This is a genomic window from Micromonospora sp. NPDC051006 (assembly GCF_044456245.1).
Taxonomy (GTDB): Bacteria; Actinomycetota; Actinomycetes; order Mycobacteriales; family Micromonosporaceae; genus Micromonospora.
This window is the reverse complement of sequence record NZ_JBITFP010000020.1, coordinates 1-57671: the sequence shown is the minus strand read 5'-3', so window position 1 is coordinate 57671 and position 57671 is coordinate 1. Positions and strand designations below refer to the sequence as shown.

45 protein-coding genes (1 of these 45 running past the window's edge) are annotated in these 57671 nt (G+C 72.1%); 19 read left to right on the top strand and 26 right to left on the bottom strand.

What is annotated here, in order from left to right; translation table 11 throughout:
- From fxsT to iolC, 11 genes are all read right to left on the bottom strand, one after another.
- Positions 1–1710: the start of an FxSxx-COOH system tetratricopeptide repeat protein gene (gene fxsT / locus ACIBBA_RS25165; RefSeq protein WP_396700409.1), read on the bottom strand. Its footprint begins 2235 nt before the window's first position; the window shows 1710 of its 3945 coding nt (coding positions 1–1710); its start codon is at positions 1708–1710; its stop codon lies off the left edge, out of view.
- Positions 1707–2852 carry a TIR-like protein FxsC gene (locus ACIBBA_RS25160; RefSeq protein WP_396700408.1) on the bottom strand — a complete coding sequence of 382 codons (1146 nt, stop codon included), beginning with the start codon at positions 2850–2852 and terminating at the stop codon, positions 1707–1709. Before ACIBBA_RS25160 ends, fxsT begins: the two co-directional genes overlap by 4 nt.
- Entirely contained in the window at positions 2839–3519 is a 681-nt protein-coding gene (locus tag ACIBBA_RS25155; protein ID WP_396700407.1) for a TIR-like protein FxsC, read from the bottom strand. The genes ACIBBA_RS25160 and ACIBBA_RS25155 overlap by 14 nt, the downstream gene beginning before the upstream one ends.
- Positions 3520–3591: 72 nt before the next feature.
- On the bottom strand, positions 3592–4395 hold the full coding sequence (locus ACIBBA_RS25150; RefSeq protein ID WP_396700406.1) for an aminoglycoside N(3)-acetyltransferase: 804 nt from the start codon (positions 4393–4395) through the stop codon (positions 3592–3594).
- Entirely contained in the window at positions 4392–6761 is a 2370-nt protein-coding gene (locus ACIBBA_RS25145) for an FxsB family cyclophane-forming radical SAM/SPASM peptide maturase (protein ID WP_396700405.1), read from the bottom strand. Before ACIBBA_RS25145 ends, ACIBBA_RS25150 begins: the two co-directional genes overlap by 4 nt.
- Positions 6733–6906: an FXSXX-COOH protein gene (locus ACIBBA_RS25140; RefSeq protein WP_357055128.1), complete on the bottom strand. Its 174-nt coding sequence runs from the start codon at positions 6904–6906 to the stop codon at positions 6733–6735. Before ACIBBA_RS25140 ends, ACIBBA_RS25145 begins: the two co-directional genes overlap by 29 nt.
- Before the next feature lie 93 nt (positions 6907–6999).
- Positions 7000–7902, bottom strand: a complete 903-nt coding sequence (locus ACIBBA_RS25135) for a DUF4231 domain-containing protein (protein WP_396700404.1) — start codon at positions 7900–7902, stop codon at positions 7000–7002.
- A gap of 74 nt (positions 7903–7976) precedes the next feature.
- Positions 7977–9821 carry a 3D-(3,5/4)-trihydroxycyclohexane-1,2-dione acylhydrolase (decyclizing) gene (gene iolD / locus ACIBBA_RS25130; RefSeq protein ID WP_396700403.1) on the bottom strand — a complete coding sequence of 615 codons (1845 nt, stop codon included), beginning with the start codon at positions 9819–9821 and terminating at the stop codon, positions 7977–7979.
- Positions 9821–10723, bottom strand: a complete 903-nt coding sequence (gene iolB, locus ACIBBA_RS25125; protein WP_396700402.1) for a 5-deoxy-glucuronate isomerase — start codon at positions 10721–10723, stop codon at positions 9821–9823. Before iolB ends, iolD begins: the two co-directional genes overlap by 1 nt.
- Positions 10720–11607 carry an aldolase gene (locus ACIBBA_RS25120; protein WP_396700401.1) on the bottom strand — a complete coding sequence of 296 codons (888 nt, stop codon included), beginning with the start codon at positions 11605–11607 and terminating at the stop codon, positions 10720–10722. Before ACIBBA_RS25120 ends, iolB begins: the two co-directional genes overlap by 4 nt.
- Complete coding sequence (gene iolC / locus ACIBBA_RS25115; RefSeq protein WP_396700400.1) at positions 11604–12587, bottom strand: 5-dehydro-2-deoxygluconokinase; 984 nt, start codon at positions 12585–12587, stop codon at positions 11604–11606. The genes ACIBBA_RS25120 and iolC overlap by 4 nt, the downstream gene beginning before the upstream one ends.
- A gap of 187 nt (positions 12588–12774) precedes the next feature.
- Between iolC and ACIBBA_RS25110 the strand changes: the two genes are divergently transcribed.
- The 9 genes from ACIBBA_RS25110 (at position 12775) to ACIBBA_RS25070 (ending at position 24110) form a co-directional block, all read left to right on the top strand.
- Positions 12775–13512: a GntR family transcriptional regulator gene (locus tag ACIBBA_RS25110; protein WP_396700399.1), complete on the top strand. Its 738-nt coding sequence runs from the start codon at positions 12775–12777 to the stop codon at positions 13510–13512.
- Positions 13513–13664: 152 nt separating this feature from the next.
- The gene (locus ACIBBA_RS25105; protein ID WP_396700398.1) at positions 13665–15062 is read left to right on the top strand and encodes an extracellular solute-binding protein; all 1398 of its coding nucleotides are present in this window, start codon (positions 13665–13667) and stop codon (positions 15060–15062) included.
- Positions 15063–15066: 4 nt separating this feature from the next.
- Positions 15067–15984 carry a sugar ABC transporter permease gene (locus tag ACIBBA_RS25100; protein WP_350873708.1) on the top strand — a complete coding sequence of 306 codons (918 nt, stop codon included), beginning with the start codon at positions 15067–15069 and terminating at the stop codon, positions 15982–15984.
- Positions 15985–16051: 67 nt separating this feature from the next.
- Complete coding sequence (locus ACIBBA_RS25095) at positions 16052–16930, top strand: carbohydrate ABC transporter permease (protein ID WP_396700397.1); 879 nt, start codon at positions 16052–16054, stop codon at positions 16928–16930.
- Positions 16930–18105: an ABC transporter ATP-binding protein gene (locus ACIBBA_RS25090; protein WP_396700396.1), complete on the top strand. Its 1176-nt coding sequence runs from the start codon at positions 16930–16932 to the stop codon at positions 18103–18105. The genes ACIBBA_RS25095 and ACIBBA_RS25090 overlap by 1 nt, the downstream gene beginning before the upstream one ends.
- A gap of 2 nt (positions 18106–18107) precedes the next feature.
- Complete coding sequence (locus ACIBBA_RS25085) at positions 18108–19316, top strand: CehA/McbA family metallohydrolase (protein WP_396700395.1); 1209 nt, start codon at positions 18108–18110, stop codon at positions 19314–19316.
- Entirely contained in the window at positions 19307–20218 is a 912-nt protein-coding gene (locus ACIBBA_RS25080; protein WP_396700394.1) for a sugar phosphate isomerase/epimerase family protein, read from the top strand. Before ACIBBA_RS25085 ends, ACIBBA_RS25080 begins: the two co-directional genes overlap by 10 nt.
- Positions 20215–21363, top strand: a complete 1149-nt coding sequence (locus tag ACIBBA_RS25075) for a Gfo/Idh/MocA family protein (protein WP_396700393.1) — start codon at positions 20215–20217, stop codon at positions 21361–21363. Before ACIBBA_RS25080 ends, ACIBBA_RS25075 begins: the two co-directional genes overlap by 4 nt.
- Positions 21360–24110 carry a hypothetical protein gene (locus tag ACIBBA_RS25070; protein WP_396700392.1) on the top strand — a complete coding sequence of 917 codons (2751 nt, stop codon included), beginning with the start codon at positions 21360–21362 and terminating at the stop codon, positions 24108–24110. Before ACIBBA_RS25075 ends, ACIBBA_RS25070 begins: the two co-directional genes overlap by 4 nt.
- A gap of 768 nt (positions 24111–24878) precedes the next feature.
- Here ACIBBA_RS25070 and ACIBBA_RS25065 read toward each other — a convergent pair.
- The 4 genes from ACIBBA_RS25065 to ACIBBA_RS25050 form a co-directional block, all read right to left on the bottom strand.
- Positions 24879–26255 (bottom strand): permease prefix domain 1-containing protein, encoded by a 1377-nt coding sequence (locus ACIBBA_RS25065; protein ID WP_396700391.1) that lies wholly within the window; start codon positions 26253–26255, stop codon positions 24879–24881.
- Positions 26252–26617 (bottom strand): PadR family transcriptional regulator, encoded by a 366-nt coding sequence (locus tag ACIBBA_RS25060; protein ID WP_350873700.1) that lies wholly within the window; start codon positions 26615–26617, stop codon positions 26252–26254. Before ACIBBA_RS25060 ends, ACIBBA_RS25065 begins: the two co-directional genes overlap by 4 nt.
- A gap of 74 nt (positions 26618–26691) precedes the next feature.
- Positions 26692–28713, bottom strand: coding sequence for a GTP-binding protein (locus ACIBBA_RS25055; protein WP_396700390.1), 2022 nt, complete (start codon positions 28711–28713; stop codon positions 26692–26694).
- Between the two features lie 257 nt (positions 28714–28970).
- Complete coding sequence (locus ACIBBA_RS25050) at positions 28971–30323, bottom strand: hypothetical protein (protein ID WP_396700389.1); 1353 nt, start codon at positions 30321–30323, stop codon at positions 28971–28973.
- Positions 30324–30768: 445 nt separating this feature from the next.
- Between ACIBBA_RS25050 and ACIBBA_RS25045 the strand changes: the two genes are divergently transcribed.
- Genes ACIBBA_RS25045 through ACIBBA_RS25015 form a run of 7 tightly spaced genes read left to right on the top strand, consistent with a single transcriptional unit; the run spans position 30769 to position 38182 of the window.
- A complete protein-coding gene (locus ACIBBA_RS25045) occupies positions 30769–31815 on the top strand; it encodes a LacI family DNA-binding transcriptional regulator (RefSeq protein WP_396700388.1) in 1047 nt (348 codons plus the stop codon).
- Between the two features lie 38 nt (positions 31816–31853).
- Positions 31854–33449: an FAD-dependent oxidoreductase gene (locus ACIBBA_RS25040; RefSeq protein ID WP_396700387.1), complete on the top strand. Its 1596-nt coding sequence runs from the start codon at positions 31854–31856 to the stop codon at positions 33447–33449.
- Between the two features lie 21 nt (positions 33450–33470).
- Complete coding sequence (locus ACIBBA_RS25035) at positions 33471–34754, top strand: ABC transporter substrate-binding protein (RefSeq protein ID WP_396700386.1); 1284 nt, start codon at positions 33471–33473, stop codon at positions 34752–34754.
- Positions 34755–34766: 12 nt separating this feature from the next.
- The gene (locus tag ACIBBA_RS25030) at positions 34767–35717 is read left to right on the top strand and encodes a carbohydrate ABC transporter permease (RefSeq protein WP_396700385.1); all 951 of its coding nucleotides are present in this window, start codon (positions 34767–34769) and stop codon (positions 35715–35717) included.
- The gene (locus ACIBBA_RS25025) at positions 35707–36549 is read left to right on the top strand and encodes a carbohydrate ABC transporter permease (RefSeq protein WP_396700384.1); all 843 of its coding nucleotides are present in this window, start codon (positions 35707–35709) and stop codon (positions 36547–36549) included. The genes ACIBBA_RS25030 and ACIBBA_RS25025 overlap by 11 nt, the downstream gene beginning before the upstream one ends.
- On the top strand, positions 36546–37499 hold the full coding sequence (locus ACIBBA_RS25020; protein ID WP_396700383.1) for an ROK family protein: 954 nt from the start codon (positions 36546–36548) through the stop codon (positions 37497–37499). The genes ACIBBA_RS25025 and ACIBBA_RS25020 overlap by 4 nt, the downstream gene beginning before the upstream one ends.
- Positions 37496–38182, top strand: a complete 687-nt coding sequence (locus ACIBBA_RS25015; protein WP_396700382.1) for an N-acetylmannosamine-6-phosphate 2-epimerase — start codon at positions 37496–37498, stop codon at positions 38180–38182. Before ACIBBA_RS25020 ends, ACIBBA_RS25015 begins: the two co-directional genes overlap by 4 nt.
- 81 nt (positions 38183–38263) lie before the next feature.
- On the opposite strand, the gene ACIBBA_RS25010 is transcribed toward ACIBBA_RS25015, so the two are convergent.
- Positions 38264–38719: an SRPBCC domain-containing protein gene (locus ACIBBA_RS25010; protein ID WP_396700381.1), complete on the bottom strand. Its 456-nt coding sequence runs from the start codon at positions 38717–38719 to the stop codon at positions 38264–38266.
- The gene (locus ACIBBA_RS25005; protein WP_396700380.1) at positions 38716–39078 is read right to left on the bottom strand and encodes an ArsR/SmtB family transcription factor; all 363 of its coding nucleotides are present in this window, start codon (positions 39076–39078) and stop codon (positions 38716–38718) included. The genes ACIBBA_RS25010 and ACIBBA_RS25005 overlap by 4 nt, the downstream gene beginning before the upstream one ends.
- 200 nt (positions 39079–39278) lie before the next feature.
- Between ACIBBA_RS25005 and ACIBBA_RS25000 the strand changes: the two genes are divergently transcribed.
- Positions 39279–39713 (top strand): hypothetical protein, encoded by a 435-nt coding sequence (locus ACIBBA_RS25000; RefSeq protein ID WP_396700379.1) that lies wholly within the window; start codon positions 39279–39281, stop codon positions 39711–39713.
- 84 nt (positions 39714–39797) lie between these two features.
- Here the strand turns inward: ACIBBA_RS25000 and ACIBBA_RS24995 are convergent, their stop codons facing one another.
- From ACIBBA_RS24995 to ACIBBA_RS24975, 5 genes are all read right to left on the bottom strand, one after another.
- Complete coding sequence (locus ACIBBA_RS24995; protein WP_396700378.1) at positions 39798–43838, bottom strand: ThuA domain-containing protein; 4041 nt, start codon at positions 43836–43838, stop codon at positions 39798–39800.
- A 141-nt stretch (positions 43839–43979) separates the two neighbouring features.
- The gene (locus ACIBBA_RS24990) at positions 43980–45191 is read right to left on the bottom strand and encodes a multicopper oxidase domain-containing protein (RefSeq protein ID WP_396700377.1); all 1212 of its coding nucleotides are present in this window, start codon (positions 45189–45191) and stop codon (positions 43980–43982) included.
- Positions 45188–46150, bottom strand: a complete 963-nt coding sequence (locus ACIBBA_RS24985) for a sugar phosphate isomerase/epimerase (RefSeq protein ID WP_350873685.1) — start codon at positions 46148–46150, stop codon at positions 45188–45190. Before ACIBBA_RS24985 ends, ACIBBA_RS24990 begins: the two co-directional genes overlap by 4 nt.
- A gap of 18 nt (positions 46151–46168) precedes the next feature.
- Positions 46169–49291 (bottom strand): OmpL47-type beta-barrel domain-containing protein, encoded by a 3123-nt coding sequence (locus ACIBBA_RS24980; RefSeq protein ID WP_396700376.1) that lies wholly within the window; start codon positions 49289–49291, stop codon positions 46169–46171.
- Between the two features lie 611 nt (positions 49292–49902).
- Complete coding sequence (locus ACIBBA_RS24975) at positions 49903–50835, bottom strand: diacylglycerol/lipid kinase family protein (RefSeq protein ID WP_396700375.1); 933 nt, start codon at positions 50833–50835, stop codon at positions 49903–49905.
- A 136-nt stretch (positions 50836–50971) separates the two neighbouring features.
- Between ACIBBA_RS24975 and ACIBBA_RS24970 the strand changes: the two genes are divergently transcribed.
- Positions 50972–51823: a lysostaphin resistance A-like protein gene (locus ACIBBA_RS24970; RefSeq protein ID WP_396700374.1), complete on the top strand. Its 852-nt coding sequence runs from the start codon at positions 50972–50974 to the stop codon at positions 51821–51823.
- A gap of 37 nt (positions 51824–51860) precedes the next feature.
- On the opposite strand, the gene htpG is transcribed toward ACIBBA_RS24970, so the two are convergent.
- From htpG to ACIBBA_RS24955, 3 genes are all read right to left on the bottom strand, one after another.
- Positions 51861–53774: a molecular chaperone HtpG gene (gene htpG / locus ACIBBA_RS24965; RefSeq protein ID WP_396700373.1), complete on the bottom strand. Its 1914-nt coding sequence runs from the start codon at positions 53772–53774 to the stop codon at positions 51861–51863.
- A gap of 185 nt (positions 53775–53959) precedes the next feature.
- On the bottom strand, positions 53960–54463 hold the full coding sequence (locus ACIBBA_RS24960; protein WP_396700372.1) for a hypothetical protein: 504 nt from the start codon (positions 54461–54463) through the stop codon (positions 53960–53962).
- 163 nt (positions 54464–54626) lie between these two features.
- Positions 54627–56423, bottom strand: a complete 1797-nt coding sequence (locus ACIBBA_RS24955) for a M28 family peptidase (RefSeq protein WP_396700371.1) — start codon at positions 56421–56423, stop codon at positions 54627–54629.
- 215 nt (positions 56424–56638) lie between these two features.
- On the opposite strand from ACIBBA_RS24955, the gene ACIBBA_RS24950 reads away from it, so the two are divergent.
- Positions 56639–57106, top strand: a complete 468-nt coding sequence (locus ACIBBA_RS24950; protein ID WP_396700370.1) for a MarR family transcriptional regulator — start codon at positions 56639–56641, stop codon at positions 57104–57106.
- 233 nt (positions 57107–57339) lie between these two features.
- Here the strand turns inward: ACIBBA_RS24950 and ACIBBA_RS24945 are convergent.
- A partial coding sequence (locus tag ACIBBA_RS24945; protein WP_396700369.1) for a C39 family peptidase occupies positions 57340–57671 on the bottom strand: 332 nt, incomplete at its 5' end.

Below are 57671 nucleotides of genomic sequence, written 5' to 3'. Positions count from 1 at the left end.
GGGCAGCCCCAGCTCCTCGCCGAGGTCGGCCACCCGCACGTCGACGAACTGCGGCGGGTCGGCCTGCACCCACCAGATGATGTCGTACGCGCCCCGGAACCGGTGGGCGTACTCGATGGCCAGCTGGGTCTTGCCGATGCCGGGACCTCCGCGCAGCGCTACCGGGGTGCCCTCGTTCCCGCCGGCGCGCAGCTCCTCACGAAGCGTGCGCAGCAACTGCTCCCGCCCGGTGAAACGGGTGTTGCGGCTCGGCGGGTTGAACACCAGCGGCCGGGCCCCGGGGTAGCGGGCGGTCCGCACCACCGACGCGGCGCCGCCCCGCGCGGGCGCGGTCACCCCGAGCAGCTGCACCAACCGCTCGACCGCCTCCTCGGCGGCGACCTCGTGCAGCGAGACCCAGGCCCCGATCGGCAGGTCCGGCGAGGGCGTCGTACCGTCCACGTAGACGGTCAGCGGGCCGGCCGAGCCGGCGGAGCGGGACTCGGTCGGCTCCGCGTGGACGGCCAAATAGGAGCGGGAGACCAGGGTGAGGTCCCGGGTGACCGTCCCCGCCCGCGCCGGCTCCGTCTCGTCCGCCGCCGTGGTCACCACCCGCAGGTCGACCGCGGTGAGCGCCGCCTGCACCCACTCCGCCCAGGCCTGGTCCTCCGGGACGTGGCGCACCACGATCAGCTCGTCGGCGATCGCTGGCTTGCGCTCGAAGCGGGCGACGACCCGCCGGCGCAGCGCTTCGTCAACCCGGGGCAGCACCGAGATCCGTCCGCCGGTGATGTGACTGGTCAACGTCTCGTACGCGGAGAGCAGGGTGGTCCGGCCACCCGGCACGTCCGCGAAGGTCGCCAGGGTCTCCTCGTAGGCGTAATAGGCCCGGTACGGCACCTCGACGGTGAGCCAGTACTCCCGCCGTTCGGCCTCGGTCATGCCACCCGGCAGCCCGGCGAACCGCTGCATCGCCACCGCCCGACCGGCGTCGGCCTTACCCTTCTCCCCCTCGTCCACCCGCATCGGCACCGGCAGCACCCGGCGGGCCCGCCGCCCCTCGTAGCCGCGGACCCGGCTGGCCACCGTCGCGGCGCCGTCGATGCCCTGGTCGCTCAGGGTGAAGCAGTCCACCAGCACGTCCGGCAGGTGGATGGTGCAGATCTCGGCGACGTCGCTGATGCCCGTGCGGCTGTCGATCAGGGTGTAGTCGTAGTGCCGCTTCATGTCCTCGCGCAGCGCATCGAAGAAGAGCCCGCCGCCGAGCCGGTTGTAGAAGTTGTCCCAGTTCAGGCCGGTGACGTTGGTGGCGTAGTCCGGGTTGTGCTTGCCCGCCAGCAGCAGGTCGAGGCTGCCGCCGCCGGGGAACTCCCAGCTCACCGAGAAGGCGTACTTCTGCACCTTGGCCAGGTGGCGGTGCCAGTCGCTGGGCCGGGTCTCCACCTCCTGCGGACCGCCGGCGTCCTGGGCCTGGCGGCGTCGCTTGAGGTTCGCCCACTCGTACTCCAGGATCAGGTCCATCACGCCGCCGGTGGAGGCGACCTGGTCGGCGTCGAGGAACGGCGCGAAGAACTTGTGCAGACCGGGTGACTCGAGGTCCCAGTCGGCGACCAGCACCCGCTGGCCGTTCGCCGCCAGGATCCACGCCGTGTTGGCCAGGGCCATGGTCCGCCCGGTGCCACCCTTGTACGAGTAGAAGGTGACGACCTGACCGTCTCGCTGCTCTGTCATCGGTCCTCTTCTCGTCGTCGCCGGACGTCGGTCGGGTCGGTCGGCCGCAGGCTCGGTCGGGGCACACTCGGGCCGTCCTGAGCGTAGAGCGGGCCGTGGCGCAGGAACTGTTTGCGGGCCTCGATCACCAGCAGCGGCGCGCTGTGTTCGAACTCGTCCACCCCGTGAACCGGTCGGGCCTCCGGGAACCGGGCGACGCGCAGGGCCGCGACGATCTCCTCCGCCGCGTCGCCCGGCCCGGCCACCACCAGCGGCACCACCCACTGCGGCAGCCCGGCGACGGCGGCGCGCACCGCGGACAGCCCCAGGCCGGCGTCGATCAGCAGGACGGTCGGGCTGTCCGGGGCCCGCTCACGCACCCCGGTGAACTCCACCACCTGGGTGGGCAGCCCGAGTCGCTGGGCGGTGGCGGCGACGTAGTCGGCGATGGCCAACGCGTGCTGCGCCCCGAACGGTCGCCACTGCCGCCCGTCCTCGGCCGCGAGCGCGGCGACGACCAACGCGGCTTCGCCGGGCTCCTCCGCGGGCACGCTGGTCAGCGGCGCGGCCCGGGACCGGCGCAGCGGCGCGGTCTCGGTCACCGTGATGATCCGCTCGGCCAACGTGTCGAGGACCTCGTCGTACTGTCGCCGATACGCGCTGAGCTTGCACAGCGCCCGCAGCCCGTTCTCGGCGTACTCAGGCGCGCCGCCGACCAGCTCCAGCGCCTCGGCCATCTCCGGTCGGTCGTCCCACGGTGGGAAGGGGATCCACAACACCGGCAGGACGTGCCCGTCCGTCTCGGCCGGACGCAGCCGATCCAGGCGGGACCGGAAGGAGGCCCGCTCGCCGACCGCCCAGGCGTTGCTGAAGTAGTTCGGCGAGTAGAGCGGCACGAAGACGTGCGCGAGGCTGAGCGCGTCGGTGAGCGCCTGCCTGAGGTCGGCGCCGGGCGCGACGAGCCCGTCGAAGAAGCCGATGTCGAGATCGCCGGTGCGGCGTGCGCCGCGCTGCACGGCGGCGTCGAGGTCGTGGAAGAAGCGGGTGACCCAGTAGTCGGTGTCCGGGCGGGCCGCGGCGGAGAGCGGCACGGAGTGGGCGTAGCTGAGGAAGAAGTACGTCTCCCGTCCGGCGACGGTCGGGGCGGTGTCAGTCCAGCTCATCCCCGGCCTCCTCGAACTCGTCGCCGAGTTCCTCGATGTCCGACACGTACGGCTGCACCCAGTGCGTGTCCACCGCGCGGACGACCCGCTGCGCCAACCGCCACACCACCGCGTCGTAGGCGTCCTTGCCGTTGCGGCCGAGGCTGAGCAGGCCGTAGATGCCTTCCTGCTGATATTGCGGCGCGATTTCCGGAGGAAGGCCGGTCGGGGAGAACATCTGCCGATGCCCGATCGCCGCCGGCAGCCGGCGTCGGCGGCCCATCACCGACCAGTTGACCGGGATGATCGACCGCTCGCCGGGGGTCGGCCGAGCGTCCGGACGTCGAATCTCGCGGCGGTGCACGAACGCGTTCCACTCCCGGGCGCACCAGGCGCTGCTCAGGTACTGCGGTGAGATCAAAGGGATGAAGACCTGGCAGTGGCCGGCGGCGAAGGCGAGATCGTCGGTCCACAGCTGACCGCCGTCGAGGAGCCGGTCCAGGAAGCCGGCCGTGCTGCCGGCCGGCAACCCCAGCAACTCGGCGACGTGGTCGGACAGGTCGACGTAGAGCTGGAAGACCTTCTGGTTCGCGTCCCGTGGGGGCTCACCGGGGCGCTGTTTCGCCCGGGCGTAACTGAGGAAGAACACGGGTGCCCGTGGGTCGACCCGGTACTCTTCCTCGGTCACCCGCCGCTCCCGTCCCCTGAGGACACAGTCACCTCACTACATTATCGGCCGCGGCAATGCCCGGGCCGCCCCTCACTGTCCGGCCCGGTGCCGGCGCATCCAGCGGCCGGCGAAGTCGACGGCGGTTCGCATCCGGACGACCCGGCAGGTGCCGCCGCCCAGCGCACCGCGCCGGACCACCGGCCGGCGCTCCAGCGCCGCGCCGATCCGTGGGAAGTCGGAGTCGTCGAGGTCGAGGGCGAGGAAGTCGCGCCGGGCCCGACGGCCCGAGCTGTCCAGGACGTAGCAGCGGTACGGCCGCCGGGCAGCCGGGTGGGGTAAGCGGTATTCGGCGAGGTGGAACGCCGTACAGGCGGCGTAGTCGACACCGAGCAGCAGGATGAGGGCGTCGGCGGCGTAGAGCGCGCCGAGTGGGGACCGCTCGCCCAGGTGGCAGTCCAGGTCGTGCACGGCGGTCAGCCGAGCCGCCGCCGGACCCAGCGCGGCGAACGAGGTCTGCGGGTGCCCGCTGCGTACCGCTCCCGGCTGCCGTCGCACGTGCTCGGCCAGCACCCCCATGCCTTCGGCGGGGCTGCGCTCCGGGTGGAACGGCGGGATGCCGGCCTCCACCCGCGCCGCCTGCCGCGTGCTCAGGCCCGCGGTCGCCGCGCGAAAGGCCGGTGAGGTGATCGAGTTGAAGGCGGTCTGGGTCGGTACCACGATCGTCCCGGCCTCACCCAGCACGTCGCGCATCGCGGCCAGCAGGGTCGCCGGGCCGCCGGCGACGGGTCCGATCCGCGACAATGAGCAGTGCACCAGAACGGTGTCGCCGGCTCCGAGCCCCACCGCCCGCAACCCGGCGGCCAGATCGACGCGGCCGGTCGGCCGGGCGGTCACGCCCAGTGGTCCACCGTCGCGCGCATGCGCCGGGCGAACCGCTCCCCCGCCGTCGTCAGCGCCCCGAGGCCGAGCAGCGCGTCGAGCGCTCCGTCGGTCCAGTCCCGGTAGCGACGGAAGTGGGCACCGGCCGCCGCGCCTGGGCGGCGCCGCCATACGTCGGCCACCGCCAGGTGGGCGTACGTGCCGTGCAGCACTCCGTCGACGGGGCGGGGGTCGTCCCGCCACGGCACGACGAGCCGGCGGGTGTCGCGCCGGTCGACCAGTTCGCAGACGTCGAGCACGCCGTTGAGCTTGAGGTGCTGCACCTCGTGCACGAGCAGCACCGCGAGGGCGGCGTCGTCGGGCGCGGGCGTGACGGCGACGGCGCCGAAGGCCGTCGCCGCCGCGGCGCTGCGCTGCCGACCGCCCCGGTCGGGGCGCAGCGGCACCACGGCGCGTAGCACCGCCCGCATGCCGGGGGCGTAGCCGGGGGCCTCGGCGTCGATCCGCTGGAGCGCGCGGTCCACCTGGTGTACCCACCCGGCGGCGTCCGCCGCGGTCAGTCGGGGCGTCACCGCCAGGTCCTGGTAGCAGTCCCGGTACGGGTCGGCGTCCTCGATCAGCAGCGACGAATCCTCGAGCGACATCCGTCGGGCCGGCCGCCAGCCCGACGGGTGCTCGGACGTGTCGAGCCGCACCGTGACCACGTCGTCGCCGGCGCGGACGCGGAACCCGTTCGCGTCGACGGACACCCTGGCGGCGTCCGCGCCCGGGAGGGTGAGCGTGCCGAGAGTGGGCAGGCTGAGCACCCCGTCGCGCACCGGCACGACGAGCTCGGCGGGGGCGCCGGCCCGGACCGCCGCGACCGCGGCGACCGCGGCGATGTGTCCGAGGTGGACCGGGGTCGGGCGGTCCTGGCACCGATGGGCCCAACGGCGGACGAACGGGTGGCCGAGCACGTCCCGCACCGCCTCCGGCGCGGCGACGTCGAGCCCGACCAGCACGGCCCAGCCGGCGGCGGCGACCGGCAGTTCGGCCATGGCCGGGCTGAGCGCGACCAGCAGCGCCCGGGTCTTCGCCAGGTGGATCGCGGCGAGCTGGTCGACCGAGTCGTCGTCGCCCCCGCCGGTGCCGAGGTCGTCGAGGATCATCGGGTCCAGCGCGTCCGCGCCGGCGTCGCCGCCCGCCGGCCCGTCGGGGGCGGGTCGGGGCGCCGGGACGGCCGGGGCGCCGATGGACCGGATCAGGTGTGCAAGGTCGCGGCAGTAGACCGACGGGTTGTCGAAGCCGCTGCCGGTGCGGTAGCGATGGGCGAAGAGGCCACCGCCGCACTGCCGGACCGCCGGGCAGGACTGACAGGTGGCGCTGAGGCCAGCCAGCCCGGCCTGCCGGACGGCAATCATCGGGTGGGCGGCCACCTCGTCGATCCGGTCGGCGAAGATGTCGAGCCCGGTGGCCGGCGCGCCGTCGAAGGCGGACTTCAGCGAGTCGACCTGCTCGTAGCTGCCGTCCGTCTCGATCACGGCGAGGTCAGCGGCGTCCAGCCCCACCGCCTCTGTCCGGCTGGTGCCGCCGGCGGCGGTGGAGTGCAGCGAATCCAGCATCCGGATCGGCACGGGACGGCCGTCAGCGGTCCAGCGGCGGTGCACGGCGAGCAGCCAGTCGCCGTACGGGGTCGCGACGCCGTCCGGGCGCGGCGGCGGCCGGTCCCAGTTGGCGTGCGGCAACAGGAAGTCGACGTGCGGCGGGTCCTCGGCCAGCAGCGCCTGGTAGACCTCGATCGGGTCGTTGGCCAGGTCGACCGTGCAGAGGATGCCGGCGTACGCCGGCCGGTACTCGGGGCGGCGCAGCAGCGCGAGCGCCCGCAGCACCGAGGCGTGACTGCTCGCACCGTTGGCGTAGCGCCGGTGCCGGTCGTTGGCGGAGCGATCCCCGTCGAGGGAGATGCCGACCTTGACGCCGTAGCCGACCAGCACCTCGGCGATCTCCTCGGTGAGCAGCACACCGTTGGACTGCATGCGCAGATCGAGGTGGGTCACCGGGTCGAGCTGCCGGCGCAGCTCGGCCGCGATGGCGGCGAGCCCGGCGGCTCCGGCGAGCAGTGGCTCGCCCCCGTGCAGTACCACCCGCACCGCGGCGAGCCGGTGCGTGCTCGCGTGCTCGGCGATGCGCCGGGCAGCGGCAGCCACCGTCGCCGGCGCCATCGTGCGCGGCTGTCGACGCCAGCTCTGATCGGGGTGTTCGTAGACGTAGCAGTGGTCGCAGGAGAGGTCGCACCGGCTGACGATCTTGATTACATATTGACTCAGGGCGCCAGCCGGTGCGCTTGTCCCAGAGGCTGCCGTCTCACCCGGATCAGATCGAAGCACCGAAGGCCGCGACATCGACGCGTGCCGGCCGATCGACTGTGCGGGTGTCGGACAGCGCCACGAGTCGGGCGCGGACAAGTGAGATCTCGCCGAGCGGAGTTTGCCGGAGATCATCCAGCGGAGCGGTGGTCTTCGTCGACCGGCCTGCGTTGCGATCCACGTGAGCCCCCCATCGGACTTGGTGGGTCAGAGGGAGTCGGCCTCGCTGACGACCCACACAACTGTCGATGACTCTATCGCACTGCCGGTAACGTCAGTGCTGCTGTGAGCCATCTTCTTCAAGGGTTCTGGCCATCCAGGCCTCATTGGACAGTGAGATGATCCGCTCCACCTCCGCCACGAACGCCGCGTCGTCGGTCCACCCGTGCCCGTCGCGGCGGATCCGGGCCAGCCGGGACAACTGGTCGGCGGTGCGCGCGTACTCGATCTGCTGGTGCTCGAACTGCTGGGCCGCGCCGTAGCCGACCAGCGCCGTCGTCACCGTGGCGACGACGCCGACCCAGGCCGCCAGCCCGAGGCCGTCGCCGAGCACTCCGACCACGGCGGAGAGCACCGCCCCGGCGGCGGTCAGCGCGGTGGTCGCCGTACGGATGCGGTTGGCCCGCCGGGCCATCCGCCGCGCACCGGGCAGGTAGTAGCCCTCCACCTGCCCCACGAGCCGATGGGTCAGGTAGGAGGGCACGTCGGAGACCGCGGGCAACGGCCGCTCGGCGGGCTCGACGTCGACGACCAGCCCGGCGAGGTCACCGGCGTCGTCCAGGAGCGCGTCGAGCCGGCGCAGCAGCACGGCGTCACGATCCGGCCCGGCGAACGGCGCCACCCGGGCCAGGTGACGGTAGAGCTCGGCCTTGAGCGATTCGGAGACCGACCGCAGCCGGGCCCAGGCGTGCACCGCCTCCCGTGCCGTCGAACGGGCCACCACCGGGACCAGCGCCAGGGCGGCGCCGGCGAGCACCGCGAGAGCCCGGCTGGCGGGCTGGTACACGCCGTCGAGCTGGCTGGCGGCGGTGCCGGCGACTGCGGCGGCGACGGTCAACCCGGCGAGCGCCCGGCGCCCCCGCACGATCCGGCGCTTCGCCACCGTCGCCGCGCGCGACCAGACGCTCTGCTGCTGCCAGACCGCGAGGGCGGCGGCCACCCGATCGACGTTCGTCACGCCCGCATGGTAGGTCACCGGTTCCCGCGACGGCTGTCACCGCGACGGGTCGGCCACCCCGATCGTCGGATCGCTCAGGCCGGGCGCAGGCGCGGGTGTCGGTCCTTGCGCCCTGCCTCGTACCCGGCCCGGGCGGTCCGCGCCTCGGCGGTGCTGGAGACCTCGGCGACCGGCACGTCCCACCAGGCCCCGCCGTCCGGACCGGTCTCGAACCGGTCGGTCCGCACGTGGACCACGGTGGTCCGCTGCGCCCGCTTCGCGGTGGCGAGCGCCGCGCGGAGCTGGTTCATGGTCGACACCCGGATCAGCTCCGCGCCGAGGCTCGCCGCGTTGGCCCCGAGGTCGACCGGCAGCGGTGCGCCGCCCCGGTCGAGGTAGGCGGTGCCGAGCCGGCGCGCCCCGACGCTCTCCGAGAGCCGGCCGATCGAGGCGAAGCCCTGGTTGTCGACGAGCACCACCACGAGCTTCACCCCGTCCGCCACCGCGGTGGCCAGCTCGCTCGGCAGCATCAGGTAGGAGCCGTCACCGACCAGCACGAACACCTCGCGCTCCGGGGCGGCCAGCTTGACCCCGATCCCCCCGGCGATCTCGTAGCCCATGCACGAGTAGCCATACTCGACGTGGTAGCTCTTCGGGTCGGCGCTGCGCCACAGCCGGTGCAGGTCACCGGGCATCGACCCGGCCGCGCAGACCACCACGTCCCGCGGGCCGGCGGCGTCGTTGACCGCGCCGATGACCGCGGTCTGGGTCGGCCGCGCGTCCGGCTCCGCGTGCCGGGCCCGCTCGACCACGCGGGCCCACCGGCCCTTCAGTTCGGTGACCGACGCACGGTACGCCGGCTCGCTCCCCCACCCGGCGCAGGCGGCGTCGAGCGCGGACAGGCACTCCCGGGCATCCCCGACGAGCTGCGCCCCGGAGAGCTTCGCCGCGTCGAAGCCGGTGATGTTGAGGTTGACGAACCGGGCCTCGGCGCCGAAGAGCGTGCCGGAGGCGGTGGTGAAGTCGCTGTACCGGGTGCCCACCCCGATCACCAGATCCGCGCCGGCGGCGATCTCGTTCGCCGCGGTGGTGCCGCTGACCCCGACCGCGCCGAGCGCCAGCGGATGATCGTGCGGCAGGGCGCCCTTGCCGGCCTGGGTCTCCGCCACCGGCACCCCGTACGCCTCGGCGAAGCTGCGCAGCGCCTCGCCCGCACCGCTGTAGATCACCCCGCCTCCGGCGACGAGCAGCGGTCGCCGGGCCGCCGTGACGACCGCCGCCGCCCGGTCCACGGCGGCCGCGTCCGGACGTGGACGCGGCACGTGCCAGACCCGGTCGGCGAACAGCTCCGCCGGCCAGTCGTACGCCTCGGCCTGCACGTCCTGCGGCAGCGCCAGGGTGACCGCGCCGGTCTCCACCGGGTCGGTGAGCACCCGCATCGCGGCCAGCAGCGCCGCCGGCAGCTGCTCGGGACGGTTGATGCGGTCCCAGTACCGGGACACCGGGCGCAGCGCGTCGGTGACACTCACGTCGTAGGAGCGTGGGTCCTCCAGCTCCTGCAGCACCGGGTTGGTCACCCGGGTGGCGAAGATGTCACCGGGGAGCAGCAGCACCGGCAGCCGGTTGATGGTCGCGCCGGCCGCCCCGGTGACCAGGTTCGTCGCACCGGGACCGATCGAGGTGGTGCAGGCCAGGGTGCTCAACCGGTCGGTCATCCGGGCGTACGCGGCCGCGGTGTGCACCATGCCCTGCTCGGTGCGGCAGAGGTGGTACGGCAGGTCGACCTCGGCGCTGGCGAGCGCCTCACCGATGCCGGCGACGTTGCCGTGGCCGAAGATGCCGAAGCAGGCCGGGATCAGCCGGCGGCGCGCCCCGTCGCGCTCCGAAAACTGCCGCGCCAGGAACGTCACGATCGCCTGCGCCACCGTCAGTCTGGGCATCACGCCTCCCGGGTCGTCGGGCCGGCCAGCGGCAGCCGCGGGTCGACCGGCTGATCGGTCCAGCTCGCCCGGATCCAGCCGTGCCGGGGATCGTCCACACAGGCCATCGTCCGGTTCCGGCCGGGCCCGGCCAGCACGTTGAGGTAGTAGAGGTGGTAGCCGGGCGCGGCCATGGACGGCCCGTGGTACCCGTGCGGCACCAGGACCACGTCCCCGGCGCGCACCTCGGCGAGCACGTCGATCGGGCGCTGCTCGGTGCCGTAGACCCGCTGGTAGCCGACCGGTCCGGCCGGGTCGCCGGGCACGCCACCGGCCACCTCGAAGTAGTAGATCTCCTCCAACGCCGCCTCGACCCGGCCGTCGTCGTGGACCCGGTCCTCCTCGTGCTTGTGCGGCGGGTACGACGACCAGTTGCCGCCGGGGGTGAGCACCTCGACGGCGACCAGTTGGTCGCAGTCGAAGGCGTCCGGGGCGCAGAAGTTGTTGACCTGGCGGCTGGCCGGCCCCGCCCCGCGCAGCTCCACCGGCACGTCCCGGGCGGCGGCGTAGCGCGGCGAGAGCCGGCGGGTCGCCCGGGCCGACGGCAGCGCGAACCGGCCCTCGCCCCGCACGGTGACGGTGGCGTCCCGGGGCAGGTAGGCGAAGTCGGTCACCGCGGTGAAGACCGACGTCCGCCCGGTCAGGGCGAACCGGACCCCGTCGCACCGCACGGTCGCGGCGCCGGTCAGCGGCAGGACCAGCATCTCCTCGTCACCGGTGTCGAAGGTGACCGCGCCGCCCGGCGGCAGGGTGAGCACCCGCAGCCCGGCGTAGGTCCAACCGGCACGCTCGGGGGTGACCTCCAGCGCCCACGGCGTCCGGGCTGTGCCACCCCACGGCAGGTGGGCGTCCGCCGTCCTCACGCGTCCTGCCCGGCGGGGAGCAGCGACCCGGCCACGTCCACGGCGGCGGCCACATCGTCGTCCGGCGGATAGAGCAGCGCCCGGCCCACCACCAGCCCACGCACCCCGGGCAGCCGCAGCGCCCGTTCCCACCTCGCGTAGACCGTGTCGGGAGCCTCGACTGGGTCGCCGCCGAGCAGCAGGACCGGCAGGGTGGTCGCGGCCATCACACTTTCCATCTCGTCGATCGCCGGCAGCTTCAACCAGGTGTACGCGGAGGTGGCGCCGAGTGCCTGACCGACGCTGACGCCCTTGATGACCGCCTCGGGCCGCAGGTCGGCGTGGACCCGGCCGTCGGTGCGCGCCACCCAGAGCGGTTCGACCAGGGCGACCGTCCGGTGGGCCGCCAGGGCGGTGACCGCCCGGGCGCAGGCCTGCAGCGTGGGGGCGGTGCCCGCGTCGTCCGGGTCGATACGGCAGAGCATCTTGCCGCCGTCGTAGCGCATCGCGGCGATGCTGTCGGCGTCGTACGCGGTGAACCGGTCGTCGAGTTCGAAGGTGGCACCGGAGAGGCCGCCGCGGTTCATCGACCCGATCGCCAGCCGGTCCTCCAACGCCCCGAGCAGCAGCAGGTCCTCCAGGACGTCCGGGGTGCCGAGCACGCCGTCGACGCCGGGGCGGGACAGCGCCAGGCGCAGCCGGTCGAGCAGGTCGGCCCGGCCGGCCATGGCCATCGGCCGGTCCCGGACGCCGAGGGCGCCCCGGGCCGGGTGGTCGGCGGCGATGATGAACAGCGGCCGCCCGTGATCCGGCCAGGGCCGCCGGACACGGCCGGCGGCCGCCTCGGCGATTGCCTGCGGTCGGTGGGCCCGGGTGAGGGTCAGCGCCTGGTAGTCGGTGTTCACCGGTCTTCTCCTCCGACGGCGGGGTTCGACGGCACCGGTTCCGGCTGGACGTCCCGCAGCAACGCCAGGGTCTCGGCATGGTCCGGCATGGCGGCGGAGCAGGCCAGGCGGGAGGCGACGATCGCGCCGGCGGCGTTGGCGAAGCGCAGCGTGCGCTCCAGCGGCCAGTCGCGCAGCAGCCCCAGGCAGAGCGCGCCGCCGAACGCGTCGCCGGCGCCGAGCCCGTTGACCACCCGCACCGGCACCGGCGGCACCCGGGCGGTCTCGGTGCCGGTGCTGGCCAGCACCCCGTCGGGGCCTAGCTTCACCACCGCCAGCCGGGGGCCGCGGTCAAGCAGCCGTTCGGCGGCCCGCAGCGGATCTCGGGTGCCGACCGCGACCTCCACCTCGTCGAGGTTGCCGACGGTCACGGTGACCTGGGGCAGCACCTCGGCGATGGCCGCCCTGGCGGTGGCCGGATCAGGCCAGAACATGGGCCGGTAGTCCAGGTCCAGCACGGTGTGTGGTCGTCCGTCGCGGACCGCGAGCGCGGCGCTGTGCGCGTCGCGACTCGGCTGCTGGCAGAGGCCGGTGCCGGTGAGCCAGAAGATCCGGGCGGCGGCGATCGCGTCGGCGTCCAGTTCCCCGGGGCGGATCTGCAGGTCCGGCGCGGTGGGGGTGCGGTAGAACCAGAGCGGGAAATGGTCCGGCGGGAAGATCTCGCAGAAGGTCACCGGGGTCGGCAACCCCTCGACCGGGTGGACCTGGCTGTCGTCGACGCCGAAGTCGCGCAGCGCCCGGTGCACGTAGTCGGCGAAGGCGTCGGCGCCGGTCCGGGTGATCACGCCGGCCCGCAGCCCCTGCCGGCTGGCGGCGACGGCCACATTGGTCGGGCTGCCACCGAGGAACCTGCCGAACGTCTCGACCTCGGCCAGCGGCGTGCCGATCTGCAACGGATAGATGTCCACCCCGACCCGGCCGATGGTGAGCACATCCAGCATGTGGCGTCCTTCGTCCCGGCCGGCGACGGCGTACCCGCCAGCGCTGTCCCTGATTGGTAACAGTGCTCGGTGAGTTGTGTCAATGTGTTGTCATGACATCCGCCCTCTGCGCTCGGTGACCGCTTCGGTACAGTGGCGCCCATCCTTCCGCCCCTGCGAATCCGCGCGCCCCACCCGAGGAGGTGCCGTGCCCGGCCCCGAGATCGCGGTCGACCGGAGCAGCCCGGTCCCGCTCTACTTCCAGGTCGCCGAGCAGTTCGCCGCGGCGATCCAGCGCGGCGAGCTGGCACCCGGCGACCGGCTGGACAGCGAGCTGCAGCTCGCCGACCGGCTCGGGCTGTCCCGCCCGACCGTGCGGCAGGCCATCCAGCACCTCGTCGACAAGGGACTCATCGTGCGCCGCCGCGGCGTGGGCACCCAGGTGGTGCGCGGCGAGGTCCGCCGCGCGGTGGAGCTCACCAGCCTGCACGACGATCTGCTGCGCGCCGGTCAGCGACCGTCCACCTCGGTGCTGGAGCTGGCCACGACCGCCTGCCCGCCCGCCGTCGCCACCGCGCTCGGCGTGCCGGACGGTGGCGAGGTGTGGCATCTGCGCCGGCTGCGGTTCTCCGACGACGAGCCGCTCGCGGTGATGGAGAACTGGCTCCCCGCCGACCTGGTCCGGCTCAACCTGGACGCGTTGCAGGCCAACGGGCTGTACGCGATCCTGCGGGCCGCCGGCATGCGGGTCCGTGGCGCTCACCAGCGGATCGGCGCGCGCGCCGCGACCTCGGCCGAGGCCCAGATGCTCGGCGAGCGGCGGGGCGCTCCGCTGCTCACCATGACCCGCACCGCGTACGACGACCGCGGGCGTTACGTCGAGCACGGCGCGCACATCTACCGGGCCAGCCGCTACTCCCTCGAGGTGACCGTCGCGGAGCGGTGACCGTGGATGTTTCGCGCTCATTTCAGTGACAGGTATTTACGTCGTCAGGCTGTCATGACATTGTGGCCGCTAAGCACCGCCGGCGAGTGACCTGCGGCCGGCGGGCGACCCGCGAGTCTCTTCGAAGTCTCTCCTTGCGAAGGGAAGCAGCCATGTCAGCCAAGCCGAGACACGCAGCGGGCTTGCTCGCCGCGTTCACCGCCGTTGCCCTCGCCGCCACCGCGTGTGGCGACTCGTCCGAGCCCGCCGGCAAGGACGCCAAGAACATCACCCTCACCATCGCCGCCAACTCCATCGTGGGCGGCAAGAGCTCCGCCGGTGCGGAGTGGATCGAGAAGTGGGTCATCCCGAAGTTCGTCGAGGCCCAGAAGGCCAAGGGCGTCACCGCGAAGGTGACCTTCGTGCCCAGCGGCGTCGACGACGAGCAGTACAAGACCAAGCAGGCCCTCGACCTGCGGTCCAAGAGCGGTGCGGACGTCATCGCGCTGGACGGCATCTGGGTGGGCGAGTTCGTCCAGGCCGGCTACCTCAAGCCGCTCTCTGAGGTGGGCGGCAGCGAGGTCGACTCCTGGGAGGGTTGGTCGCAGATCCCCGAGACGGTGCAGGGCCTCGGCTCGTTCGAGGAGAAGCGCTACGGCATCCCGCTCGGCACCGACGGCCGGGTCCTCTACTACAACAAGAAGCTCTTCGCCCAGGCCGGCCTGCCGGCCGAGTGGCAACCCAAGAGCTGGCAGGAGATCCTCGACGCCGGCGCCAAGCTCAAGGCACTGCCCGGCGTGACGCCGATCCAGATCAACGCCGGTACGGCGATGGGCGAGGCGACCTCCATGCAGGGCGCGCTGCCGCTGCTGGCCGGCGCCGGCGGCGAGATCTACTCCAACGGCAAGTGGGCCGGAGCCACCCAGCCGGTCAAGGACGTGCTCGACTTCTACACGAAGGTCTACGGCGGCGGCCTGGGCGACCCGAAGCTCCAGCAGGAGGCGAAGGGGCGCGACAAGTCCTTCGCCGAGTTCGCGGCCGGGAAGATCGGCATCCTCGGCGAGGGTGACTACTTCTGGCGCAGCGTCGTCAACCCGACCAGCGGCATCGCCAAGATGGCCGACCGGGACACGACCGTCGGCTACGCCATGATCCCCGCCAAGCAGCCCGGCGCCGGCATCCGGGGGCAGGACTTCGTCAGCATGTCCGGCGGCGGCGTGCGGGTGCTCAACCCCAACTCCAAGTTCCCCTCCCAGGCGTGGGAACTGCTGTCGTTCATGCACTCGGCCGAGGCGGTCAAGGCCGAACTGGCCGGCGAGAAGCGGATCACCGCCCGCACGGACGTCAACAAGGAGGTGCTGGCGGGCGACCCGATGCTGAGCTTCATCACCGACAAGGTGCTGCCTGTCACCGCCTACCGGCCGCCGCTGGCGGTGTACCCGCAGGTGTCGGTGGCGCTGCAGGAGGCGACCGCCGACGCGACGGCCGGCAAGGGTGTCGACGCGGCTGCCAGCGCGTACCAGAAGAAGGTCGAGGGGTTCGTCGGTGGCCCAGGCAACGTCACCTCCTGACCAGGTGGTGGAGGGAGCGCGCCCGGCTACGGGCGCCTCCCCCGCCGCCGACGCCGCCGGGCTGGGCCGGGGCCGGGCCGCCGGGTTCCTGACGCCGAGCATGGTGCTGATCCTGCTCTTCCTCGTGGTGCCGGCCGCCTGGACGATCTACCTCGGCGTCACCAACTACCGGCTGACCGGCCTGGCCGCCGCCAATCCGGAGATCGTCGGCCTGGACAACTACACCCGGGCATTGGACGACGAGCGGTTCCGCAACTCGCTGCTGCTCACCCTGCAGTTCGTGCTCGGCTCCGCGGTCATCGGCCAGGCCGGGCTCGGCTTCGCCATCGCCTACGCGCTGCGCGACCGGCGCGGCCCGCTGCGTCGGCTGGTCGAGGGGTTCGTCCTGCTCTCCTGGATCCTGCCCAGCTCGGTGGTCGCGTTCCTCTGGATCGCCCTGCTCGACCGCGACGGCGGCACCCTCAACACGCTGCTCGGCATCCCCGGCACCGCCTGGCTGCTCGACCATCCGATGCTGTCGATCATCGTGTTCAACACCTGGCGCGGCACCGCGTTCTCGATGATGCTCTACGCCGCCGCGCTGGAGAACGTGCCCCGCTCGCACCTGGAGACCGCCCGGCTCGCCGGGGCGTCCACCTGGCAGCAGCTACGCGACGTGGTCTTCCCCCGCATCCGCGGGCACGTGCTCACCAACCTGCTGCTGATCAGCCTCTGGACGTTCAACGACTTCGCACCGTTCCTGATCACCGCGGGCGGCCCCGAGCAGCGCTCGGAGATCCTGCCGGTCTACGTGTACAAGGTCGCGCTCTCCGGCGGCGAACTCGGCTTCGGCGCGGCCATCTCGTTCGTCATGTTGCTGATCAACCTGGTCATCGCCCTGGTCTACCTGCGGATGCTGGGCCGGCGGAAGGAGACGGCGTGAGCGAGCGGACCAGCTGGCCCGGCGCATCGGTGCCTCATGTCGACGCCGAGCGCGGCGAGGGGCCGGCATGAGCACCGCGACCGCGACGCGGACCGAGACCGAGCCGACGAGCGACGGGCCGCGCATCGTCGTCCGGCACGTGCTCGCCCGGATCGCGCGGTACGTCTTTCTCTGCGCCGTCCTCGGGTTCTTCGCCCTGCCGCTGCTCTGGCTGGCCACCGCCCCGTTCGACGACACCCCGACGATCACCGCCTCGCTACCGCGGTTCACCCTGGACAACTTCCGCGCCCTGCTCGACAACCCGTACGCGCTCGGCTCGCTGCTCAACTCGGTCTACCTGGCCGCCGGCACCGCCGCGCTGGTGGTGACGTTCGCGGCGCTGGCCGCGTACGCGCTGAGCCGGGTCCGGGTGCCCGGCCGGGACGCGCTGCTCTACGGGCTGCTGCTGCTCTCCTCGATCGTGACCGGCACCGCCACCATGGTGCCGCTGTTCGAGCTGGCCGACCGGCTGCACCTGATCGACTCCCGGCTCGGCGTCATCCTGATCCTCAGCGGTGGTCTGTTGCCGGCGGCGATCTTCATCCTGAAGGACTTCATGGACGCCACGCCGACGTCCTACGAGGAGTCCGCCCGGGTCTTCGGCGCCAGCCCGCTGCAGATCATGCGGCACATCGTGGTGCCGCTGGTCCGCCCCGGGCTGGCCACCGTCGGCGTGTGGGCGGTGGCCAACGTCTGGGGCAACTTCCTGGTGCCGTACCTGCTGCTGCGCGGGCCCGACAAGGCCCCCGCCGCGGTGATCATGTACACCCTCTACACCGAGGGCGGCCAGGCCGACCTGCGGTTGCTCTCCACCTTCTCACTGCTCTACTCGCTGCCGGTGGCGCTCATGTTCGTCTTCGTCAGCAGCCGGTACGGATTCCGCTTCCACGGAGGGATCAAGCGCTGATGTCCGCCATCGCCATGCGCGCACTGACCAAGGTCTACCCCAACGGGGTACGCGCCCTGGACGCCCTCGACCTGGAGATCGCCGACGGCGAGTTCTTCGCCCTGCTCGGCCCGTCCGGCTGCGGCAAGACCACCCTGCTGCGCACCATCGCCGGGCTGGAGCTCGCCTCCAGCGGCAGCGTGCACATCGGCGACCGCGAGGTCACCAACCTGCCGCCCGGAAAGCGGGACGTGGCGATGGTCTTCCAGGACTACGCGCTTTTTCCGCACATGACCGTGCAGGAGAACATCGCCTACCCACTGCGGATCAAGAAGATGGACCGCCGCAGCCGCGGCGACAAGGCCGCCGAGACCGCCGACGAGCTGGGCCTTTCCGCGCTGCTGGACCGCCGTCCCGGGCAACTCTCCGGCGGGCAGCAGCAGCGGGTCGCGCTCGCCCGGGCGATGGCCTGCCACCCCCAGGTCTTCCTGCTCGACGAGCCGTTGTCCAACCTGGACGCCCGGCTCCGGCTGGAGGCCCGGACCTTCCTCAAGCGGCTGCAGCGCGAACTCGGCGTCACCACCGTCTTCGTCACCCACGACCAGGCCGAGGCGCTCGCCCTCGCGGACCGGATCGCCGTCATGGAGGGCGGCCGCATCCGGCAGGTCGGCACGCCCACCGAGGTGTTCCGCCGCCCGGCCAACACCTTCGTCGCCGGCTTCATCGGCTCCACCCCGATGAACCTCATCGACGCCGAGGTGCACGACGGCCAGTTGTCCGTCGCCGGCGCCCGGCTGCCGATCCCCGACGACGCCCCGGTGACCGACGGCGAGAAGCTCGTCTACGGGGTACGCCCCGAATACCTCGACCACTCCCCCGAGCCCGCGCAGGGCGCGCTGCAGGGAGAAGTTGTCGTCGTCGAGAACCTCGGCAGCTTCTCGCTGGTCTCCCTCGACGTGGCCAGGGGCGGAGCGGCCGACGGCTCGGGTGAGGGCGCGGCGGGCGGGCCGATCCGGGCCGCCGGCACCAGCGTCCAGGTCGTGGTGCCCGAGGGGCGGGAACCGGCACCGGGCGACACCGGCTGGGTGGTGCCCCGGCCCGGCCGGTCACTGCTCTACCGCGACGGGGAGCTGGTCACTCCCGCGGCGGCGCCGGCCGTACCCGCCGCCCGGACCGCCGCCGCCGCGGAGCGTTGACCATGGTGGCGCACCGGGGCCGCTGGACGCTGACGGACCGCGCCGAGAACGTGCTGCGCACCCTGCCGGTCACCGTGGCGCCCGGCACCGCCGCGCTCACCGTACGCCTCGACTATCCCCGGCAGGCCGGGGTGCTCGACCTCGGCTGCGTCGGGCCGGCCGGCTTCCGTGGCTGGTCCGGCGGCGCCCGCGACAGCTACACGGTTGCCGCCGGCTGGGCCACCCCCGGCTACCTGCCCGGCGAGCTGGAGCCCGGCGAGTGGCAGGTGCTGCTCCGGCTGCACCGCATCCCGCCCGAGGGGCTCAGCTACGAGGTCACCGCCACCACCAGCGCCAGCGCGCCGCCCGAGCCCACCGGGCCGCCGGCCCCACCCCGCCCGCAACGCCCGCCCCGCCGGAGCCTGCCCGAGGTGGACGGCCGCCGCTGGCTCGCCGGTGACCTGCACGCGCACACCGTGCACAGTGACGGTGCGAGCACGATCGACGAGCTGGCCGCCCTGGCCGCCGGTCGCGGCCTGGACTTCCTCGCCGTGACCGACCACAACACCGTCAGCCACCACCCGTGGCTGCCCGCCGCCTCGGCCCGCTACGACATCACCCTGGTGCCCGGCCAGGAGGTGACCACCGACCGGGGCCACGCCAACGTCTTCGGCCCGGTCGGCTGGGTCGACTTTCGCCAACCACCGGACGAGTGGGCGGCCACCGCGGACCGGGGCGGTGGGCTGATGTCGGTCAACCACCCACTCGGCGGCGACTGCGCCTGGCGGCAACCGCTGAGCACCCCCACCCGACTCGCCGAGATCTGGCACTCCGGCTGGTGGGACCGCACCTGGGGCGCCCCGCTGGCCTGGGCCCGGGCGTGGCGACCGGACGTCGTACCGATCGGCGGCAGCGACTACCACCGCCCCGGCGACGACGCCGCGCCCGGCTCCCCCACCACCTGGCTGCTGGTCGACGACGACCGGCCGGCGGGTACGGCCGTGCTCGACGCGCTGCGCGCCGGTCGTACCGCCGTCTCCGCCGACCCCGACGGGCCGCTGCTGCTGCGCCTCGGTGACGAGCTGCTGGCGCTCGACGCGGACGGCGCGCTGCTGGGCTACCCCGACGGCAGTCACCGCGTGGTCCACGGCGACCGGTGCCGGCTCCCCGCCGGCGACGGCCTGCACGTCCTGGAATCCCACCGCATGGAGGTGATCGCACTGTGCAGCTGACCGGACGAACCAGGGTGGCCGGCGCACCGGTCAACCACGGCATCTACCAGCCGGACGACAGAGAGCTGGGCCCGGACGACCTGCTCGGCGCGCTGGCCCGGGACGGCTACGAAGGGATCGACTCCGGGCCGATCGGCTACCTCGGCACCGGCGAGGAGCTGACCCACCGGATGCGGACGGCCGGCCTCGGTCTCGCCGGCGGCTGGGTCGACCTGCGCTACGGCGACCCCGACGGGTTCGCCGCGGATCTGGCCCAGCTCGACGCGGCGCTCGACGCGTTCACCGCCGTACCCGTCGACGACCCGCGCTTCGCGCCCCGACCCACCCTCGCCTGCCCGGGCAATCCGGCCCGGATGGCCCGACCCGGCATCCCGACCGACCTGACCTCGGCGCTGCCGGCGAGCGCCTGGCCGGACTTCGCCGCCCGCGTGCAGCAGGCCGCCGACCGCTGCCGCGACCGCGGCCTGGAGCCGGTGTTCCACTACCACCTCGGCACCGACGTGGAGACCGAGGCCGAGGCCGACCGGCTGCTCGAACTCACCGACATCGCGGTCTGCCTGGACACCGGGCACCTGCTGCTGGCCGGCGGCGATCCGGTCGCGGCCGCCCGTCGGTGGGCCGGACGGATCGGTCAGGTGCACCTGAAGGACGCCGACCTGGCCATCCACGAGCGGGTCCGAGCGGCCGGCGGCGGCCTGGCCGACATGGTGGCCGCCGGCGGGTTCTGCCCGCTCGGCGCCGGCGACGTCGACTTCGCCGGGGTGTTCGCCGGGCTCGACGCGATCGGCTACACCGGCTGGCTGGTCATCGAACAGGACGCCCCCGCGCAGGGGCGCGACCTCGGCCGCACCGTGGCCGACCAGAGCGCCAACCGGCGCTGGCTCGAAGCGGCGCTGCGATGACCGAGCCGGGCAAGCGGATCCGGATCGCGGTGGCCGGGCTCGGCATCATCGCCCGCACGGTGCACCTGCCGCTGCTGCAACGCCGCGCCGACCTGTTCGAGATCGTCGCCCTCGGCGACCTCTCCCCCGGCCGGGTGGCCGAGCTGGGCGGCCGGTACGGCGTCGAGCCGGGCCGCCGGTACACCGACGCCGAGGCGATGCTGGCCGACGGCGGGTACGACGCGGTGCTGCTGGCGACCTCCGGCTCGCACGGCGAACTCGCCGCGCAGGCCCTGCGCGCCGGGCTGCCGGTGCTCTGCGAGAAGCCACTCGCCTACACCCTCGCCGAGGCGGACCGGCTGGCGGAGCTGGGCGGCGGGGCGTCGGCGCTGATGGTCGGCTACATGAAGCAGTACGACCCCGCGGTCGCCGAGGCCGCCCGGCTGCTCGACGGGCTCGGCGGCGCGCAGCGGGTGCACGCGGTGGAGGTGACCGTCCTGCACGCCGGCGGCGAGCGGCAACTCGCCTTCGCCAACCTGCCGCCGGCGCCCGGCGACGTGCCGCCGGCCGAGGCGGCCCGGCTGCGCACGGCCGACTCGGCGCTGCTCGACGCGGCGGTCGGCGGTGACGCCGGCGCGCGCACCCTCTACCAGATCCTGATCAACAGTGTCTGCCACGACCTGTCGCTGCTGCGGCTTCTCACCGGTCCACCGGCCACTGTGGAACACATCGCGACCTGGTCAGCGGTCCCGGACCTGCCGGTCGAACCGTCGGTGGAGGTCAGCGGGGCGCTGCCGGGCGGGGCCCGCTACGGCATCCGCTGGCTCAACCTGCCCGACTACCCGGCCTACCGCGAGACGGTGACCCTGCACCACTCCCGCGGCTCGCTGGAACTGGTCTTCCCGTCGCCGTACCTGCTCAACGCGCCGACCACGCTGACCGTGGTCGACGCGCGCGGCGACGGCGAGCGGCGGGCGGTGTTCCGGTCCGTCACCGAGGCGTTCGAGCAGGAGTTGGTCGCCTTCCACGCGATGGTCACCGCCGGGGTCGCGCCCCTGAGCGGGCTCGCCGAAGGTGCGGCCGACGTACGGACCAGTCAGCAGGTGGTGCGCCGCTACGGTCAGCTGACCGGTGCGGCGATCAGCGGAGAGGCGGCGAGCGGATGACGCGACCGACCGAGATCATCGTGGTGCCGCACACCCACTGGGACCGGGAGTGGTACGAGCCGTTCCAGCGGTTCCGGCTGCGGCTGGTGGCCCTGCTCGACGAGGTGTTCGAGCGGATGGCGCGCGACGACCGGCAGCGCTTCACCCTGGACGGGCAGCTCGCCGCGGTCGACGACTACCTGGAGGTCCGCCCGGAGCGGCGCGAGCAGGTGATCGCGCTGGTACGTGCCGGCCGGCTCGCCGTCGGCCCGTGGCAGATCCTGCTCGACGAGTTCCTCTGCTCCGGGGAGAACATCGTCCGCAACCTGGAGCGCGGCCTGGCCCGCAGCGGCGACCTGGGCGGCGCCATGCCGGTCGGCTACCTGCCCGACATGTTCGGCCACATCGCCCAGATGCCGCAGCTCCTGGCCCGGGCCGGTCTGGCCCACGCCTGCGTGTTCCGTGGCGTCCCGCAGCAGGTGCGCACCCACGCCTTCGCATGGCAGGCGCCGGACGGCACCAGCGTCCGCACCGAGTACCTGCCCGGCGGATACGGCAACGCGGCCGGCCTGATGGACGACGCCGCCCTGGTCACCCGCCGCGCCACCGACCTGGCCGCCCGACTGACCGGATGGCGCCCCGACGGTGGCGCGTCTCCGATCCTCGCCATGTACGGCACCGACCACGCCGCGCCCGCCCCGAACGCCCCCGACCTGCTCGCCGCGGCGGACGTCGACGGCGTGCGGCTGCGCCTCGGCACCCTCGCCGAGTACTTCGCCACCCAGCCGAGCACCGTCGACGGCCTGCCCGTGGTGCGCGGGGAGCTGCGTTCGCACGCCCGGGCCAACATCCTGCCCGGCGTCATCTCGGTACGCGCCCACCTCAAGCAGGCGATGGGCCGCGCCGAACGCCGGGTCGAGCGGTACGCCGAGCCGCTCGCCGCGCTCTGGCACGACCCGTCCGTGCAGCGGTTCCTGGACATGGCGTGGACGCGGCTCATCGACGCCAGCTGCCACGACTCGGTGACCGGGTGCGGCTGCGACGAGACCGCCGAGCAGGTGGCCGCCCGTCTCGCCGAGGCCGACCAGCTCGGCCGGGCGGTCTGCGACCTGGTCGGCGCCCGGCTCTGCGCCGCCGTACCCCGCGACGGGTACCTGATTTTCAACCCCAGCCCGACCCCCCGGACGGCGCTGGTGCAGCTCGACGTCGAGGCGCCCGCCGACGGCGTCGCGCTGGCCGGGCCGGACGGGCGGGAAGTGCCCGCCCAGGTCCTCGATCGGGCCCGTACGCTGCTCGCCGACGAGGTGGTGCCGGCCGGCGGCCTGCCCGCGGTGCTCACCCGGGTGCACGGCCGGGAACTCTACGGTCAGGAGGTACGCCGGTGGTCGGTGTCGGCGGCCGACGCCACCCTCACCTTCGAGCTGGCCCGGCACGGCGACGCCGCCTTCGACGTGGAGGACGTCCGGCTGGCGCTCGCCGACGCCGGGCAGCCGGACCGGTGGCGGGTGCGGATCGTCGCCGCATCCCGGCTGACCGTCGCGGCGTTGGTCGAGGTCCCCGCGCTCGGTCATGCCGCGGTGCGACCGGTGACCGGCGCTGCCGGTGGGCCGGCCGGGCCGGCGCCGGTGGCGACAGCCGGCGACCGGAGCCTGGACAACCAGCTGCTCCGGGTCGACGTGGCCGAGGACGGCACGCTGCGCCTGTCCACCCCGGACGGGATTGTTGTGGACGGGGTGGGTCGGCTGGTCGACGGCGGCGACGTGGGCGACAGCTACAACTACGCCCCGCCGGCCGTGGACGAGCTGGTCGACAAGCCCCGCGCGGTGCGGGTCGTGCCGCGCCACCGGGGGCCGCTGGTCGCCGTCCTCGACGTGGTCCGGGAGTACCGCTGGCCGGTGGCGGCCGACGTGGACGCGGGTGCCCGGTCGGTCGACCGGGAGGCGATCGTGGTGACCACGCGGGTCGAGCTGCGCGCCGGCGAGCCGTACGTCCGGCTCCGGGTCGAGTTCGACAACCGCTGCGACGACCATCGTCTGCGGCTGCATCTGCCGTTACCGGCCCCGGCCTCCGCCTCCTTCGCCGAGGGGCAGTTCGCGGTGGTGGAGCGCGGGCTGACCGAGGAGGGTGGCGGCGGTGAGGTGCCGCTGCCGACGTTCCCGGCGTCCGGGTTCGTCGCCGCCGGCGGACCGGCGGGGTCGCTGGCGGTGCTGCTCAACCAACCCACCGAGTACGAGCTGACCGACTCCGGGCGGGAGCTGGCCGTCACCGTGCTGCGGTCGATCGGGATGCTCTCGCGCAACGTGCACGCGCTGCGCGACGAGCCCGCCGGCCCGCAGCTGCCCATCCCGCAGGCGCAGTGCCGCGGCCAGCGCAGCGTGGAGCTGGCGGTGCTGCCCTTCCGTGGCGACTGGCACACCGCGGGCGTGACCGAGGCGACCGAGCGCTACCGGCACGAGCTGCTGGCCTTCCCCGGCACGGCCGAGGAGTCCGTCGCTCCGCCGGTCCCGCTCACCGGGCTGGCGGTGACCGGTGCGGGCGTCGTGCTGACCAGCGTCCGGGAGCGGAACGGCCGGATCGAGATGCGGATGGTGGCCGAGACCCCCGACGCCACCACCGCGCTGCTCGGGGCGGGCCGGCCGGTACGCGGCGCGTGCCGGGCCGACCTGCTCGGCCAGCCGGGTGACCGACTGACCGTCGATGCCGACGGCCTGGTGCGGCTGCCGCTACGTGCCTGGGAGATCGCCACGGTGCAGCTCGACCTGGCCTGAGCGGGCGGGCGGGGCCGCTTCCTCGACGGTGACGCGGCCTGCCGGGGCCACCGGTGCCCAGGCGGGCCGCATCGCCGAGGTCCGGGATCCAAAGGGGTCGTCGGTTCGAATCGCGCCGTCCCGACGACAGTCGGAGGGCAGGTCCGATCGACGGATAGGACCCCTGTCGTCGAGCGGCTGTCAGGTGAGGCACCGGCCGTGCGGCAGGGCCCCGAGCACTCTCTGCTGCCCGCCAAGGTGGCCCACCACGCAACCGGCGCCCGCCGACACGGCGTGGCCGGCAGGGCACAGTCGTACGTCATCCGGCCGATGGCGGCGCGGACGGCCTCGGCTGCGGTCTCCGCCTCAGCTCGCTGTCCGGAGGTGAGTTCGCTGCGGCGCAGCTCGTCGTCCACCACCCGCTGGCAGTAGGTGGGGTCGTCGTCCTGGCCGGCCGGTCCGGCCCAGCTGCAGAGGGCGGACGTATCGGCTGGCGCTGGTGTGCCGAGAACGTCGTGCCATTTCAAGTCGGCGCTGGCGGTGGACCTGGTGCCCGGTGCCGGGGACGGCGGTCCGCAGGCGGTGAGTGTCAGGGCAGCGAGCACAAGCCCGAACAGCGCCGCCCGGGCGGGACCGATGATGGGAGCCTGCGCCTGCACTGCCGCAGCATAAGGTCGCGCCGGCCGCTCCGGCGCCCCGGTCGGGGCCGGCCGGCACGGTGTCCGCCAGCGTTTCAGGATGGCGGTGGAGAGTGGACGATGGTCACCAGGGCGCGGCGTCAGACCGGGCCTAGACGTAGCTGAACAGCGGCGGAAAGACGAGGACCACGATCCAGGCCCACGCGGCGTACACCGGCAGGTAGCCGGTCTGCCAACGTTCGAGCGCCGCGAACGGCGTGCGCCGACGGATGAAGGTCAGCAGGAGCCATGCCGACCACGCGAGGTTGACCAGCAGGATGACGTTCTCGCCGAGGGCGGCCGCCCTGTTGGGTGTGCTGCCGTATTCGTCGGTGATGCGCCCGGTGATCTCCAGCAGCACCAGCACGTCGATGGCCAACGCGCTGACCACGAGCGCGAGTTGGAGTTTGTCGAACGGGCGGGGTGGGGCCAGCGGATCGCGGGCCGAGAGCGAGTAGAGCAGCAGCCCCAGCACCACGACCAGCAGAAGGTCGAACAGGATCAGCGCTTCGCGCTCGACGTCGATGCCGTGGCTGGTCCAGACGACGGCGCCGAGGAAGGCCAGGAGGGCGGCCGTGAAGAGCGGGGTGAACAGCCGGGTGAGGACCGGCGCGATGTTCTCGACGACACTCTGCTTGGCCTCGACGAGCCAACCGGCCACGACGACCGCGGCCGCGGCGCCGCAGGGCAGGAGCCACTGCGAGATGAACTGCTCCGGGACGATCCCGATGGCTTGGAAGGTGTTGAACAGGAAGGCGGAGAGCACGCCGCCACCGAGGGCCATGAGCACCAGGTAGATGAACCATTCCCCGGTGAAGCGGATGAAGTCCATGCGTCGACGGGAGGATCGCCAGTCGTCGGCGACGTAGGCCAGGCCGACCACGAGCCACAGGGCGATGGGAAGGTGGATGCTGGTGACGACCACGGACTGCGAGCTGTCCGCCAGGGGGTAGGCGTTGGCGGCGACGGCGCCGAGAGCGAACAGCCCCACCAGGATCGCGATCACTGGCCGCCGGGCTTCGCGGCGCCAGGCCAGGAACGCCGCCAGCCAGGGCAACGCGAACAAAGTGAAGTTCCGGGCGTAGAACGAGCCGTCGTCGTCGAAGCTCAGCCCGAACAGTGCTGGCACCTTGACGGACAGCACCGCGCCGGCCGCGCAGATGAGCATGGCCCACAGGTCCCGACGGGAGCGCGTGCCGGCTACCTGACCGCCGGCGTCGCCGGTCAGCACCAGCTGCTTCCACAGCCGTTCCGAATGCTCCCGGGCGAACTCGCGGGAGAGTTCGTCGAGGCTGCCCATCCGTTTGACCGCGACCAGGAACGCCTCGTCCGGGCTCAGGCCTGCCGCGACGAGCTCGTCAACGGAGCCGCGGAGGTGGTCTTCGAGCTCGTCGGCGTCCGACGGTTGCAGTTCCCTGCGGCGGAGCACGTACTGGCGCCACTGCTGGAACTGCGCTTCCAACTCCTCTTGCCCGTCGTGGTTCCTCATGCGAGGCCCTCCAGCGGGTTCACCGTCAGCGGCACACGGTCCTGCCAGATCTCCTTGAGCGCGTCCACGACGGTGTCCCACTGCCGGCGCTGCTCGGCCAGCTCAGCCAGACCCTTGTCGGTGATGCGGTAGTACTTGCGCTTTCGCTCACCGGTGACCGACTGCCAGCTCGACTCCACGTGACCGAGGCGCTCGAGCCGATGCAGCAACGGGTAGAGCAGGCCCTCGGTCCAGTCCAGCTCGCCCCCGGACAGCTCGTTGATCCGCCTGAGGATGGCGTAGCCGTAGCTCTCGTCCTCGGCCAGGATGCCGAGCACCATCGGTGTCGCCGAGGCGGCGACCAGGTCCTTGGCGACCTTCACGAGACCTCACCCCACTTCCACCCCTAGAACTATGATGCATAGTACTGGCAGGTATTGCCGGGCGCAACGGGCGGTCACGTGTCCCTGCCACCGGTATCCGCGATGCGGCGCGGCACCCGGCGGTTGACGGCCAGCAGGTACTCCTTGCGGTCGGTCGGGTTCTGGTCCCACCGCGCCCGGACGGGCGGCTCGCCGCGCACCGGACGGTGGTGGTCGAAGGCCGACTCGAAGATCCCCTCACCGTGGGTCAGCGTCGGCAGCCGGCGCTCCACGGCACGCACCCGCCGCGCCGGGATCAACCCCTCGACGACGTACGCCTGCCCCTGCGCGGTGGTGGTGTGCGGCTCGGCGTCCAGCCGGGCCAACGTCGGCAGCAGGACGCTGAGCACGTCGGCCGGCGCCTCCAGCCGGAACCTGTGCACCGGCTCATGCACCCGGGTGCCGGCGCACCTGAGCGCCGCGATCAGCACCAGTGGGGTGAGGTTGCGGAAGTCCCCGGCGGTGCTGGACATGCTCTTGTCGAAGGTGCCGTGGGAGTGGCTCTGCCGGGCCCAGTAGCCGGCGTGGGTCATCGTGACGACGCAGTCGAGGACCTGCCAGCCGTACAGACCCTGACCCAGGGTCTCGCGCACGGTCTCCTCGACGGCCGTGAAGAACGCCGGCGGCATGGAGCCACGCTCGACGCCGAGCCGGAACTGGACCCCGCTGCCGGTCTCTCCCGGCGCCACGCGCAGCCCCACGGTGGCCAGGAACGGGTTGGGCGCCACCCCGATCAGCTCGACCGCGCCGCCGGTGCCGACCGGCCGTTCGGCGAACACGGTCGTCGTCTCCCGGAAGTCGACCGCCAGGCCGTACTCGTCGGCGAGCGTCGCCTGGAGCACCTCCTTCTGGACCTCCCCGTAGAGCGAGACGGTGATCTCCCGCCGCACCGCGTCGCGCCGCACGTTGATCAGTGGATCCTGCTCGGCGAGCTCGCTGAGCGCGGCGTACAGGGCCATCTGGTTGGCGCCGCGCGCCGGCACCACCACGGTCTCCAGGCTGGGCAGGGCGAAGTGCCGGACGCTCACGCCGGTGCGCGCCAGCCCGACCGGGTCACCGATCCGGACATCCCCGAGACCGTGCAGCAGCGCGATCCGGCCGGCGTTCACCGCGTCGGCGCGTACGGTCGACCCGCGGTCGAAGACCTCGATCCCGGTCACCGTGGCGATCCGTCCCGCTGCGACGGGCAGTCGGTCCCGGATCCGGACCGTCCCGGCGAAGAGCCGGACGTAGGCGATCTTCTCGCCGGACGGGCTCCGCTCCACCTTGAAGACCACGCCGGACGTCGGGCTCTCCGCGTCCGGTTCGGCCGCGGGCAGCAGCTCGGTCAGTCCGCCGATCAGCGACGCCACGCCCGCGCCGGTGATCGCGGAGCCGGCGAACACCGGGTGCACCACCGCCTGTCGGCTCTGCGCGGCGAGCGCGCCGCGCAACCGCTGGCCGGTCAGTCGCCCTTCGTGCTCGACGTACTCGGCCAGCAGCCGGTCGTCGCAGGCGGTGAGCAGGTCGCGTAGCTCTCGGGTGAAGGCCGGGTCGCCGTCGGCGTGGGGGACGAAGCGGGCGTCGCCGGTGCCGGCCGTGGCGACGGCACCGATCGCCACCACCGATGAAATCAGTCGCTCTGCGATGTCACGCAGCACCCGATCCGGGTCCGCGCCGGCACGGTCGATCTTGTTGATGAAGATCAGGGTCGGTAGCCGCAGGCGACGCAGCGTACGCATCAGCACCCGGGTCTGCGCCTGCACACCCTCGATGGCGGACACCACGAGCACGACGCCGTCGAGCAGGTCGAGGACGCGTTCCACCTCGGCGATGAAGTCCGGGTGGCCCGGGGTGTCGATGAGGTTGACCGTCACCCCGTCGACGACGAACGAGGCGACGGCGGAGCGGATGGTGATGCCGCGCTGCCGCTCCAGCGCCAGGGAGTCGGTCCGGGTGGTGCCGTCGTCCACACTGCCGATCTCGTCGATGACGCCGACGTCGTGCAGCAGGCGCTCGGTCAGGCTGGTCTTGCCGGCGTCAACATGCGCGAGGATCCCGACATTCAAGGTTTTCACGAAGCGTCATGTCCTTCGGGTAGATGAGCATTCCCAGTTGGTTGGACATGAACGCAGCGCGCATCTCTGTTACCTCTCCGGTCGGTTCGCGGTGACCCACCCAGTCGACCAGCCGGCCTTCCGGCTCGGCAACCGAATAAGCCGAACGGGTTGGCTCAGGGCCCCGGGTTCCGGCAGGCCGCGGTCCCGAGCACGCCGGTCGGGGTGCTCGGGACCGCGGCAGGCCAGGCGACACCGGGGTGCCGCGGGCCGGTCGATCAGCCGTTGCCCTGGTCGTGCGGCACGGTGACGGTCACCGTGCAGCCGACCGGACGGCCGATCTCGTCGTGCCCGGCATAGGTCAAGGTGTAGACCCGGTCCCCGCCGCCGGACCGTTCGGCGCGAAGCTGACCGCCGAGGTCGGCGGTGCCGAGGGTGAAGCCCTGGACGTCGGCGGCGTCGCCGCCGGTGACCCCGGTCAGGGCGAACGCGCGCGGCCCGAGCACCCCGTCCGGGAGGTCAGCGGTCACCGTGACGTCGACGAGTTCGTGGTTCGGCGGCCACAGGACCGGCCGGTCCACCGCGCAGTCCAGCTGCCGGGTCGGCAGCGGCTCGGGCAGGGCGGCCACCGCGTGCCCGATCGTCGCGGTGAGCCGGCCGCCGGCTTCGTAGTACATGTGCGCGGTGCGGCCGTCGAAGTAGAACGTCGGCGCGGCCGACCTGCCCAGGTCCGGGGCGACGTCCATCGAGTCGTGCACGACGCCGAGATGGATCTCCTGGTCGAAGTTCTCCCCGACGTCCACGGCGTGCATGTTGCCGTCGGCGGCATGGAAGATCACCAGGTTGCGGTCCTGCCAGCGCAGGAAGAACGGGCCCGACGCGTTCGGGCCCTCGCTGCCCTGCGGGGTGATCAGCGGCTCCGGCTGGATCGTCCAGGTCCGTGCGTCCGGGGACACCGCCCAGCGGATCCGCCGGGACACCGGACCGGTCGGCCCGGGCAGCGCCGCCGTCGGGTTGTCCATGAAGACCATCAGGTACCGGCTGCCCAGCCGCGGCACCGACTGCTCGAAGACCCGGGCGTAGGAGGTCTCCCCGCCGGTGGTGGCGTCCCGGCTCACCGCGGTGCCGCCGTAGTCGAAGTGGATGCCGTCCGCGGAGGTGGCGTAGCGGGTGATCGAGTTCTCGCCGTGGAAGTAGAGGAAGAGCTTGCCCTCGCCCTCGACCCAGACCGCGTGCGGCGAGGAGACGTGGCTGACCGTCGAGTAGTGCGGCAGCCAGGTGTTGCTGACCAACGGGTTGGCCGTGTACTCGGTCCACGGGCCGTCGATCGAGTCGGCGTAGGCCAGGGAGATTCCGCCGGGCCGCTCGTGGGGGGCGTAGTACAGGTAGTAGGTGCCGAGCGGGTCGGGGAAGTAGTCCGCGGCCCGGATGACGCTCGGGAAGATGAACTCGTTGGTCGGGTTGTAGGCGAGGGCGGCCTTGTCGAACGCGGTGCCCACGTAGCTGAACCGGGGGAAGTCGATCTCGGCCTGGTCCGCGGTGGCGGGCGTGCCGGCCACGGCGGCGACCAGCAGACCGGCGCCGACCGCCGCGCCGATGCGGCGGGGCGGTGAGACAGGTTTTCTCGTCATACGTCTTCCTGTTCTCGGGACGGGTCCCGGCCGGGGCGAACGGCCGGGTGTTGCTCGCGCCGGCCGGTCCGTGCGGCTCGGGTCCGGCCGGCGACAGTGGACGTTCCGGGCTCGTTCGGGTGGCCGCCGGGCACCGCGACGGTGACATTCGGTGATGAGGGCAGCGGTGAGCGCCCGGCTATCGGTTTCCGGTCCGGCGTGATAATACGTATTAGCAACGGTGTTCCTCGAATGTTGCTCGCCGACGGGGGCGGCTGTCAAGAGCACCCGGGATCATGGCGCCGACGAAACGCCGAACGGTCGGCGCTTCGGCTAATACGCATTACTCCCGGGTGTTCATCTCGGCGAAATCTCAGTTCACCCTCTTGACACAGGCCGGGACCGGCGGCCAAGCTCCTCCCTACACCGACGCTAATGCGTATTAGCGCCGCCGGAAGGATCCCCCGTGACCGCTACTCCCCGACGAGTCACTCAGCGTGATATCGCTCGGTTGGCCGGTGTCAGCCAGGCGACCGTATCGCTGGTGCTCAACAACCGGGCCGACGCCGAGGTGCGCATCGCCCCGGAGACCCGGGACCGCGTGTTGCGGGCGATCGCCGAGACGGGCTACGCCGCCGACCCGGTCGCCCGCCGCCTCGCCGCGCGCTTCAACCGCATCATCGGCGTCTTCACCTACGAGCCTGCCTTTCCCAGCGGCAGCCGGGACTTCTTCCACCCGTTCCTGCTCGGCATCGAGGAGTACGCCGAGCGGGCCGGCTGCGACCTGCTGCTCTTCACCAGCGCGCCGGTGGTCGACGGCCGACGGAGGATCTTCCACCAGGACAACCGGCTGCGCCTGGCCGACGGGTGCATCCTGCTCGGCCGGGAGATCGACGGCGCGGAGCTGCACCGGCTCAACCGCGACGGCTACCCCTACGTGGCGGTCGGCCGGCGCGACGACGCCGGGGGTCCGGTGCCGTACGTCGGAGCCGACTACGGCAGCGCCGTCGGCCGGCTGGTCGAGCTGGCCCTCGCCCGCGGCCACCGCCGGCTGACCTACCTGAGCATGGGCACCACCGCCGAGTCGTCGCAGGACCGGCACCGCGGATACGTCGCGGCGGCGACCGCCGCGGAGAGCGCCCGCCACCGGCCGGCCACCGCCGAGGACGCCGACGCGGTCCTCGACGACCTGCTCGTCGAGGAGAGCACCGTCGCCTTCGCCGAGGACTTCGCCACCGCGGTCGCGCTGGAGCGGGCCGCCCGGCGACGCGGGTTGACCGTGCCCGGCGACCTGTCACTGCTGACCCTTGGCGACCCGACCGTCCCCGTCCCGACGGACCTGGCCTTCACCGGATTCCGGATTCCGCGCGAGGAGATGGGCCGGCAGGCGGTCGAGGTGCTGGCCAACGTCATCGACGGCAGCGCCAGTGGACTCCAACAGCGACTGCTGCCCTGTGAACTCGTCGAGGGGGACACCCTCGGCGCCCCCGGACCGGCGGTCGGCCGCCGCTGAGCGGCGATCGCGCAACTGGAAGGAAGCAAGTGGTACAGATGCGTGCGGACGTCCTCGTCATCGGTGGCGGGCTGGGCGGCGTCGCGGCGGCTCTCGCCGCCGCCCGCGCCGGCCGGTCCGTCATCCTGACCGAGGAGTTCGACTGGCTCGGCGGGCAGCTCACCAGCCAGGCCGTCCCACCGGACGAGCACTCCTGGATCGAGCAGTTCGGTGCCACCGCGAGCTACCGGGCCCTGCGCAACGGGATCCGGGACTACTACCGACGGCACTACCCGCTCACCGAGCGGTCCCGCGCCTGGACCGACCTCAACCCCGGCGCCGGCTGGGTCAGCCGGCTCTGCCACGAGCCCCGGGTCGCGGTCGCCGTCCTCGAGGGCATGCTCGCGCCGTACCGCGGATCCGGCCTGCTCACCGTGCTGCAGCCGTACCGGCCGGTCGCGGTGGCGACCGACGGGGACCGGGTCGTCGGGGTCACCGTGGCGCACCGCGACCGGGACGAGCGGATCGACCTCACCGCGCCCTACGTGCTGGACGCCACCGAGGCCGGCGACCTGCTGCCGCTCTCCGGCACCGAGTACGTCACCGGGTTCGAGTCGCAGGCCCAGACCGGCGAACCGAGCGCGCCGGCCGAGGCGCAGCCGATGAACATGCAGGCGGTTTCGGTCTGCTTCGCCATCGACCACGTCGACGGCGACCACACCATCGAACGCCCGGCCGGCTACGACTTCTGGCGCGACTACAAGCCGGACTTCTGGGGCGACCGCCTGCTCTCCTGGCGCTCCCCGCACCCGCGCACCCTGGAGATCGTCGAACGCAGCTTCACCCCCAACCCCGACGACGACCCGCTGACCGTCAACGCCGACCAGCGGCTCAGCCCCGGAGACGGCAACCTGTGGACGTTCCGCCGGATCGCCGCCCGGCGCAACTTCACCGCCGGGGCGTACGGCAGCGACATCACCCTGGTCAACTGGCCGATGATCGACTACTTCGAGGGCCCGGTCATCGACGTGCCGAACGCGTCCTGGCACCTGGCCAAGGCGCGCGAACTCTCCTACTCGGTCCTCTACTGGCTGCAGACCGAGGCGCCCCGCCCGGACGGCGGCACCGGGTTCCCGGGGCTGCGGTTGCGCGGCGACGTCACCGGCAGCCGGGACGGTCTGGCCCAGGCGCCGTACATCCGGGAAGCACGCCGGATCCGCGCCGAGTACACGGTGGCGGAGCAGGACCTATCCCTGGACGTACGCGGCGAGCACGGCGCCGTGCACTATCCGGACGCGGTCGGGGTCGGGATGTACCGCATCGACCTGCACCCGTCCACCGGCGGCGACAACTACATCGACGTCGGCTCCTGCCCGTTCGAGATCCCGCTCGGCGCGCTGATCCCGCAGCGGGTGGAGAACCTGCTGCCCGCCGGCAAGAACATCGGCACCACGCACATCACCAACGGCAGCTACCGGCTGCACCCCGTCGAGTGGAACGTCGGCGAGGTCGCCGGGCTGCTCGCCGACTTCTGTCTGGCGCGAGGCGAGTCCCCGCGCGCGGTCCGCAGCACCCCCCGCCTGCTGGCCGACTTCCAGGACCGCATCTCGTCGGCCGGCGTGGAGCTGCGCTGGCCGGCGATCGCGGGCTACTGAACCCCCGGTGAGGAGATGATTGTGAAACCAGGAAAGAGCCTGCGGCTCACCGCCGCGGCGCTGGCCGGTGTCCTTGCGCTGTCCGCCTGTGGTGGTGGTGACCAGGCCGGCGACGACGGCCCGGCCAGCCTCCGGATGACGGTGTGGTCGGCCAACGAGGCGCACCTCAAGCTGCTCAACGAGATCGCCGACGAGTACCGCAAGAACCACCCGGACGTCACCGCCATCAAGTTCGACCCGCTGCCCTTCGAGAACTACACCACGACGCTGACCACTCAGATCGCCGGCGGTAACGCCCCCGACCTGGCCTGGGTGTTCGAGAACTCGGCCCCCGACTTCGTGAGCTCCGGCGCGCTGCTCCCGCTCGACGACACGCTCAAGAAGGCCGAGGGTTACCAGTACGAGGACCTCTCCCCCGCCACGCTGAAACTCTGGCAGGACGGCGGCAAGCTCTACGCGTACCCGTTCTCCACCTCACCGTTCGGCGTCTTCGTCAACACCGACCTGCTCAAGAAGGCCGGGCAGAAGACGCCCGCGGAGCTGATCGCCGCGGGGCAGTGGACCTGGGACGCCGCGCTTGCCGCAGCCGGCGGCACGCAGCGCGCGACCGGCAAGGCGGGCCTGGTGATCCGGGACTTCGACTACAAGGGCTGGGACAACCTCTCCACCTTCTGGACCGGCTGGGGCGCGCAGGCGTGGAGCGAGGACGGCAGGTCCTGCGGCTTCGCCGCCCCGGAGATGGTCGAGGCGATGACCACCCTGCACAAGGCGATCTTCACCGACAAGGCGCTTCCCGGGCCGGGCACCACCGCGGACTTCTTCGCCGGTGACGCGGCCATGACCATCACCCAGATCTCCCGCGCCTCGCTGCTGAAGGATGACGGCTTCGCCTGGGACCTGGTCCCGCTGCCGGCCGGGCCGAAGGGCCCCTACGCGGTGGTCGGCCAGGCCGGCATCGGCGTGCTGAAGAAGAGCCCGCACGCGGACGCGGCGGCCGACTTCCTCGCCTTCCTCACCAACCCCACCAACTCGGCGAAGCTCGCCCAGTTCTTCCCGCCGCCGCGGCAGTCCCAGCTGACCGCGGAGACCCTGGGCAAGACGAACCCGAAGCTCAAGCCCGAGCAGCTGCAGAAGGTGGTCGTCGACGGCATCACCAGCGGCGTGGTGAAGCCGAGCCACGCCGGGCAGGCCGAGCTGAGCCAGCAGGTGCGCGCCAGCCTCGACCCGCTGTGGAAGCCGGACGCGGATGTGAAGGCCGTCCTGGACGGCGTCTGCGCCAAGATCCAGCCGCTGCTGGCGAAGTAGGGCAGTCGCATCATGTCCCAGACGGACACCAGGGTGGGCGGGGTCGAGGCCCCGCCCACCCTGGGCGACGGGCGACGGCCCTACTGGACCAGCCGCCGCCGCGACCAGCTCACCGGCTACCTCTTCATCGCACCGCAACTGCTCGGCAGCGTGGTCTTCGTGATCCTGCCGCTGCTGCTGGTTGTCTGGTACAGCCTGCACGAGTGGAACGTGCTCGCCGGCACGTTCGACTTCGTGGGCGCCGACAACTACGCCGCCCTCGCCGACGATCCCAACCTCGGTCCGGTGCTACGAGCCACCGGGCTCTTCTCCGTGGGCCTGGTGGTGCTCAACCTCGGCTTGGCGCTGCTGCTCGCCGTACTGCTCAACCAGAAGCTGCGCGGCACCATCGTCTTCCGCACCCTGTTCTTCTCCCCCGTGGTCGTCTCCCTGGTGGCCTGGACCATCGTGTGGGGGTTCCTGCTGCAGGACAACGGCGGCGTCAACGGGCTGCTCGACACCGTCGGCGTGGACGGCCCGAACTGGCTGCGCGGCGAGGGCAGCGCCATGCTCTCGGTGATCGTCGTGCAGGTGTTCAAGAACGTCGGTCTGAACATGGTGCTGTTCCTGGCCGCCCTGCAGGGCGTCCCGGCGGAGCTGTACGAGGCCGCCGAGGTGGACGGCGCGAGCCGGATGCGCCAGTTCTGGCGGATCACGGTGCCGTTGATCAGCCCGACGATCCTGCTCACCTCGATCATCACCGTGGTCGGCTCGCTGCAGGTCTTCGCGCAGATCGCGGTGCTCACCCAGGGCGGCCCGGGCACCTCCACCACGGTGCTCGTCTACTACCTCTACCAGCAGGCCTTCCAGTTCCATCACTTCGGCTACGGCGCGACCCTGTCGATCGTGCTCTTCGGCATCGTGCTCGCGCTCACCGTGCTGCAGTGGCAGATGCGCAAGAGATGGGTCTTCCATGAATCGTGACCTGTCGCCCCGGACCAAGCTGGTGCTCTACGGGGTGCTGCTGGTGCTGGCGATCCCGTTCGTCTTCCCGACCTGGTGGATGGTCACCTCGTCGCTCAAGCCGGTGGCGGACATCTTCGCCTTCCCCCCGCAACTCCTTCCGGTGAGCCCACGGTTCGACGCGTACCAGCGGGTGTTCGAGCTGCAACCGTTCGGCCGGCAGTACCTGAACAGCCTCTACATCGCGCTGGTGGTCACCGTCGGCACGCTGGCGGTGTCCGCGCTCTCCGGCTACGCCTTCGCCCGGATCCGGTTCCGCGGCCAGAACGTGCTGTTCCTGGTCGTCCTCGCCGGCCTGCTCATCCCGAGCGAGGTGACGATCGTGCCGCTGTTCCAGATGTTCTTCAAGCTCAACCTGGTCGACACCCACTGGCCGCTGATCCTGGTGCCGATCCTCGGCGCCCCGAGCGTGCTGGCGACGTTCATCATGCGACAGTTCTTCATCAGCCTCCCCGGGGAGTTGGAGGAGGCGGCCCGCGTCGACGGTCTCGGCCGGTTCGCCACCTTCTGGAAGATCGCCCTGCCGCTGTCCCGACCCGCCCTGGGCGCGGTCGCCATCTTCACCTTCCTGCACAGCTGGAACCTCTATCTGGAGCCGATCGTGTTCCTCTCCTCACCGGAGAAGTTCACCCTGCCCCAGGCGCTCACCCAGTTCGTCGACGCCTACGGCGGGCCGATGTGGAACGTCCAGCTCGCCGCGGCGTCGATGACCGCGCTGCCGGTGCTGATCGTCTTCGTCATCGCCCAGAAGCAGTTCGTCGAGGGCCTGGCGCACACCGGCCTCAAGGGATGACCGGAGCCACTCCCCTGGTCGGGCTCGACATCGGCGGCACCAAGACGCTCGCCGCGCTGGTCGGCCCGGGCGGCGAGGTGCTCGACCGCCGTCGGGCGCCCACCCCCGCCCGATCCGGGCCGGCGGCGGTGCTGGACACCGCCGCGCGGCTCGCCGCGGACCTGCTCCCGGCGGCCGGGGCCGGACCGGTCGGGGTCGGCGCGGCGGGCACGGTCGACCCGGCGACCGGCGTCATCCGGTACGCGACCGACAGCCTGCCGGGTTGGTCCGGCACGGCGGTCGCCGACGCGCTGGCCGACCGGCTCGGACGACCGGTCCGGGTCACCAACGACGTGAACGCGGCCGCGCTCGGCGAGTGCTGGGTCGGTGCCGGTCGGGGCAGCGGTCACCTGCTGCTCGTCGCGGTCGGCACCGGCCTGGGCGCAGCGCTCGTGCGGGACGGCCGGATCGAGACCGGCGCCCGGGGCGCCGCCGGCGAGGTGGCCCACCTCCCGGCACCGGGCGCCGAGCGGCTGCGCTGCGGCTGCGGCCGGTACGGGCACCTGGAGGGAATCGCGTCCGGCAGCGGCCTGGCCGCGGCCTACACCGCCGAGACCGGCGTACGGGTCAGCGGGCGGGCGGTGGCCGAGCGCGCGGCGGCGGGCGACCCGGTGGCCAGCCTGGTGGTCGAGCGGGCGGGCGCCGTGCTCGGCCGCACCCTCGCCGGCCTGGCAGCCCTGCTGGACCCGGCGGCGGTACTGCTGGCCGGTGGCGCGGCCGGCGCCCTGCTGCCCGCCGCGCTCAGCGCCTTTGCCGCGGACCTGCCGCCGGCCTGGGCCGAGGTGCCCCTGCGGCCGGCCGCGCTCGGCGAGCTGGCGGTCGCGGTCGGGGCCGCCCGGCTGGCGAGTGGCCGGACAGCCGTGACGGCAACGGACGGCCGCGCGGCACCAGGAAGGGCAGGTCAGCGGTGAGTGTGCTCGACGAGCTGGCCGGCGGGTTGGTGGTCTCCTGCCAGCCGCTGCCCGACGACCCGGACGACCCGATGCGGGACCCGTACGTCCAGGCCCGGGTGGCCGCCGCGGTGGTGCGCGGCGGGGCGGTGGCGGTCCGCGCCAACGGACCGGCCGACATCCGGGCGATCCGCGCCGCCGTCGAGGTGCCGGTGATCGGGCTCTACAAGCACGGCAGCGCCGACGTCTTCATCACCCCGACGGCGGCGCACGCGGTCGAGGTGGCCCTGGCCGGGGCCGAGATCGTGGCGGTGGACGCCACCCACCGGCCCCGGCCGGACGATCGGAGCTTCGCCGACACGGTCCGCGCGCTCCGCGACCGGACGGCGGCCCTGGTCCTCGCCGACGTCGCCACCGTGGCCGAGGGCGTCGCCGCCGTCGAGGCCGGCGCGGACGCGGTCGCCACCACGCTCGCCGGCTACACCTCGGCCAGTCCGTGCTCCGACGGGCCGGACCTGGCCCTGGTCGACCGGCTCTCCGCCACGGTCCCGGTGCCGGTGATCGCCGAGGGCCGGTACCGGAACGCGGAGCAGATCCGCCGGGCCTTCGCGGCGGGGGCCCACGCCGTGGTGATGGGCAACGCGATCACCTCGCCGCTGTGGCTCACCCGCCGGTTGGTGGCGGCCACCGCCGCAGCGAGCTGACCGGCCCGCCGACGCGGCTGCGCTGCTCCGGGCGGCGGAAGCGCCCGGCGCGGGGGGTACGCCCCGACCGCTTGGACGGCGTCAGGCCGTGGCCGCCGCGGTCAACTCGGCGGCGAGAGCGTCAAGCTGGCTGGCGGTGCCCTGTTGGCGCCAGGCCGGCTGCTCGTGGCCGTCCAGGTAGGTGCCCTGCTCGGTCAGGGACAGCCGGGTGCCGTCGCCGTCGGCGGTGAACTCCACCGTGGTGACCGAGACGGTGACCACGGTACCGTCGGCCGCGAGCGTGGAGCTGCACACGATCCGCTGGCCGGGGACGATGTCGTGGTAGCGGGACTCGAAGGTGAGCAGCTTGCCGTCGTGCCGGCCGCCCGCCCGCTCCGGCCCGCCAACCCGGAAGTCGAGCTCGTGCTCGGCGCCCGGGCCGGCGAACCACCGGGCCTTGACGGCCGGGTCGGCCCAGGCGGCGAAGACCGTATCAGGCGGAGCGGCGTAGTGCCGCTCCAGGTTGAACGTCGAGTGGACGATCGCCGCGTCTGTCATCGTCGGTCCTCTCCTCCTGTTGTCAACTCCTCGGTGGCGTGCCCGGCCACGACGTCGTCGAGGCGGTCCAGCCGCCGCTCCCAGTCGGTGCGCTGCGCGCTGAGCCAGCCTTCGGCCGCGCGGAGCACGGCGGACTCGATCCGACAGGTCCGCACCCGGCCGACCTTCTCGGAGACGACCAGGCCACTGCTCTCCAGCACCTGGAGGTGTTGGAGCACCGCCGGCAGGGACATCTCCAGCGGGCGGGCCAGTTCGCTGACCGAGGCCGGCCCTCGGACCAACCGCTGCACGATGTCGCGCCGCGACGGGTCGGCCAGCGCGTGGAAGACCCGGTCGAGCGACCCCTGATGGTTAGGCACTCCCTTAACTTTCCAGAGAGCGACCCAATAGTCAAGTGATTGCTTAACCTTCTGCTCCGGCGATCCGCGCAGTCCGGCCCGCCTGGGCAGCCTTGGGCGTTTGCCGGACCAGGTCGGGGGAAGACCCGGCCCACGCGACCCGCCACGCCGTGGTCTCCGCGGTGCTGGCGGTACCGGGACAGACCGGAGGAGGAGCGAGGATGACCGCAGGCAGGAGCGCCGTCCCGGCGGGCAGCCGGCCGACCGGGGCCCGCAAGGCCACCGGGGCGAAGAAGGCTCCGATGAGCCGCAAGGCGGCGGCGAAGAAGGTCGCCGCCGCGACGAAGCGAGCCACCGGCGCGAGCGCGGCCAAGGCCCCCGGCGGCAAGCCCACGTCGACGACCACCCGCGTCGCCCGCAAGAAGGACACCTCCGCCACCACCGCCACGCCGACCCGCCGGCCGACGGCGAAGGCGGCGGCCGCGAAGAACGCCCCGCCCAAGAAGGCGCCGGCCACCAGGGCCGCGGCGAAGAAGGCGGCTGCGAAGAAGGCCGCGCCGACCCGGGCCCGCACCACCTCCGCCACCAGGGCGCCGGCGAAGAAGGCGACCACCATGGAGTCGTTCGGCAACCGGCGTACGCCCCGCAAGGCCTGACCGCCGCCGCGCGCCGCATCGAGCCCGAACACGGCGGTGCCGGGCACGGAGGGTGGGTCCTCCGTACCCGGCACGCCTTCTCGGTTACAGCTCGCGGACCCTCACGTCGCGGATCTCGATCAGGTCGTTGGTGCCGTGGTTCTGCAACCCGACGAACCCGCTGAGGAACTGGCGCAGGTCGGTGGGCGGGTCACCGGCGCGGGACGACGCCTTGCCCGGTGTGTTGTCGAACTCGTTGATCACCACGCCGTTCCGGATGATCGTGTAGTGCTGCCCCACCACCCGGACCTCGTAGTCGTTCCACTGGCCCTTCGGGGTGACCCGAGCCTGGTCCAGCGTGTTCGGGTCGAAGTTGTAGATCGAACCGGTCTTCTGCGACTCACCGGTCGGTCCGTCGTAGATCTGGATCTCGTGACCGCAGTAGATCGCCACCCAGGCCGGTGAGCCCGCGGCCGAGCCGACCTTGCCGCACTCGGGCCGCTGGTCGACCGGCGTCCGCGGATCCGGGAACCGGGTGAAGACACCGCCGTTGGCGTACGTGCTGCCGGTGGAGACGTCCCGGAACCTCATCCGGAGGGAGAAGTCGCCGAACTCGCTCCCCGCGTACCAGAGCATGCCCAGACCACCGGAGCTGCGGATCGAGCCGTCGCTTCGCAGCGCGAAGGACCCGCTGGGCGCCTGCCGCCAGTCGGCCAGGGACTGTGCGGTGCCGTCGAAGATCGGGCGGTAGCCGGGGACCGTGCCGATCGTCGACTCCCTGGCCGCGCGGTTCAGCCGGTTCCCGTCCTGCTTGTCGATCTCACCGGCGGCACGCAACTGCGTGACCACGTCCTCGACGTGCCGGACGAACGCCCGGTGGTCGGCCCACTCACGCTCGTCGTCGATCAGGTCGTTCACCGTGCAACCGCCACCGACCGCGTAGTTGGGCACCCCGGTGTCGGTGTCGAGCATGCGCACGGTGGAACGGGTGTCCGGCACGGCACAGCCGACGCTGACCGGCAGGACCGTGGTCGCCACCTCGCCGTTGGCGTAGGTCACCTTGAGAGTGACCTGGTAGGAGCCGTAGCCGGCGTACCGGTGGGTGGGGTTGGCCTCCTGCGACTTCGCGCTGCCGTCGCCGAAGTTCCACTCCCAGGCCACGCCGCCGACCTTGGCGCTGGAGAACTGGATCATCGTCGGGTCGCTCTGCGCGACGGCCCGCACGCCGGCGTCACTCGGGTTCGGCGTCGCCGGTCCGCCGGTGTAGGCGATCCGGATCAGCTTCTGGTTGGGGTGCAGGCTGAAGAACCCGCCGGCGTAGTCGAGCATGTACAACGCGCCGTCCGGGCCGAACTTGGCGTCCATCCAGGACTGGAGCTGGTTGGCGCCGGTGCCGGAGCGGATGATCGCGCGCAGGTCCTCGGCGAAGGCCGGCCGGCCGGCGTCCTTGACCGTCTTCGGGTCGACGGTCACCGCGATCCGGTTGTTGGCGTTGGACTGGTCGCCGATGAACCACTTGTTGTCCCAGTACGCCGGCCACGCGACGCCGCTGGTGGTGTCGACCTTCTCCACCTGGTAGGTCGGGCCGTCCATGATGGCCTGGCCGCCGCCCTTGAGGTACGGCTCGGTGAAGGTCTCATCGCCGAGCTTGTAGGTCGGCAGGCCGCTGCCGTCGGTCCGCTCCGGGTAGACCGGGCCGCCACCCTGGGGCGAGAACCAGATCATGTTGTCCCGGGCCGGCGGGATGTCCACCAGACCGGTGTTGCGCGGCGACGTGTTCTTCAGGTTGTCGCAGTCGTACCAGCCGGTCAGGACGGTGGCGTCGGTGTTGCTGCGGTCCCGGTAGGGCTGCCGGTTGCCCATGCAGTACGGCCAACCCTGGTTGCCGGCGGAGGTGATGATGGTCGCCGTGTCGTACTTCGCCGGGCCCAGTTCCGGGCTCGGGGCGCCGGCGTCCGGGCCGACCCACGCGGCGGTCAGCCAGTCGTTGACCGGGTCCCAGGCGATCCGCGCGATGTTGCGGACGCCCATCACGTAGATCTCCGGACGGGTCTTGCCGCCGCCCTCCTCCTGCCCGGTGAACAGGTTGCCCGCCGGGATGGTGTACGTGCCGTCAGCCTCCGGGTGGATCCGCAGGATCTTGCCGTTGAGGTCGTTGGTGTTGCCGGAGGTACGCCGGGCGTCCTGGAACGAGACACCCTGGTACTCCTGCGTCCAGTTGTTGCCGGAGAAGCCGTCGGAGCCGCCGGAGGAGTTGCTGTCACCGGAGCCGATGTAGAGGTTGCCGGACTCGTCGAAGGTCATGCCGCCACCGGCGTGGCAGCAGCTGTGGATCTGGGTGTCCCACGAGAGCAGGTCCTTGCGGGTGCCCTGGTCGAGGGTCTGCGTCGCCGCGTCGTAGGTGAATCGGGAGACGGTCCGCTTGCCGATCCGCTTCTCCCGGTCGATCGACTCGTGCGGCATCCAGTAGGCGTAGATCCAGCCGTTCTCGGCGAACTTCGGGTCCAGGGTGATGCCGACCAGACCCTCCTCGTTCTTCACCAGCTCGCTGCCGCTGCCCCGGTTGCCCATCACGGGCAGCGTGGTGAGCAGCTTGACCTGCTTGGTGTCCGGGTCCCACTGGTGGATGGTGCCGCAGCCGAGGCCGACCTTCGGGTCGTCCCAGCTCACGATCGGCCCGCTCGGGCAGGCGGCCTTGCCGATGTAGAAGACCGTGCCGTCCTCGGCGACGGTGAGCCCGTGCGGCTCACCGACCTGGTCGAGCTGGCCCTGCTGGTTGGCGGCGGTCAGCCGGTCGATGCGGTAGTTCGCGGCGATGGTCGCCTGGCAGTCCCCACGAACCATGCCGGTGGTCCACTTGATGGCGCCGGCCAGGTGCGACTGGAACTGGGTGTCGGAGCTCCAGCTCTCCGCGGTACGGCCCATTCCGGTGTAGAACGACCGGCCGCCGTCGTAGTCCTGGCACCAGGAGATCGGGTGGAAGGTGCCGTTGCCGCTCAGGCCGGCGTCGTACGTGCCCTCCTCGACCTGCGCGACCGTGTGTACCCTGCCGACCGGGCTGGGGTCCCAGTTGATCCACTGGTCGGAGCGCTTCGTGGTCAGCGGCATCCCCTTGTTGGCCGGGTGCTGCCGGTCGGTGAAGTCGACCACGGCCTGCTGCACGGTGCTGTCCGGCGGCGGGCCGGCGTCCGGGCCGATCAGCCACAGCTCGGCCAACTGGAGCAGAGGCTCCCCGCTGTTCGCAGTGATGTTGAGCCGGTAGTGCTGGTAGGCCGTGGTGTTGGTGAAGCTGTACTGGTTGGTCTGGAACCGCTGCGCGAACGTCTCGTTGCTGCGGGTGTCCAGGTCGGTCCAGGTGCTGCCGTCCTGCGAGCCCTGCAGGGTCCAGTTCTTCGGGTCCCGGCCCGGGGAGTCGTTGGCGGAGGTGAGCGCGTACCGGCTCACGACCACCGGCTCCGCGAGCTTCGCCGCCAGCCAGCCGGTGGTCGTGCGGGCGAGCCACTTGGTGCTGGTCGACCCGTCGATCGCGTGCGCCGCGGTCTCGTTCGGCGGGTTCTCCCCGCTGGCGGTGGCCGAGACGGGCCGCTCGGCGTTGGGCAGGCCGGCCGCCGGGCGGGTACCGATCAGCCCGGTGAACCAGGAGGACTGCGGCTGGGCGCGCGCCGCGTCGTGCACGCCGACGAAGCCGCCGCCGCCCTTGACGTACGCCTGGAAGGCCGCCTCCTGGGTGTCGTTGAGCGTCACCCCGTCGGCGGACAGGAACACGACGCCGCGGTAGCGGGCCAGGTTGGCAAAGGTGAACACGGCCGGGTCGGCGGAGACGTCGACGGTGAAGCCGTGTTGCCGGCCCAGCTTCTTGATCGCCGTGGCGGCACCGTCGACCGGGTCGTCCTGTTCGGCGGCCAGACCGTGGAAGACCAGCACCCGCACCGGCGCGGCGTCCACCGCCGGGGCGGGGGCCGCGGCGCTGGCGGGTACGGCGAGCGTGCCGAGCGCCAGCACGGTGCCGGCGGCCAGGGCGAAGAGGCGACGGGGTAGACCGGGGCGGCGAGGCCCGGCCGTTACGGGATCAGGGCGAGTTCCGGTCGGTTCGAACCGGAAACGTCTGTGCCAGGGGGAGATCCGGGAATGGCGTGGGTTAGCCATCTCGACTCCTTCTCAGGTTGAAACGGACCTGGGATGACGAGGGTTGCCGGGGGTGGTGGCCGCTGATCCCGGGTGGATCCGCGGCCACCGCTTCCCTTCGGCCGGTGCGGTGCGGCCGCCGAGGAAGGCGACCGCAGACGGTCACTTGTGCTGGTGCGCTCCGGCGGCGGCCGGTTCCGCGCCCGCGGCGCCGGCCGGGGCGGCACCCGTGGCGGCGGCGTGGTCGTGGCCACCACCGGGCGGCATGTTGCCGTTCTCGTCCAGGACGTGCAGCGTCGTGGACATGCCCGCGTCGGAGTGGAACTGCATGTGGCAGTGCAGCATCCAGTGGCCGGGACCGACCGACTCACCGGCGATGATCTGCACCCCGAACGAGTCGCCCGGCCCGAGCGTCTTGTTGTCGACGATCGGGATCTGGTCGACTTCGGCGTTGGTGCCGCTCACCGCGCCGGTCCGGGTGTCCGCCCAGGAGTGCCCGTGCACGTGGAAGGTGTGCATGTCGTTGCCCATGCCGACGACGATGAACTCGACCCGCTCCCCCTTCTTGGCGACGAGGCAGGTGGGGCCCGGTTGCGGGTTGTCGTAGTCGCAGGTGTCGGTGGCCGCGCCCCGGCGCAGGTTGATGCTCTGCAGGTCACCGAAGACGGTCGTGTAGGTCCGGTCGGGTTTCGGATCGCCGACTCGCCGGACGACCAGGCCGCCGAAGAGTCCGGCGCCCAGGCCCTTGGTGCCGTGCGGGCCGCCCACCACGTGGTCGTGGTACCACCAGTAGCCGGCGGTGCCCGGGGTTCCGGTGGTGCGGTTGCGCTTCTGCGCGAACCAGGTGTAGGTGCGCGACTGACCGGGCGGCACGTACGAGAAGCTCTGCGCCGTGCCGTCGGACAGCTGGGTGTACTTCACCCCGTGCGCGTGCAGCGACACGCCCAGCGGATGGGTCGGGTCGGTGCGCAGCGCCTCCAGGGTCGCCACGGGCACCTGGTTGTACAGGGTGATGGCGAGGCACTCCCCCTCGGTCATCTCCATCGTCGGGCCGGGATAGGAGGCGGTCTCGGGCGTGAGGCCGTAGCCGAGCCGGATCTGGTTGCCGTCCCGGGGAAGCTCCACCGCGTACAGCTTGATGCTGCGGTCCGGGCTGGCGCAGCCCTCGGGCCGTTCCGGGAGCAGGGCGGCGGTCCCGCCCGCGACCGCGAAGCCGCCCGCGCCCAGGAGGGTCACCACCACGATCGCGGCGACGACGAACATCCGGCGCGTGGTGGAGCCGGAGCGGGCGGTTCGCGCCGGGCCGGCCTCCGGAGCCGGACCGGCCTCCGGGGCCGGGCCGTCCTCGGTCAGCCGCCAGGCGGGGGCGGTCACTTGGTCCCCCGCAGGTTGCGCATCCGGCGGTAGCTGCGCGCCGCGGCCCCCAGCGAACCGGGCGGGTTGGGCTGGGCGCTGGGCCCGGTGTCCTGCTCCCACAGGTACTCGAACCGGCCACGGTTCTTCAGCTCACCGAAGAACTCGGTGAACGGAATGACACCGGCGCCGAACTCCACGTCGAGGTAGGAGTTGCCCTGCTGCGGGTCGGGCAGCGGGACGCCGTCCTTGACGTGGAACAGCGGGTAACGGTGCGGGTTGGCGTTGACGTAGTCGACCGGCCGGAAGCCCGGATACTTACGGGCGCCGCCGTACGCCCACAGGATGTCCATCTCCAGGTACACGTAGCGCGGGTCGGTGAGCTCCAGGAACAGGTCGTAGAGCCGCACGTCGGGACGGTCGGTAGCGAAGCTGAACTCGATGGTGTGGTTGTGCTGGTAGAGCTTGATGCCCCGGGCGGCCGCGGCGGCGCCCCAGGTGTTGAACTCCGCCGCCGCCTTCTGGTAGCCGCTGATGGTGCGGTCGCCGGTGGGCGCCTGGGCGGTGCCGAGGGCGGGCATGCCGAGGGTCTCGGCGATGTCCAACTCCTGCTCCAGGTTCGCGCGGAAGTCGCCCAGGCCGCGGTGGCTGCCGGCCGCCTTGAGCCCGTTGTCGTCGAGCAGCTTGCGGATCTGCTGCGGCGTGATGGTGCCGACGTCGCCCTGGGTGTAGCCGGCGAACTCGACCTCCCGGTAGCCGATGCGGGACAGCTCGTCGAAGACGTACGCGAACCCGAACTGGGAGATCTTGTCCCGGACGCTGTAGAGCTGGATGCCCATGTGCCCCTGGGGGATCAGCCGGCCCCGGCCGCCGGCGGCGGAGGCGGGAAGGGCTCCGGCGAGGCTGGCCGCGCCGACCGCGACCGTGGAGCCGGCGAGCCCACGCAACAGGGCTCGACGATCGATTCTCTGCTTTGCCATTGGTGGTGTTCCCTTCGCTCAGTTGCCGGCGGAGGCCGGGGTCAGCGGGGCGATACGGACGTCACGGAAACTGATGACGTCGGTGGCGCCGTGGTTCTGCAGACCGATGTATCCGCTGGCGCTCTGCCGGCCGGCCCCGCCGGGGTCGTCGGATCGGGGCGGGTTGAAGACGGCGCCCGGAGGGTTGAGGTACTCGTTGATCAGCTCGCCGTTGCGGAAGATCGACCAGTGCTGGCCGACCACCCGGATCTCGTAGTCGTTCCACGAGCCCTTCGGGGTGACCCGCGCTCCGGTGAGGTCCACCCCGTCGAAGCCGTACACCGAACCGCTCTTGTACTGGTCTCCGTCGGGCCGGTCGTAGATCTGCAGCTCGTGGCCGTACTTGATGGCCACCCACTCCGGCCGGGACTCGTCGGGGTGCTGGTGGACCTGCGGGAAGCGGGCGAAGACTCCGCTGTTGGCGCGGCCGTCGCCGGGCGCGTCGTCACGCCACTGCAGCTTCAGTGAGAAGTCCCCGTAGGTCTGCTTCGGGAACCAGAGCATGCCCATGCCCGGGACGGCCCTGCTGGTGATCGACCCGTCGGCGTTGCGGAGGAAGCCGCCTCCGCCGACGTGCTCCCACTGCTTGAACGAAGCGGCGGTGGAGTCGAGCAACGGCAGGTAACCGTTCTTGGCCTCCGACTTGCCGACGCCGGAGCGGCGGGCCGCGTCGACGAGCTTGTTGCGCTCCTTCTGGCTCAGCACCTCGAGGTGGACCAGGTGCTCGGCGATCAGCTTGACGTGGTTGACGAACTCGGCGTGGTCGCGCCAGGTCCGCTGGCCGTCGAAGAGGTTGTTGATCGTGCAGTCACCCTCGACCGGCCGGTTCGCCACACCGCTGTCCAGCGTGCCGAACCACACGGTCGGCCGGGTGTCCGGCACCCGGCAGTTCACCCCGGATCCGCTCGCGATCACGGTGAAGGTGATCGAACCGGTGCCCGAGGTGTTGCCGACCTTGTCGGTGGCCCGGAAGCTGAGCGTGTGCTCGCCGGGCTGGTCGACGGTGGTCGGGCGGGCGTAGCGGACGTACTCGCCGCCGTCGAGGGCGTACTCGATCCGGTCGACTCCGCTGCCGGCGTCGAAGGCGAACAGGGTCAACGTGGCGCTGCCGAGGTAGGCCCCCTCGCCGTCGACCTGGCCGGACACCGAGGCGGTGACCGTGGGCGCGGTCGTGTCGTCCGACGGGGGCGCGACCACGGTGAACGACACGCTCTTCACCGTCGAGGTGTTGCCCGCCTTGTCGGTGGCCCGGTAGTTGACGGTGTGCTGACCCGGCTGGTTCACCGTCACCGGCGCGGAGTAGAGGGCGTACGGCTGCCCGTCGAGCGAGTACTCGATCTTGTCAACGCCCGAACCGGCGTCGGTCGCCGTCACCACCACGGTGGCGCTGCTGACGAAGGCTCCGTCGCCGTTCTTCTGACCGTGCAACACGGCGGACGTGGTCGGCGCCGTGGTGTCCTGCGGCGGGGCCGCCGCCACGGTGAACGACACCGACTGCACGGACGAGGTGTTGCCCGCCTTGTCGGTCGCCCGGTAGTTGACGGTGTGCTGACCCACCGTGTTGACGCTCACCGGCGCCGAGTAGGTGGCGTAGGCGCCGCCGTCGAGCGAGTACTCGATCTTGTCCACACCGGACTCGGTGTCGGTGGCCGACAACGTCACCGTGGCACTGCCCACGTACGCGCCCGCGGCGTCCTGCTGACCGGTCACCGAGGCCGACGCGGTCGGCGCCGTGGTGTCCCCCGGCGACGACTCCACCACCGTGAACGACACGGTCTTCACCGCCGAGGTGTTGCCCGCCTTGTCGGTGGCCCGGTAGTTGACCGTGTGCTCGCCCGGCTGGTTCACCGGCACCGGCGCCGAGTAGACGGCGTAGGGCTGGCCGTCGAGCGAGTACTCGATCGTGTCCACGCCCGAACCGGCGTCGGTCGCCGCCAGCATCACCGTGGCACCGCCGACGTACGCGCCGTCACCGTTCTGCTCACCGTGCACCATGGCGTCCGTGGTCGGCGCGGTGGTGTCGTCCGACGAGGGCGGGACGACGGTGAACGCCGCCGACTGCACGGGCGAGGTGTTGCCCGCCTTGTCGGTCGCCCGGTACGTCAGCGTGTGCTGACCCACCGCGTTGACGCTCACCGGGGCCGAGTAGGTGGCGTAGGCGCCGCCGTCGAGCGAGTACTCGATCTTGTCCACACCGGACTCGGTGTCGGTGGCCGACAGCGTGGCGGTGGCACTGCCCACATAGTTGCCGTCGGCGTCCTGCTGGCCGGCGAGTGACGCGGTCACGGTGGGCGCGGTGGTGTCGTCGGGCTCGGGCGCGGCCACGGTGAACGACACGGTCTGCACCGCCGAGGTGTTGCCCGCCTTGTCGGTGGCCCGGTAGCTGACCGTGTGCTCGCCCGGCTGGTTCACCGTCACCGGCGTCGAGTAGACGCCGTACGCCCCGCCGTCCAGCGAGTACTCGATCTTGTCCACGCCCGAGTCGCCGTCCGTCGCCGACAGGTTCACGGTGGCGCTGCCCACGTACGCGCCGCTGCCGTCCTGCTCGCCGGTCACCTCGGCCGACGCGGTCGGCGCCGTGGTGTCCGAGCTTCCGCCGGACACCTCCAGGAGGCCGGTCATACTGCCGTGGCCGGGAATCGCGCAGAAGTACCGGTAGGTACCCGGGGAGAGCACCACGTCGACGGTCCACCGGCCGCCGTTGGCGTCGTTCGGGTCGGCCAGGATGTTCACGTCGACGTCGCTGTTGTACGCCGGGTTACCGGTGTCGAAGGTCAGGGTGTGCTGCATGCCGGTGGTGTTGCCGGTCGCGGCGCTGTTCTCGAAGACGAGCGTCGCCGGCCCGGCCACCGCGGTGGTGGGGGCCGAGCGGTACGCCAGGAAGTTGTCGCCGGCGGTCCAGGTGAGCACCTGGGCCTGCAGCTGACGCGGCTGGGCCGTGGGGGCGGCTGACGTCGACCGTTCCGGATCGACGGGGCGCGCGCTCGCGGGCACCGCCACCACTCCGGCGGTCACCCACACCAGGGCGGCCGTGGCGACGGCCGCTATCGATCTCCGGAGCCGGCCCGGCCGGAGCCGGGCGGGGGGTGTGTACCCGTTCATCTATGCCTCTCTCCCAGGTTCGAGGCGCGCCGGGCGGGAGCAGGCAGCCCCCCGTCAGGTCACCTCTGTCCAGATGTGTCGCCGAGCGACCATCCGCTTGGCCCCTCCCGGCCGCACGGAGCCCCGGCCGTGGCGGTGCCACGGCCGTCCGGTGTGTGGATGGAGTCCGCCCGGATCGGTGCGCGACCCGGATCGCACGCGTCATCGGGCGTGTTCAGCGTGGAGCTGACGGGGTGGTGGTGCCACGCCTCGCAGTTGGCGGGGCGCCATCGAGAGCGGGACGAACGAGGGTCGACCCGCGGCGCGTCTCCGCACCGGGTCGCCGGGTGTGCCGCTGACCCCCGTGGTGCCGTCCCTGGTCGGGTCGGCGATCGCCGGACGGGTTGCGCCGCCCGGAGACCAATCGATCGAGATCTACCGCGCCGCCGGTTCGTCTCGATGAAACATATTGATGTGCACCGACACTACTAAGTTGGCCCCAGCGTGTCCAGGCCTTTCGTCGGCCCTCACCGTACTTTTCTCTGAACCGACGAAAGTCTCCGACGAGGTCGACGACTGAGGCGTCAGAAAGCACCGCAGGTCCACAAGGGACGGAAGCCGGGTCCGGTTGGTCAGGCGCGGGGCTCGGGACAGCAGACGGTCAGCGCCGCGGGAACCGAGCGGACCTTGAGCTTCTCGACCGCGTCACGCGCCCCGCCGTCGAGCTCGTACGTCCGCGGCGCGGCGAAGCGGACCGTCACCCGACGGCCCCGGGTGATCCGGACGAAGGGCGAATCCGTCGACCGGCCGGCCGCCATCCGGCCGAGGGTACGGGCCCAGTCGATCGCCCCGCTCGCGGTCGACACGCCCACCTCCAGGAAGCCGTCATCCGGACGGGCGTCGTCGAAGGCGGGGATGCCACCGGTGATCGTGCCGACGTTGCCGAAGAGCACGCAGCTCGCCTCGCCGTCGAACCAGGTGACCCCGTCCACCCGGATCCGGGTGCGTACCAGTTCGCCCCGGACGTGCCGCAGCCCCGTCCAGACGTACGCGAGCCGACCGAGCCGGCCCTTGAGGTCGCGGTCCGCCTCACGGATCAGGTCGCCGTCGAACCCCGCGCCGGCCATCACCGCGAAGTGCTCGCCGTTGAGCCGGCCCAGGTCGAGGCGGCGCCGCCGACCGTGCAGGCCGATCCGGACCGCCTCCGCCAGGTCCTCCGGAATGCCGAGGTTGGCGGCGAAGAGGTTCGCGGTGCCGGCGGGCAGAATCGCCATCGGCGTCCCCGAACCGGCCAGGGCGTCCGCACAGCGCTGCACCATGCCGTCCCCACCCCAGACGAAGACCAGCCCGGCACCCTTCTTCAGCGCCTTGCGCACCTTCTTCGGCGCCTTGCGGCTCTTCGGCACCTCGTACCAGAGCAGGTCGTCGACACCGGCGCCGGCGAGCGTCGCCCGCAGCTCGTCGAGGCCGCCGCCGAGGCTCTTGCGTCGGTGGGCGACCACCGCGACCGTGCCCACCGGGGCGGCGGTCGGGGTCGGGACGGGGGCGATGCTGCTCGTGCTCATGTCGGGCGGTGTTACCCAGTCCGCGAACCCGGCAAGCGCGGGTCACCGGCGGTGACCGCCCCCGCCACACTGGGGTGGCCCGCTTCCCGGCGACGCGGGGCGCCGCCTCAGCCGCTCCCCCGGAACGGAGACCGCGATGAGCCCGCCCTCACCCGCCCACCAGCCCCGGCTCGCCATGCCCTGGCGGGTGGGACTCGTCTTCGTGGCCGTCACCGCCGCGCTGATCGTCATCACCCCGGTGGCCCGCTCCCCCTTCGGGGTGGCTCCGGACGAGTACCACCGCGGGGCGCACGCCCTGCAGGCCCTGCTCACCGCCGTCGTGCTGTGCGGCATCGCGGTGCTGGCGTGCCGGTGGCTGGACCGGCGTCCGCTGGCACAGCTGGGCGTCGCCGGGCGTGGCGCCCTACGGATGACACTCGTCGGCGCCGCGATATGGCTGCTGCCGGCGTTGTCGGCGATCGCCGGCTGCGTGGCGCTCGGATGGGTGCGGATCGACCTGCTCCACTCCCCGGCCGCGCTCCTGCTGCTGGTGGCCACGCAGATCGTGCTCGTGTTCCTGCTCGAGGCGCTGCCGGAGGAGCTGGTCTTCCGGGGCTATCTGTTCGTCAACCTCGCCGAGCGGCTGCGCCGGTGGGGAACGATCCTGGCGCAGGCCGCCCTCTTCGCCGCGTGGGGTGTGCTGGTCGGCTCGGTCGACGACCCGGTGCGCCTGGCCGTCTTCCTCGGCTTCGGTGTCGGCCTGGGATACCTGCGCGCGCTCACCGGCACCATCTGGGCCGGGGTGGGCCTGCACGTGGCGTTCCAGACCGTCGCCCAGCTGCTCAGCGGCACGCAGGTGCCGGCCTTCTCCGTGACCGGGTTCGGTGTGCTCACGTTCCTCGCGCTCGGCGTCGTGCCGTTCGGCGTGGGCCTGCCGATCCTGGAGCGCCTGCTGCGCAGCCGGCCGGCGTGGCTGCCCGGGGCCGCCGCCTCCGCACCGTCGAGGTGAGCGGTGGGGAACCCGACGGGTCCCCCACCGATCGTGCTCAGATCGTCCGGGCCAGCCGGTCGGCCAGGATCCGGGTGAACCGAGACGGGTCGGCCAGCTCCCCACCCTCGGCCAGCAGCGCCATCCCGTACAGCAGCTCGGCGGTCTCCCGCAGCTCGGCCTGGTCGCCGCCCTGCTCGTGCGCCTTGCGCAGCCCCGCCACCAGCGGGTGCCCGGGGTTCAGCTCCAGGATCCGCTTGACCGACGGCACCTCGTGCCCCATCGCCCGGTACATCTTCTCCAGCGTCGGGGTGAGGTCGTGGGCGTCGCCGACCACGCAGGCCGGCGAGGTGGTCAGCCGCGACGAGAGGCGGACCTCCCGGACGCTGTCGGCCAACGCGCCGGCCATCCAGGTCAGCAGCTCCGCGTGCTCCTTGCGCTGCTGCTCCCGCCCGGCCTCGGCCTGCGTACGCTCCTCGTCGGTGTCCAGGTCGACCTCGCCCTTGGCGATCGAGCGCAGCGGCCTGCCGTCGTACTGGCCGACCCGTTCGACCCACACCTCGTCGACCGGGTCGGTGAGCAGCAGCACCTCGTGCCCCTTGGCCCGGAACGCCTCCATGTGCGGCGAGTTCTCCAGCATGGCCCGGGACTCCCCGGCGGCGTACCAGATGTCGCTCTGGCCGTCCTTCATCCGCTCGACGTAGCCGCGCAGATCGGTCGGCTCGGCCGGGTCGTTCGTGGAGGCGACGCTGACCAGCTCCAGCAGAGTGTCCCGGTTCTCCGTGTCGTCGATCAGGCCTTCCTTGACCACCGCGCCGAACTCGGTCCAGAAGGTCCGGTACCGCTCCGCGTGATTGGCCTTCAGGTCCTTGACGGTGGCCAGGATCTTCTTCACCAGCCGCCGCCGGACAGCCTGGATCTGCCGGTCCTGCTGGAGGATCTCCCGGGAGATGTTGAGCGACAGGTCGTGCGCGTCCACCACGCCCTTGACGAAGCGCAGGTAGCCGGGCATCAGCTCCTCGCAGTCGTCCATGATGAAGACCCGCTTGACGTAGAGCTGGACGCCGCGGCGGCCCTGCGGGGCGAAGAGGTCCAGCGGCGCGTGCGCGGGGATGAAGAGCAGCGCCTCGTACTCGAAGGTGCCCTCGCCGCGCATGTGCACGATCTCCAGCGGATCGGCCCAGTCGTGGCTGACGTGCTTGTAGAACTCGTGGTACTCGGCCTGGTCGACCTCGTCGCGGCTGCGCGCCCAGAGCGCCTTCATCGAGTTGAGCGTCTGCACCTCGCGGGTGCTGGCCCCGTCCTCGCCGGACCGCTCGACCGTCATCCGGATCGGCCAGGCGATGAAGTCGGAGTAACGCTTGACGATCTCCCGGATCGTCCACTCGGCGGTGTAGTCGTGCAGGTTGTCCTCGGCGTCGGCCGGCTTGAGGTGCAGGGTCACCGTGGTGCCCTGCGGGGCGGCGTCGACCGGCTCGATCGAGTAGGTCCCCTCACCACTGGACGACCAGCGGGTGCCGCCCTCCTCGCCGGCCTTGCGGGTCAGCAGCTCGACCCGGTCGGCGACCATGAACGCGGCGTAGAAGCCGACCCCGAACTGCCCGATCAGCTCCTGCGAGGCGGCGGCGTCGGCGGACTCGCGCAGCGTACGCAGCAGCTCGGCGGTGCCCGACTTGGCGATCGTGCCGATCACCGAGACCACCTCGTCGCGGCTCATCCCGATGCCGTTGTCCCGCACGCTCAGGGTGCGAGCGTCCCGGTCGACCTCGATCTCGATGTGCAGGTCGGAGGTGTCGACGTCGAGATCCTTGTCGACCAGGGAGGTCAGCCGCAGCTTGTCCAGCGCGTCGGAGGCGTTCGAGATCAGTTCACGGAGGAAGACGTCCTTGTTCGAGTAGATCGAGTGGACCATCAGCTGGAGCAGCTGACGCGCCTCGGCTTGGAACTCCAACGTCTCGACCGGGTTGCCCACACCGTCTCCCTTCCCTCGTCGCGTGGTGGTTTCGCGGAAAGGATACGAGTCGTCACCGAACGGGTCGCGGGGGCGTCCGGTGGTCGCCGCCCGCCGGAGGCGGCACCCGGCGCGGGCCGCCGCCGGAGACCTCCGGCGGCGGCCGTCACCCGGTCAGCTCCCGCCGGGCGCGCTACTCGTCGCGGTCAGCAGCCACAGGTGTAGAAGAGGATGTCCCAGTGGCTGCCCTCCTTGGTGTAGAGGTTTCCGGAGGCCGCCCGGTACTGGTATCCGAAACCGGCGATGTAGCCGAGGTAGGTGTAGTGCGACGAGATGTAGTTCTGGATGCAGGTGCTCAGCGCGATGTCGAGCTTGTAGCCGTTCCAGTGGCTGTAGGTGCCGCTGGCGTGGCCGACCTCGGTGCCGGCGGTGATGGTGACCGCGCAGCCGCTGGCCCGCTTGAAGGTGATGATGCCGTCGATGGTCGCCTGCCGGACGCCGTCGAACGAGGTGCAGGTGGAGACGTAGCGATCGCTGCAGTTGCCGCTCGAGGTCCACGAGATGTTGGCGGCGCGCAGCTGCGAGGTGGCGCTGGAGTGGCTGATGGCGAAGGCCGGGCTGGCGAGCCCGAGCGCCGCGCCGAGCGTGGCGAGGGTGGCCACGACCAGGGTGAGCAGGCGGCGGCGCAGGGTGGTTCGGGTGGACGACATGGGTCTCCCGTTCGCTGAAGGGGGTTGGGAATGTGCGAAGCAGGAGGCCGGCCTTGCAGGATTTCTACCATAGATAGATCTAGGTGAATATATGGCGGCCGGCCACGGTTCACCGGGATGCGATGTCCACCCCAGCCATCCCGTGCCCGGCCGCCGGCCGTGCTCAGCTCGCCTGGAGCGTCACGTCGTCGATCACGAAGCTGGTCTGCAGCGAGGAGTCCTCGGTGCCGGTGAAGGTCAGACTCAGCGTCTGACCGGCGTACGCCCCGACGTTCAGGGTGCGCTGCACATAGCCGGCCGCGGCGTTCAGGTTGGACCAGGTCGCCAACGTGGTGCTGCCGAGCCGCACGGTGAGCCGGTCGTACGCGGTCGAGGTGGTGGTCTCGGCGGTGTCGATGTGCAGCCAGAACGTCAGCGTCGAGGCGGTGCAGCCGGCCGGCAGGGTCACCGACTGGGCCAGGGTGTCGGTGCGGGTGCGACCGTACCCGTCCAACCACGCCTTGTAGGAGCCGGTCCGGGCCGGCTGGTCGGCCGAGTTGGTGATCACGCCGGAGGTCGCCGTCCACGGACTGGTGCCGCTCTCGAACCCGCCGTTGCCGATCAGCTGGCCGCCGGCACAGCCGCCGGTGCCGGTCACGGTGAGCGTGTAGGCGGCGGTCCGGGTCACCGAGCCGGTGCCGGTCACGGTGATGGTGAAGGCGCCGGTGGCGGCGGTCGCGGACGCCGTCAGGGTCATCGTCGCCGAGCCGCCCGAGGTGACCGACGACGGGCTGAACGAGACCGTCACGCCGCTGGGCGCTCCCGAGGCGGAGAGCGCGACCGGCTGCGCGGCGCCCGCGATGGTGGCGGTGCTGACGGTCGCGGTACGGGAGCCACCCCGCGTGACGCTGCCCGAGGCCGGGCTCACCGCGACGGAGAAGTCGCTGCCGGGGGTGCCGGAGCTGACCGCGAGCTGCCAGACGGCGTACGCGACACCGTCGGCGGCCCGGTTCAGCACGGTCGCGCTGATGTTGCTGCTGGTGTCGCAGGCGCGGTGGTAGCACGGGTCGTACGCCGCATTGGCCGTACCACCCCACTTGGCTGCCTGCGTGCTGGTCTTGCGGGCGCTGGCGCCTGCCGCGTAGCCCGAGGTCGGGATGCCGGCCTGCTGGAACGGGTAGTCGTCGGAGCGCCCCTGCCCCTCGACGTTCTCCTCCGGCTGCAGACCGAGCGAGTCCCAGTACGCCTTCAGCGGCGCGGCGGTGGTCGAGGTGAGCCGGTTGATGAAGTACCCGCCGTTCGTCGACCCGACCATGTCGAAGTTGTAGTAGCCCTTGATGTAGCCGCGCTGCGTCGCGCTCAGCGAGTTCACGTAGAACCGCGAGCCGTTGAGCCCCTGCTCCTCGTCGGTCCACCAGGCGAACCGGACCCGCTTGGTCATCGTCGGGTTCTGCTGGGCGAGCACCAGGGCGTTCTCCAGCAGGGTGGCCGAGCCGGAGGCGTTGTCGTTGATGCCCGGACCGGCCGAGACGCCGTCCAGGTGCGCGCCGAACATGACCACCTGGTCGGCCGGGCCGCCCGGCCATTCCGCGATCAGGTTGTTCGACGGGTAGGTGCAGGACGAGCAGTACTGCTCGGAGACCGTGTAGCCGGCGGCCTGGAGCCGGCTCTTGACGTAGCTGACCGACGCCGTGTAGCCGGCGGAGCCGGCCCGCCGGTTGCCGCCGTTGCTGGTGGCGATGCTGTTGAACTGGGTCAGGTGCGCCTGCAGGTTAGTCACCGAGATGTCCGGCGCCGCCAGCACCGCGGCTGCGGTCCGTGCGGGGGCGGCGGGGATGCCGGCGGGGGCGGCGGCGGCGATCGGCCGCACGTCGGCCGGGCCCGCGGACGGGGACGCCGCCACCGGTTGGGCGGCCAGCGTCACCGTCAGTCCAGCGCACACGACGAGCGCGAGCCGCGTGCGCATCGTTCTGCCTCTCATAAGGGCTCCTCGGGGTCGGAGGGAGCTAGACAGTGACATACGTCGATACGCCGGAGCAACGGTCGTTCGTCTGGAAGCGGCCCGACGCCGGTCTTGATCGTTCTTGACCTCAACCATGATTGAGGTTCTACGTTGGCCGGGTCGCTGATCCGCAAGCCACGTCGCGGGCCCACAAGCCCGGTCGCTGGTCCGCAAGCCAACAGGAGACGACGCGTATGACGACGCAGCACCTTTCCGACGCCGAACTCGCGGCTCAGCCCGCCGCGTACTGGACCGGGGTCGCCTACGAGGCCCTAATCGCCTTCACCCGCGCCCGGCAGGCCGAGTTCGGCTTCACCCAGCCTCAGTTCTGGTTGCTGCGCAACCTGTCGAAGAACGACATCTCCCCCGACGGCTACGGCATGACCATCGCCGAGCTCCGGCAGGCGATGAGCAGCTACCTCAGATCCGAAGACGACCTGGAGGCGGAGTCGGCGGTGCTGGTGGACCGGGGTTGGCTCACCCGGGACGGCGAGGGACGGCTGTGGATCACCGAGGCGGGCGACGAGGCCCGCGTCGACCTCAAGAAGCAGGCCCCGGGCATCCGCGATCGCATCCACCACGGCATCGACGACGCCGACTACGTGACCGCGCTGAAGGTGCTCCAGCAGATGATCCGCAATACGGGCGGCCCGGTGCGCTAGCCGACGGGCCACCGCAGCCGGCATCAGCGTCGTCGGGCACGCCGCCGCCCGGTACGCCGGCGACCCGCTGCGCCGAGACGACGGCCGGCCGTCGCGGGGCCAGCCTTTCGGCAATGGGACGACGAGAAGGCCGGCCCGTTGCGGGCCGGCCCGTTGCGTGGAGATGCCGGAAGGGCCGGTCCCCTTGGTGGGGTCCGGCCCTTTCGGTGTTTGCGGTGTTCGTTTGTTGTGGGTCAGCTGGTGGAGTAGCCGCGGGTGGCGATCCAGTCCGCGAGGTGCTCGGTGCTGATCCAGTAGCTGGCCATGTTGGGGTCGGCGGAGTCGGCGATCTTCGCCTCGTTGCCGCCGTCGCGGTAGCCGACGACGCTGATGTAGTGCCCGCCCTCGAAGGAGTGGGTGGTGCCGTCGGTGTCGGTGCTGGTGCCGGCGATGTTGGCGACCACGGCGCGGCCGTCGTCGACGGTGCGCAGGATGTCGGCGCGCAGGGTGTCGGTCTGCTTGCCGTCGGCGTTGCTGTTGCGGATTTCGACGCTGTGGTAGGCGTCGGCCTTACCGGTTTCCTTGT

What these genes read in the sequence shown, in the direction of transcription:
- ACIBBA_RS25160 (WP_396700408.1), bottom strand. Translation starts at nt 2,852, where the DNA reads ATGAGCTGGACTGACACCGCCCCGACCGTCGCCGGACGGGAGACGTAC.
- ACIBBA_RS25145 (WP_396700405.1), bottom strand. Translation starts at nt 6,761, where the DNA reads ATGTCGCGGCCTTCGGTGCTTCGATCTGATCCGGGTGAGACGGCAGCC.
- iolD (WP_396700403.1), bottom strand. Translation starts at nt 9,821, where the DNA reads ATGCCCAGACTGACGGTGGCGCAGGCGATCGTGACGTTCCTGGCGCGG.
- iolC (WP_396700400.1), bottom strand. Translation starts at nt 12,587, where the DNA reads ATGCTGGATGTGCTCACCATCGGCCGGGTCGGGGTGGACATCTATCCG.
- ACIBBA_RS25105 (WP_396700398.1), top strand. Translation starts at nt 13,665, where the DNA reads ATGTCAGCCAAGCCGAGACACGCAGCGGGCTTGCTCGCCGCGTTCACC.
- ACIBBA_RS25095 (WP_396700397.1), top strand. Translation starts at nt 16,052, where the DNA reads ATGAGCACCGCGACCGCGACGCGGACCGAGACCGAGCCGACGAGCGAC.
- ACIBBA_RS25090 (WP_396700396.1), top strand. Translation starts at nt 16,930, where the DNA reads ATGTCCGCCATCGCCATGCGCGCACTGACCAAGGTCTACCCCAACGGG.
- ACIBBA_RS25085 (WP_396700395.1), top strand. Translation starts at nt 18,108, where the DNA reads ATGGTGGCGCACCGGGGCCGCTGGACGCTGACGGACCGCGCCGAGAAC.
- ACIBBA_RS25075 (WP_396700393.1), top strand. Translation starts at nt 20,215, where the DNA reads ATGACCGAGCCGGGCAAGCGGATCCGGATCGCGGTGGCCGGGCTCGGC.
- ACIBBA_RS25070 (WP_396700392.1), top strand. Translation starts at nt 21,360, where the DNA reads ATGACGCGACCGACCGAGATCATCGTGGTGCCGCACACCCACTGGGAC.
- ACIBBA_RS25065 (WP_396700391.1), bottom strand. Translation starts at nt 26,255, where the DNA reads ATGAGGAACCACGACGGGCAAGAGGAGTTGGAAGCGCAGTTCCAGCAG.
- ACIBBA_RS25050 (WP_396700389.1), bottom strand. Translation starts at nt 30,323, where the DNA reads ATGACGAGAAAACCTGTCTCACCGCCCCGCCGCATCGGCGCGGCGGTC.
- ACIBBA_RS25040 (WP_396700387.1), top strand. Translation starts at nt 31,854, where the DNA reads ATGCGTGCGGACGTCCTCGTCATCGGTGGCGGGCTGGGCGGCGTCGCG.
- ACIBBA_RS25030 (WP_396700385.1), top strand. Translation starts at nt 34,767, where the DNA reads ATGTCCCAGACGGACACCAGGGTGGGCGGGGTCGAGGCCCCGCCCACC.
- ACIBBA_RS25025 (WP_396700384.1), top strand. Translation starts at nt 35,707, where the DNA reads ATGAATCGTGACCTGTCGCCCCGGACCAAGCTGGTGCTCTACGGGGTG.
- ACIBBA_RS25020 (WP_396700383.1), top strand. Translation starts at nt 36,546, where the DNA reads ATGACCGGAGCCACTCCCCTGGTCGGGCTCGACATCGGCGGCACCAAG.
- ACIBBA_RS25010 (WP_396700381.1), bottom strand. Translation starts at nt 38,719, where the DNA reads ATGACAGACGCGGCGATCGTCCACTCGACGTTCAACCTGGAGCGGCAC.
- ACIBBA_RS25000 (WP_396700379.1), top strand. Translation starts at nt 39,279, where the DNA reads ATGACCGCAGGCAGGAGCGCCGTCCCGGCGGGCAGCCGGCCGACCGGG.
- ACIBBA_RS24995 (WP_396700378.1), bottom strand. Translation starts at nt 43,838, where the DNA reads ATGGCTAACCCACGCCATTCCCGGATCTCCCCCTGGCACAGACGTTTC.
- ACIBBA_RS24985 (WP_350873685.1), bottom strand. Translation starts at nt 46,150, where the DNA reads ATGGCAAAGCAGAGAATCGATCGTCGAGCCCTGTTGCGTGGGCTCGCC.
- ACIBBA_RS24980 (WP_396700376.1), bottom strand. Translation starts at nt 49,291, where the DNA reads ATGAACGGGTACACACCCCCCGCCCGGCTCCGGCCGGGCCGGCTCCGG.
- ACIBBA_RS24975 (WP_396700375.1), bottom strand. Translation starts at nt 50,835, where the DNA reads ATGAGCACGAGCAGCATCGCCCCCGTCCCGACCCCGACCGCCGCCCCG.
- ACIBBA_RS24970 (WP_396700374.1), top strand. Translation starts at nt 50,972, where the DNA reads ATGAGCCCGCCCTCACCCGCCCACCAGCCCCGGCTCGCCATGCCCTGG.
- ACIBBA_RS24960 (WP_396700372.1), bottom strand. Translation starts at nt 54,463, where the DNA reads ATGTCGTCCACCCGAACCACCCTGCGCCGCCGCCTGCTCACCCTGGTC.
- ACIBBA_RS24955 (WP_396700371.1), bottom strand. Translation starts at nt 56,423, where the DNA reads ATGAGAGGCAGAACGATGCGCACGCGGCTCGCGCTCGTCGTGTGCGCT.
- ACIBBA_RS24950 (WP_396700370.1), top strand. Translation starts at nt 56,639, where the DNA reads ATGACGACGCAGCACCTTTCCGACGCCGAACTCGCGGCTCAGCCCGCC.